Raw genomic sequence first — 56317 nt, 5'->3', positions numbered from 1 at the left:
GCATGGGCGGCGCCGTCAAAGGCTGACCGCCGTAGCGCCACCTGCCCACCGCCGCCCGTTCCGTCCACCCCAGTGAGGCATCGTGATCAACACATCGCTCAGTCGTCGTACCCTCTTCCTCGGCTCCGCTGCCGCCGGAGTCGCTGCCTGGACCGGGCTGCCGGCCGGTTCGGCGTTCGCCGCTCCGCTCGTCTACGACTCGCCCGAGGCCTTCGACACGGCTCAGGCGGCCTACCTCGCCACCAATCCCACGAATAACGAGGACGGGAAGTACGCGTGGGGTGAGTCCTACTTCCTGCTCAGTCTGCTCCGGATGTACGAGGCCTATCAGGACGAGCGCTACCTGCGGACCTTCGAGGACCGTGCCGCGCACGTACTGGCGACGACCGATCACGCCCGCGGCGTAGAGGACTACAGCGGCCGGTCAGGCCCGGTCTGGCGCGCGGCCGGCAACTACACGGTCGGCCGCGGTGTGCTTCACGACGGTGACGGGACGCCCGCTGTCGAGATCCGGTGGGCCTGGTCCCGACCGGCCGAGTCGACGGCCGAGGTCTCGAACGTCTCCGGCGAGACCTTCGACCTGGTCCTGCGCAACCCGTTCGTCACCGGCGTCGTCACGTTGCGCGGCGTCTCGCTCGACCCGGCCTCGCCCTCGTACGTCGTGACCGCTGTCAACAAGGCCTTCACCTCATCCTTGCGGTGGACCGCCGCCGATCTGAGGCAGAGCCCGCACTCAGCGCCCGCGCCCGCAGCGACCACAGTCACCTTCACGTCGGACTTCTATGTCTTCGCCGTCCACACCGGCATGGTCGCGTATCCCTTGGCCCGGTACGCGCGGATGGTGTTCGAGGACCCGAAGCTGCGTCGCGGTCCGCGCCGACTTCGGACCGCAGTGAAGCTGCTTGCGGCGGCGACGGCAGCTGTGCAGTTCCACGACGGTGAGTACGTCGCCAACGCGGACGGGACCGGCAACTACGTTTGGCCGAAGGGCGCGCCCGTCCCGTGGGACGGCACCATCCAGCCGTACAACCAGAGCCACGGTCTCGGACTGGTTCAGATCGAGCTGTACCGCGCGACCAAGAGCCGGAGGCACCTGACGAGGGTCAAGGAGTTGCTCAAGGCCTATCGCACCGGCCTCAAGCTCACGGCGGACGGCGCCTACCTCTGGACCTACTGGCCGCCGTACAGCCAGGTGTACGCCGGGTTCACCGCCGCGGCTGGGATCTCGGAGTACACGCCGTCGTTCCCGGCGCAGCGACAGTACGAGGACATCAGCCATGCGGCGATCAGCACCGAGTTCATGCACGCGGCGTACGACGCAGGCATCGATGCCGACCTCGCCACGGAGGTCCAACGGTTTGCGGCGACGTTCACCCATCACATCATCCGGTCGGCGAACGAGGTCTGGTTTGTGATCAACGGGACCTCGGTCCCCGTGCCGGACAACGCGGTGCAGTGCGCGCGGTGGTGCAACTACGCCGAGCAGGACTTGCTCATCTATCAGCAGTCGTTGCGGGTGTACGACGCGCAGCAGCTCAACCCCGTGCAGGGATCGCATGCGCTTGGGATCGCCTACCTGAACTGGGCGAAGCAGTCCGGCTGGACGAACAAGTGAGGCGCCAGGAGATGAGCGCACCCGTCACCCGCCGCACCTTGCTTCTAGGTTCCGCCGCGACCGGAGCCCTGGCCTGGGCCGGCACAACCACGATCCCTAGCTTCGCCAACCGCGCCTCCGCCACCAGTTCTGTCACCGCCCTCGTCTACGACTCACCCGCAGCGTTCGATGCCGCCCAAGCCGGCTACCTCGCGAGCAATCCGATGGACAACGAGGTCGGGCTGTACGCCTGGGGCGAGTCCTACTTCATGCTCTCGCTGCTCCGGATGTACGAGGCCTACCAAGACCTGAAGTACCTGCAGACCTTCGAGCAACGCGCCGCGCATGTGCTCGCGACGACCGACCACGCCCGCGGCGTGACGGACTACCGCGGCCGGTCCGGCAAGGTCTGGCGTACGGCGGGCAACTACACCGCCGGCCACGGCGTACTCCCCGACGGCAGCGGTGCGCCGGCCGTGCAACTGCGCTGGTCCGGAGCCCGGTCAGCCGAGTCGACCGCCGAGGTAGCCAACGTCTCCGGCACCACCTTCGACTTGATCCTCCGCAACCCCGGGACCACGGGCGTCGTGACACTCAGCGGTGTCTCCCTGGATCCGGCGGCGGCGTCGTACGTCGTGACTGCGGTCAACAACGCCTACACGGCAGGGCTTAGATGGACCGCGGCCGATCTGAGGACCTCGCCGCAGTCCGCGCCCGCGCCGGCCGCGGGGACGATTGCCTTCCAGCCGCAGTACTACGTGTTCGGCGTTCACACCGGGATGATCGCGTTCCCGCTCGCTCGGTACGCGCGCATGGTGCTGCAGTCGCCGAGACTGCGGAAGGGTGCTCGCCGGGCCCGGGCCATCCAGCTGCTCAACGCCGCGCGCCAAGCAGTGGCGTTCCACGACGATGAGTACGTCGCGACTGGTGACTACGTCTGGCCGAAGGGCGCGCCGATTCCGTTCGACGGCACGATCCAGCCGTACAACCAGAGTCATGGCCTCGGTCAGGTGCTGGTCGAGCTCTACCGCGTGACGCGGGAGCGTCGCTACCGAACGATGGTCGTTGCGATGCTGACGAGGTACCGCGCCGGCCTGACGCTCGAGGCCGATGGTGCGTACAGCTGGCCGTACTGGCCGCCGTACAGTCAGCTGTATGCCGGATACCCGAAGACCGCGGGGATTTCGGAGTACACGCCGTCGTACCCGGCCTCGCGGCAGATCGAGGACATCAGTCATGCCGCGATCAGTCTCGAGTTCGTGCACGCGGCGTACGACTCGGGGATCGACACCGGTCTCGCGGCGGACGTACAGCGGTTCACCGCGACCTTCACGCAGCGGGTCGTCCGGTCGGCGACCGAGGTCTGGTATCGCGTCGACGGCACTGGAGACGCCGTACCGGCCAATGCAGTGCAGGCGGCGAGGTGGGGTGCATACGCCGAGCAGGACCTGGTCGTCTATCAGCAATCGCTGCGTGTCTACGACGCGGTGCAACTCGTGCCGGTGCAAGGGTCCCATGCATTGGGTATCGCGTACTTGAACTGGGCCAAACAAGCTCCTTGGAGGAAGCAGTGAGATTGCTACGTGTGCACACCGATGCCGGCCTGCGCGACGCCGTACTGACCGAGGACGGTCGGGTGGCGACGCTGGACGGTGAGGTCGAGGCGGCGTACGACGTGGATCGGCTGCGGGAGCGGGCGGCCGGCGCGGACGTGGAGACGGCATCGGCATTTGAGGACGTGCGGTTGGCCGCGCCGCTGAGCCCCGGGAAGATCGTGTGCGTCGGGTTGAACTACGCCGACCACGCGGCCGAAGGCGGTCAGGATGCGCCGGCCGAGCCGATCCTGTTCATGAAGGCGCCGGACACCGTGGTCAGCGCTCGCGACGATGTCGTGATTCCGCGCGGCAGCGAGAAGACCGACTGGGAGGTCGAGCTCGGAGTCGTGATCGGGCGTACGGCGGCGTACCTCGACAGCGAGGCAGAAGCGCTGGACCACGTCGCGGGCTACGTGCTGGTCAACGACGTGTCGGAGCGGCACTTCCAGCTCGAGCGCGGCGGGCAGTGGGACAAGGGGAAGAACGCGCCGACGTTCTGCCCGATCGGTCCGTGGGTGCTGACCGCCGACGAGGTTCCCGATCCGCAGGCGATCAAGCTCGGGCTCGACGTGAACGGCGACGTACTGCAGGACAGTTCGACGGCGCAGATGATCTTCTCCGTCGCGCATCTGGTCCACTACATCTCCCAGTTCATGACGCTGTATCCGGGCGATGTGATCAGCACCGGCACACCGGCCGGTGTCGGCGCCGGGCAGAAGCCACCGCGATTCCTCCGCACCGGTGACGTCCTGAGGGTCTGGGCGGACGGCCTCGGCGAGCAGCACACGCGGCTGGCCTGATGATCGTCGACAAGCTCGCAGTCGAAGTCTTCCTTGATCCGGTGGCGCTGGGTGCCGCGGCTGGGGCCGCAGCCGCCGAGTCCCTGCGCCGGACGATCGAGCAGCAGGGCTCGGCACGGTTGGTCCTCGCCGCCGCGCCGAGTCAGACGCACACCCTCGCCGCGTTGTCTGTTGCTGAGGGCATCGATTGGTCCAAGGTGCAGGCCTTCCACATGGACGAGTACGTCGGCCTCCCCGCCGACGCCGACCAACGGTTCGGCCGCTGGCTGGGCCGGCACTTCACTGCGCCGGCGCCACTGCTCACGTTCGATCCTGATGGTGATGCGGACCCCGCAGCCGAGGCGGACCGCTACACCAAGGCGATCGCGGCCGCGCCGATCGATGTGGTGCTGGCCGGGATCGGGGTGAACGGGCATCTGGCGTTCAACGATCCGCCGGCGGACTTCAGTACGAGCGACCTCGTGCAAGTGGTCGCCCTCGACGAGACCAGTCGGCGGCAACAGGTGGATGAGGGGTTGTTCGCGCAACTCGACGACGTACCGACGCATGCGTGGACGTTGACCGTTCCGTGTCTGCTGTCGGCGCGGGAGATCTTCTGCATGGTGTCCGGTCCCGCGAAGCGCAACGCCGTACGACGGACTCTGCACGGACCTGTGGATCCGGATGTCCCGGCCAGCGTGCTGCGGACGCATTCGCACGCCCGGTTGTTTGTGGATCGGGAGGCGGCAGGGGATGAGTGAGTACCTGACCGCGATCACCACGCTGCTTGGGCGGATCGAGGCCGAGGAAACGGAGTCGGTCGAAGCGGCCGCTCAAGCGATGGCCGAACAAGTCGGGGCCGACCGGTTGATCCAGGTCTATGGGCCAGGCGGGCATTCCAATCTGGCCGCGCAGGAGATCTTCTTCCGCGCCGGTGGACTGATGCACGTCTCGGCGATCCTCGACGAGGGAACGCTGCTGTCGAACGGTGCGCTGCGATCGATGGCGGTCGAGCGGACCGCAGGCTACGGGCGCATCGTGATCGAGAACGCCGAGCTAGGCCCTGACGACCTGCTGATTCTGGTGAACGCCTATGGGATCAACGCAGCGCTTATCGACGCGGCGTTGACCGCGAAAGACCGGGGCGCGCGGACGATCGGCGTGAGTTCACGCGAGCACGCGGAGCGGACGGCGAAGGATCATCCGGCCCGGCATCCGTCGGCCGCCAACCTGCATGAGGTGGTCGACCTGGCGGTGGATACGAAGGTCCCGATCGGGGACGCGGTGATCGAGCTCGACGGGATGTCCGAGCGGGTCGGCGCGGTCTCTACGTTCGCCAACGCGTTCACGCTCAACCTGATGGTGATGCGGACCATCGAGCTGCTGATCGAGCGGGACGTCGTACCGCCGGTGTGGCGGAGTGGGAACGCGCCTGGTGGTGACGAGGCGAACGCGGCCTTCATCGGACGGTTCCGGGAGCGGGTGCGATGGCTGTAGGCAGGCTGTCCGGACGCGATCCGTGGTCGGGCGACGTCCTGCACCTCGAGTACGCCGACGGCCGGATCACCACCATCGACCGAGCGCCCGCGAGTGGCGAGCCGGGGCTGCCTTGGGTCTGCCCCGGGTTGGTGGATCTGCAGGTCAACGGGTACGCCGGGTTCGACTTGAATGGCGACGACCTCTCTGTTGAGACGGTCGTCGGGTTACGGGACGCGTTGCGGCAGGTCGGGGTGACGACATTCGTCCCGACGGTGATCACCGCTGAGGCTGCGCGGTTGCAGCAGGCGATGGAGATCATCGCGGCGGCGCGGCGCCTACATCCTGAGGTTGCGGCTGCGATTCCGTGTGTGCACGTGGAAGGGCCGTTCATCTCGGATCAGGACGGGCCGCGCGGGGCGCACGATATCGCGGAGGTGCGACCGCCGGATCTGGATGAGTTCGAGGCGTGGCAGCGGGCGTCGGGCGGGTTGGTCGGGATCGTCACGGTGTCGCCGCACTGGGCGGGGAGCGCTGAGTTCGTTGCCGCGGTAGTTGCCGCAGGCACTCGGGCGGCGATTGGACATACCCACGCTGACGCAGCGCAGATCCGCAAAGCGGTGGATGCCGGCGCGAGCCTGTCCACGCATCTGGGCAATGGTGCGCATGCGCAGTTGCCGCGGCACCCCAACTACCTGTGGAGCCAGCTGGCCGAGGATCGGCTGCAGGCTGGGTTCATTGCCGACGGCCACCATCTGCCGAGGGACACGTTCATTGCGATGGTTCGGGCGAAGGGCGTGGACCGGTCGTTCCTGGTGTCTGATTCGGTCGCGGTCGGCGGGCAGACACCCGGGATCTACTCGTCACCCGTCGGAGGTGAGGTCGAGCTGACCGATGACGGGCGACTGCTGGTGCGAGGTACGCCGTACCTCGCCGGAGCGGCCGCCCCACTCGCGGACGGCGTCGCGTGGGCAGCCAACGCCTTCTCGCTCCCCGAGGCGCTCACGATGGCCACCACCAACCCCCGCCGCATCATCGGCGGGCCGGTGACGGGGGAGTTGGAGGTGGGCACACGCGTTGCAGACGTGATCACCTTTGAGTGGCGGCCAGGAGATCTAAGGTTGAGAGGACTAAGTCCGCTTCCATGACTACTTCTTCAGTGCCACTGCGATCGCATCGGCGAGTGGGGTAGTTGGACGGCCGATCAGGCGGGCCAGGTCGGAGCCACGTCCGGCCAGGAGTCCACGCTCGATCGCGTTGTCGACGCCGACGAACAGCTGAGCCACCGGCTCAGGTAGCCCCGCGGCGACCAGCACCTCGGCATGGGCCGACGGCGAAACGTTGTTGTAGGCAACTTCCTGACCAGCCTGCTTCGACAGCTCCGCCGCGTACTCGGTCAGCGTCCACGAGGTGTCCCCGTTCAGCTCGTACGCCGCCTTCTCATGACCCTCCCCGGTCAGGACGACGGCCGCCGCGGCAGCGTAGTCGCGCCGGGAAGCCGACCCGATCCGACCGTCACCCGCGCTACCGACCACACCATGCTCGAGCTGTACGCCGATCTGCTCGGTGTAGACCTCGTGGTACCACCCGTTGCGGAGGAATGTGTACGGCAGACCCGAGTCGAGGATCGCCTGCTCGGTCGCCCGGTGGTCAGCGGCCAGATCGAAATCGGCCTCCGGCCCGCCGAGCACACTCGTGTAGGCGATTCGTACGGCGCCGGCTGCCTTGGCCGCGTCGATCACGGACTGGTGCTGCGCCCGCCGATTCGGCTCGAGGCCGGAGATCAACAGGACCGTGTCGCCGGCGCGGAACGCGGTGGCCAGCGCGGCCGGGTCGTTGTAGTCGGCGATCCGGACCTCGACGCCACGGGCCGCGATCGGAGCGGCCTTCTCGGCGTTCCGGGCGACCGCGACCACCTGGTCGGCCGGTACCCGCTGCAGCAGTTCATCGATGACTAGCTGGCCGAGGTGACCGGTGGCGGCGGTGACGACGATGCTCATCCGTACTCCTTGTTGTTTAGGCTTGTACTACCGACCTTAGGCAGGCAAGAGAAGCGGATCTATGTCCATAGATCGCTGATTCATGTCCCATCGTCTTGAGTGGCGCGAGTATGATTCCCACCATGGATGTTCTCGCCGACGTCGTCTCCGTGCTCCGGACCGGTCCGGCCGCCTCGGCCCGCACCGACGTCCGCGGACCGTGGGGCCTGCGGTTCAGCCACTCCTTCGGTGCGTCTTTCCACCTGGTCCTGCAAGGGACCGCGTGGCTGCTGCCATCGGGCGGAGCCGCGCCGGTCGCGATGGGCCCGGGTGACGTCGTACTCCTGCCGCGCGGGCTCGAGCACGCGATCGCCGATCATCCCGACTCCCCGCTGGTCGACTTCGATCCGGAGAACGTGGTGCCTGCGCAGGGTGAGGGCGCCCGGGCGCTGTTGCTGTGCGGGACCTACCGGCTCGATCGGGAGCGGCCGCATCCGATGCTGAGCAAGCTGCCCGATGTCGTGCACGTCCCCGCGGATCCGGGCCGGCATCGCACCCTGCACACCACGATCGGCATCCTCGGCGAGGAGCTCGACGGCAATCGGCCGGGTGCCGCGGCCGTCGTACCGGCGCTGGTCGATGCGCTTCTGGTGCTGATCCTGCGGGCTTGGTTCGAGGATCACGGCTGCCCGACCGAGAGCGGTTGGTCGCGGGCGTTGACCGATCCGGCGGTGGCGCGGTCGCTGGAGTTGATTCACGACCGGCCCGGCGCGGCTTGGACCGTCGCGGACCTCGCGGGCGACGTCGGGTTGTCCCGGGCCGCGTTCGCTCGGCGCTTCACCGAGGCCGTTGGCGAGCCGCCGTTGACGTACCTGTCGCGCTGGCGGATGACGACGGCCGCGCGGATGCTGCGCGACCACGATCAGCCGCTCGCGACGGTGGCGAAGGAGATCGGCTACACGTCCGAGTTCGCCTTCGCGAAGGCGTTCAAACGCGACTTCGGCATCCCACCCGGCACCTACCGCAAACAGCTCACCCCGGCCTAAGGCAAAGAGCTCCCCGGCCTGACCGTCAGGTCCTCCGGCCGAAGCGTCGCCACCAACTCGCCCCGACTCCGTACGCCGACCTTCGCGAACGCAGCCTTCAGATGATCCTGGATCGTATGCGGCGAGATCGACAACCGATCCGCGATCTCTGCGGTCGTGTGCCCGGAGATGACCTCCAAACAGATCTCCCGCTCCCGCGTCGTCAGCCCGTACGCCGCCAGCAACATCCCGACCAGGTGATGACCAGACGCCGGCTCGATCGTGACGACAACCTCCTCGTCGGAGTCTCCGATCAACCGGCTGCCCTGTAAGACGACCCAGCCACCCGAAGCCGTCTGCACCCGCGCCTGAAATGTGCCGGCCGCCCGAGTCCCGGTCACCACAGCACGCAGGAGTACGGCGAACCGCCCGGGAGCGATCTCGTTCAACTCGTCCTGCCATGTCCGCGCGGCCGCGGTGATCGCGCGCGGCTCACCGCCAGGACCCGTGACCACGATCGCGGGACCCACGCCCGCGCCGTACCCATGAGCGTCGGTCCGCACGGCGACCCGCGTCGCCGCACCGATGACTGCGGCGACCGAGCCGAGGAACTCCACCTCGCGATCGCTGTAATCCGATCCGCTGCGGACGAACCCGGCCGCGCCCCAGCAATCCCCATCGACCGTGAACGTCGCCCGTACTTCGTGCTCGAGCCCGAGCGGCCGCCACACCTCGTTCAGCCGGCGGTGTCCGACGACGTCGCGATACGGCAGATCGGACAGCCGGGCCACTGCATCTGACCGGCGGGCCAGCTCGGCGAACGAGTTCGGCACCGTTCCGGCGTACTCCGTCTCGGCCAGCCGGGGCTCGTACTCGGCAGGAATCCGGTCGCGGCCGCTCGTCATCGAGCTGATCACCAGCGTGCCCGGATCGATCCCGGCCCAGCAGGTCAGCTCACTGCCGACGACCTGCTCGACCACCTCGATCGCGGCGGCATGCAAGTCCACGACGCCCAGTCCGGACGTTGCCAATGCCGCGATATCCCGGCGCGCAGTCCGCGCGCGGCCCTCCCACATGGGCTCAGTATGCGCCGCCGTACCGAGGCCGCCTATCCCCGAAATGTGGGGAATCCACCGCCCGGACGAGGCCCAGCCGGACGGGATATCACGCCGACGAAACCGCTCCTACCGTCCGTTCCATGAATGAATCAGTGCACCTCAGTACGGCGGGAACCGGCGCGGAGTACGCCGCCCCGGACGCCATCGTGACGGTCAAAGTCGGCGCCGAACACAGCGGCGCGCAGTACGAACTCTTCGAGATCGACGCCCCGCGCGGACCGGCCTCACCTCCGCACAGCGAGTCCTGGAGCAAGGCCTTCTATGTGCTGCAGGGCCGGATCCTGGTCCAGGCCGGGGACCAGGGCTACGACCTCGGGCCGGGCTCGTCGATCAGCATTCCAGCCGGCACCGTGAACACCTTCTCGGTACTCACGCCATCCGCGAAGTTCCTCACCATCAGCCAGACCGGCCGCATGGGCGCGTTCTTCGCGGATCTGGCCACAGCGGACCCCGCGGCCATCAACGAAATCACCAGCCGGCACGGCGTGACCCTTGCGGAGCTGTCATGAGTACGGCGGCGCAGGTCCTGGCGATCGTGATCGCGGTGATCCTCGGGTCGGTGTTCGTGATGGAGTCGTTCCTCTACCGGCACCCGAAGCTCTATCCGCTGTTCCTGACCAAGCCCGGGGATCTCGACGCGGTCCGGATGTGGTCGATCAACATGGGCTTCTACAACCTGACCACCGCGCTCGCGCTGGTGATCGGCGTCGTCCTCGCGCGCTCCGGCCACGTCCCGCAGGGCGAGGCGCTGGTCGCGTTCACCGCCGCGCAGCACGTGTTCATGGCCGTCGTCCTGGTCGCGTCGGAACGCAGGTTGTGGCTCAACGCGCTCATGGAAGGCATTCCTGCTGCGGTTTTGCTCATCCTGGTGCTCAGCTGACCCGTAGGAAAGTTACGAGATTTGCGCCACTATGGGCACGAACCACCGCGCACACTCAAGGTTCCCGGAAAGTCACCGACAGTTCCACCAGACCGGGGGCCTACCGCCCTGAGTACCCGTGAAGGTGAGGCCTCATGAGCCCAATCAGTCGCAGAACCCTTGTTTTCGGCGGACTGGCCGCGGCCGGTGTCGGCGCACTCCCGACTCGATCGGCAGTGATCGCAGCGACCGCGGCAGTCCCGTACCCGTTCCAGCTCGGTGTCGCATCCGGTGAACCGGATGCCTCCAGCGTCGTGCTCTGGACCCGCCTGGCCCCATCGCCGGTCAACGCCGACGGCCAGGGCGGGATGGCGAACGCCGACGTCGCCGTCGATTGGCAGGTGTCGACCACCGACACCTTCAGCACCCTCGTTGCCTCCGGCTCGGTCACCGCGACGTACGCCGCCGCCCACTCGGTGCACGTGATCGCGAACGGCCTGAGCCCCGACTCCGACTACTTCTACCGTTTCCGCGCCCAAGGTCATCTGTCACCGGTCGGCCGGACCCGGACGACACCCGCGATCGGCGCGGCCGGCCGTGACCTGGTGATGGCCTTCACCTCCTGCTCGCACTACGAGGAGGGCTACTTCACCGTCTACCGCCGGATGGCCGAGGAGGACCCGGGCGTGATCCTTCACCTCGGCGACTACATCTACGAGTACGGCGCCACGACCGGACGCCCGCGGTTGCACCTGGGGAGCGAGATCGTCGCGCTGGCGGACTACCGCCGTCGGTACGCGCAGTACAAGACCGACCCGGATCTCCAGGCTGCCCACGCCGCCGCTCCGTGGATCGTCGTACCGGATGACCACGAGGTGGAGAACAACTTCGCTGGCACTGTCCGCGAGAACAACACGCCGGCGTTGACTGCGGCGCAGTGGACCGCGCGGCGGAGTGCGGCGTACCGGGCGTACTACGAGAACATGCCGCTGCGGCCCGCGCAGGTGAACAACGGCAACTCGATCCAGCTCTACCGGCGGTTGCGGTGGGGGAGTCTGGCGACGTTCCACATGCTCGACACCAGGCAGTACCGCAACGACCAGGCTTGTGGGGATGGCTGGAAGCTCTGCTCCGACGCGGATCTGGCGACGCGCAGCCTGCCCGGCAACCCGCAGGAGAGCTGGCTGCTGGACGGTCTCGGGCAGCACCTCGGGACCTGGGACATCATCGGTCAGCAGGTGTTCTTCGCCCGGCGGTTCAACTCGACCGGCGCGAGCATGGACTCGTGGGACGGTTACCGCGCATCCCGCGCCCGGATCCAGCAGGGCTGGGTCGATCGGGCCGTCCGCAATCCCGTCGTACTCACCGGGGACGTACACCGGGCCTGGGCGAACGACCTGAAAGCCGACTACAACAACGCGAACTCGGCGACCATCGGAACGGAGCTCGTCACGAGCTCGGTCACGTCCAGCGGCGACGGCGACGGCGCCACCGCTGTCCCTGATGTCGGGACCAACCCGTGGCTGAAGTTCTACAACAACCGCCGTGGGTACATCCGGGCCACCGTCAGCCCGACGCAGATGCGCGCCGACTTCCGCAATGTGGCCAAGGTGTCTGAGCACGGTGCCGCGGCGGCCACGGCGAAGTCGTTCGTCATCCAAGAAGGCCACCCCGGCCTGCAGGCGGTGTGACGTGAAGAAGACACTGGCAATCACCGCGCTGGCGGCGACCGCACTCACGTTCACAGCCCCCACTGCGGACGCACACATCGCCGCACCGACTTGGGCGACCGCGAACAGCGTGTCCACTGGCGACCAGGACGCACCGTCGATCGCGACCAACCGCAACGGCTACGTGGCTGTGGTGTGGGAGGACGACCGCGACACCGACAACGCGACCGACAACGTGCACAGCGACATCTGGTTGCGGCTGTTCCACAACGGCACAGCGGTCTACGAGAAGAAGCTGTCCGCCGGTGGCAGCAGTGGAGTGACGAACTGGCGGCACCTGCATCCGGACGTCGGTCTCGATGACAAGGGCAACGCGGTTGTGGTGTGGCAGGACGACCCGGACGGCAACGGCTTCTACAACATCCCGTACCGCGTCGTGAGCACCGCCGGCACGGTCACCGCGACCGGCAACGCCAACACGAGCTCTGCCGGTCAGCAGATCAACCCGCGGGTCGCTGTCGACCCAGACGGTGCGCCGAGCAGTGCAGCGGTCGCGTTCACGGTGGCGTGGGAGGACATCCAGACCGGTACGCCGGCAACGGTCAAGGCGGCCGGATACACCGGACCGACTACGCGGGCCTGGGAAGTCACCGCATCTGTGGCGACAGGCCAGCAGCACAACCCGGACGTCGCAGTGTCAGCCTCCGGCGACGCGGACGTCGTCTGGGAAGCCGATGGCGACGTCGGACTGATCCGGCTGGCCCGGACCAACGGTGCGGCCACGCTGTCCCGCCGAGTGGCGAACTCCAACACCACCGGGCAGCAGACGCACCCGTCCGTGGCGGCGAACTTCAACGGTGACTTCGCGGTCGCGTGGGAGTCCGACCACACCGGTACGGCGGGTTCCTGGACGCGCACCTTCACCTCGACCGGCACAGCCCGGTACGCCGACGTCTTGGTCGCCAACGGGGCCAAGGCACCGTCGATCGGGATCGACGACCAAGCGCAGTCGGTCGTCGGCTGGACCGTTCAGGCCACCGACCTCGACGTCTGGGTCCGCGGCTTCGGCACGAACGGCACGGACACCGGGCGGTTGTCGTCCCAGCAGCTGAGCTCGGTCCCGGCCGGGCGCCAGGAGCAGATGACGGTCGCGGTCTCGCCGTACGCCGAGGTTGCCGTCGCCTACACCGACGACAACGACGGCAATACCTACGACCAGGTCTACCTGGGGACCGCAATCTCCAACAACAGCTGGTGAATCATCGTGTCGCTGGGGACATCGTGCTGAGGACGGTGTTCCCAGCGGTGACGACCTCCAGGTGATCGATGTCCTGCAACGGGATCGACGTACTGGCCGGGACCTCGGCGCGGTAGTTGCTCGGCGCGGCCCACCAGCCGGCCGTCTCGGTGGTCCCGTCGCGCCCGTGCACGATCAGCTCGCAGTGCTCACCGGCTTTGAGGTCAGTCATCTTGAGCTGGATGTCGGTACCCCAGCCGTGGCTGGTGAGCTTGGCCGTGGTGTCGATCCCGCCCGCGCCATTCGTCGACGACCAGGTGACCGCTGTCGCGGTGTCGATTGTCTGCAAACCGACAACCCCGCCGGCGACGACGAGAGCAGCCGCCGCAGCCACGGTGGCCAACAGCCGCTTCCGTCGTACAGGTCTCTTGGGCAGTTGGAGGGGCACTGGCTCCGGTGCGTCCGACTCGATGTCCTCGAGTGGGACGGAGTGCAGGAGCGCGGGGAGGTGGGCGAACTGGAGCAGGGTTTCGCGGCAGGCGGCGCAGGTCGCCAGGTGCTGTTCGGTCGTACGCCGTTCCGCGGGCTCGAGCGCACCGAGGACGTAGGCGCCGATCGTGGTGATCTCCGGGCAGGTCATGAGCCGGTCACCCCTCGTTCCTCCAACGCGGCGCGCAGTGCGTGGAGCGCGTAGTAGCTCCTCGATTTCACTGTCCCGGCTGGGATCCCCAACACGGTGGCCGCCTCGTTGACGGTGCGCCGCTTGTAGAAGAGCTCGATGATCACCTGCAGGTGGTCGCGACTGAGACCGTGCAGAACCTCGGTCACCTGCCAGGCCTGCAGGACCCGGTCGATGTCATCACCGAGAGCGGCGAACTCGCGGCCCTCGATCGGTACTTCGGCCACCCGCGCGCCGCGCTTGCGGCGACCGGAGATGACCAGGTTGCGCGCGACCGTGAACAACCAGCCGCCGGCCCGGTCGGGGTCCAGCTCGGCTGAGTGTGCCCACGCCCGCGCCATCGTCTCCTGCACGATGTCCTCCGCGTATTGGCGATCTCCGCCCACCGAACGCAGGACGTAGCCGAACAAGGGCCGCCGGTACCTGTCGTACAGCGCGCGGATCACTGTGTCGTCATCCACATCCATCAACTACGTATGGAAGCGATCAAAGGTTCAACTGAACCATCGGGCACGGTTTCGCGTACTTGCCGGGGAAAGGAGTGACTCTGAATGAAACCCACGAAATGGTTGCTTGGAGCAATAGTTGGAATGGCGGCGTTGAGCGCCTGCGGTGCCAGTGGCAACGCACAGCAGTCGACCGGCAACGCGCCGGCCGCCGCGGTGTCGGTCAAGGATGTGAACGGTGCTGGTCCGACGCTGGTCGACGCCAGCGGCAAGACGCTGTACTTCACCGACCAGGAAGCGAGCGGCGCGTTGAAGTGCACCGCGAACTGCTTGACCTTCTGGATTCCGGCGACCGGAACGGCGGACGCAGCGAAGGCGGTCCCGGGTGTTGCTGTCGTGCAGCGGTCCGACACGGGAGCGGATCAGCTGACCTACCAAGGCAAGCCGCTGTACACCTTCAAGCTCGACACCGGTGCCGGGCAGGACAAGGGGAACAACGCGCAGGACTCGTTCGGCGGTACGGCGTTCACCTGGCACGCCGCGACGACGACGGCGGCAGCCCCGACGCAGGCGCCGTCCTCGTCCGGCGGTTACGGCTACTAGAAGGTGTGCGGTGGTGGAGAGTTCCCCACCACCGCACCGGACTACTGACCGGGGACGAAGACGACGGCGTCGCCGACCGCTCGTTCGGCGCCGTTGGTGCCGCTCGGGTGGTTGACGAGAGTGCCGTCCTGGAGAGCCATCGCGGTCGAGCCGCCGCCGTCCAGGTTGATCGAGTCGCGCATCCCGAGCGCCTTCGCGACCGCGGCCGTCTCGTCCAGTGTCGTCCCGACGCTCGTCGTCTGGCGGCCGTCGAGCGCAGCCAGGATGATCTTGCCGTCACGCGTCGTACCGGCGATCGTCCGCGGGTTGCGGTCGAAGAAGCTGCCGGTCCCGGCCGGTACGACGATCTCGCCCTTCTTGGTCAGCTGGTAGCGACCGGTCACGCCGTACAGGCCGTCGTGCAGCGGAACCTTGCGGCCGTTCTCGTCGGACAACGCGAGGTTGGTGCGGACGCCGCAACCCTTGGCGGCGACCTTCAGCAGCGCGGAGGTGTCCTGGCCGGTCGCCTGCAATGACGTCTGGCCGGCGGCGAGCGCCGTACCGCGCAGGTTCGACGTCCGGACCACGCAGCCCTTGTGGTCGAGCACGACCTCGATACCGGCGCCGGCCGGGGTGGTGGCGGCGAACTCGGGCGTGAACAGTACGACGTCACCCGGGACGGTGCATGCGGTCTGGTCGGGGAGGGCGGCGCACGCGGTCGGGATCACCGGCGGGTGGTTGATGAACTCGAGCGGGAGCACCGTGCCGCGGCGGTTGCTGACCGTGCCGGTCCAGCTCAGGTGGCCGGTCGTCAGTTTGTTGCTCTTGGCATCGATCAGCAGGTTGGCCTCGGTCGGGTCGGCGAGCGGCTCGCTGAGCAGCTTGCCGTTGGAGATGCCCAGGCCGACCGGGTCACCCGGGTACTGCGGGTTCGCGGTGAACGTGAAGAAGGACGCGTTCACGCCGGCCAGCGCACCGGCCGACTTCACCAGGTCCGACGTCTTCTCGACCTGCGCCAGGTCGGCGCCGTACGTCGCCTGCAGGTGGCCCTTCGCCTTCTTCGGGTCGATGGTGAGCACGCTGACGACCCACGGGCCACGCGGCGTGGTGTTGATCTGGTCGGCCGGCGCCGGCTCGGTGCCGCGGACGATCCGGGTCAGCGTGACCCCGCGGGCCAGCGTCTCGTAGCTCCGGGTCTCGACGAGGTCCGCGTCACCGAGCGGAAGTCCGTACCCGGCCTGAACCACGGTGGCGGCTGCGGTCGGGTCGCCGATGGGCGCCGCGTCGGCCGCCGGTACGAAGGCGGCCGACAGCAACGCCACTGTTGCGCCCAGCGCGGCGCTGAAAACTCGAGCGGAAGTAGTCATGGCCACCATCGTCGACGAAGGCGGTGGAATTTTTCAGTCCTGGGCCCTGACTCGTCAGCCTCTGACAGGTTACGGTTCAGTGCCGCGGAACCAGCCGGATCACCGGCAGCTCACGATCCGTCTTCACCTGGTACTCGGCGAAGCGCGGCGAGGCGGCCGTGATCCGCTCCCAGGCCGCGGCACGCTCGGCTCCGTGCAACTGCTCCGCGCGGACCTCCACGGTCCGGCCGTCGACCTCGATCCGGACCTGGTCCGGGTGAGCGGCGAGGTTGTAGTACCAAGCCGGGTTACCCGGTGCGCCCGCTGCGGAGGCGACGATCAACCAGTTCCCGTCATCGGGGAACCAGCCGACCGGCGTCGTACGCTCGGCTCCGCTCTTGCGGCCGACGGTCGTCAGGATCAAGGCATTGAAGCCCATGAAGGTGCTGGTCCGGCGGATGCGCCGGCTCATCAGGCGGTTCATCCACTTCATCACCCGGCCGCGCGGTTGACGGGCGCCGCGCGTACCGGCGCGGGTGTCGAAGCTCATCGCTTGCTCACCGCCTCGGACGTGTGCACGGTGCGGGTGGTGACGACCTTGTCGTCGTGGGTGAACGGCCGGGCCTCCAGGTTGAAGCTCCAGGAGATGGCCGGGGTGATCCGTAGGTAGGGCCCCGGTCCGAACTGGCCGTCGCGCTCGATCAGCTCGGCCTCTCCGTAGATGCGCAAGTAGCGGGGGATCCAGGGCTGGGTGGACGCCAGATCGTCGATGACAAACGCGACCTTCGTGTTACCGGCCCTGACGTTGCGATGCTTGCGGGTCTTGGCCGGGTCGATGCCGCCGACGTACACATACGTCCCGTCGTACTCGAAACCGACCGGTGCGACGTCCGGCTGACCGTCGGTCCCGACGGTCGCGAGGCGGCCCACAGGTTGTGACCGCAGATAGTCGAGCTCCAGTTCGGTGAATGACATCAGTCCTCCGGGTTCGATGGTTAATGCCACGTACTGTATGCGACATTAACCATACGCGCCATGTACCGTATTCCTGTGAGCAAGAGGGGCTTTGTGCTGCATGGGCCCGAGGTGGAGCCGGATCAGCTGGATGCCGCCTCGGGGTTGCTGCAGCTGACGAGTGTGGTGCAGAGCATGTACGCCGTGCTGTCCGAGCGGCACGACCTGACGCCGGTGCAGGCCAAGCTGCTCTGCGTCCTGCTCGACGGCCCGAGGGGCATGGCCGAGCTCGCACAGAGCTTCGGTGTGGAGAAGGCTGCGCTCACCGGATTGATGGATCGGGCCGAGAAGCGCGGGCTGGCCGAGCGTTCACCGGTCCCGGGCGATCGGCGCGCGCTGCAGGTGACGCTGACCCCGGCCGGACGTCGCGCTGCGATCGCCTTCCACACCGATGTCGGCAAGGCGCTGGACAAGCTCTTCGCGGATCTCGATCCCGTGGATCACGAGCATTTCCGCGCCACGATGGCCGGCATCATCAGCAGTTGCCGCAGTGGGAACGGTCCCTGCTGAGAGTCCAGCGGATGGGATTGCGGCGGCCTTCGGGGTGACGTTTCCTATACGATCGCGGCCGTGACCAAGCCGCTGAGTGCCTGACGTGTCCGCGATCGTCGGTGCCTTCGCCGCGCTGGTCGCGGTGGCGCTGATCGGGTACGTCGTCGGGCTGCTCGGCGTACTGCGGTCCGAGGACGAGCAGGTGTTGTCCCGGCTGGCGTTCTTCGTGGCGATGCCGGCGTTGCTCTTCACGACGGTCGCCCGGGCGGACGTGCATTCGATCTTCTCGGTGGTCCTCGTCACGAACGTGGCCAGTCTGTTCGTGGTCCAGGTGATCTTCCTGGTGATGGCCGCGGTGTGGCGACGGACTCGTTCGGAGGCGACGATCGGCGTACTCGCGTCGTCGTACGTGAACGCGGGGAACCTCGGCGTACCGGTGGCGGCGTACGTGCTGGGGGACGGGGCGCTGGTTGCGCCGATCCTGTTGTTCCAGCTGTTGGTGATGGCGCCGATCGCGTTCGCGGTGCTCGATGGTGATCAGCAGGGGTCGGGTCGGCGGGTGTCGCTGCGGACGGTGTTGGCTCGGCCGTTCCGCAATCCGCTGACGGTGGCGTCACTGCTTGGTCTGCTGGTCTCATTGACCGGCGTGCCGCTGCCGACGCTCGTGATGCGGCCGATCGAACTCGTCGCGGCGGCTGCGGTCCCGGTCGCGCTGATCGCCTATGGGCTCAGCATGAGTGCGGGCACGAAGGACTCGATCACACTGCAGCGGGACGTCGTACTGGCCGTGCTTCTGAAGACCGTGGTGCAGCCGATCGCGGCGTACGCCGTCGGCCGGTGGCTACTCGATCTCCACGGGACGGCTTTGCTGGCGCCGATGTTGTTGGCCGCGCTGCCCACTGCGCAGAACGTCTATGTGTACGCCGTTCATTACCGGAGCAGCCGCACTCTGGCACGGAGTGTGGTGCTGCTCAGCACGCTGCTGTCGATCCCGCTGATGATCGCGATCGCGGGCGTGCTGAGTTAGCTACTTCATCGCGTCGAAGGCTTCCTCGGCTACCGGGGCTACCTGGTCGACGGTGACGCCCTCGTTTGCAGACTGGAGGATGACCGTCAGCGTGCTGGATGTGAGATAACACTGGGTCGGGAGGTTCGTGGTCTCGACGCAGGTGGACTTGCCGACCTTCTTGATCTGGTCCCCGGTTGCACCGGAGTCTGCGACGGTCTTGTCGAGGTCGACCTTCCCACGCAGTGCGATCAGGACGAAAAAGCGATCGCCGTCCAAACTCCCGTAGGCCTCGACCGTCACATCCTTGCCGTCGTTGATCCTGCTCAACGCTTCCTGGGTCTGGTCGAGCTGCGCCTGAGTCCGGATCTCTTGATCGGTGACCTTGTCGAGGCCGGCGAGCTTCGCGGGCGGTGTGATCGCCCTCTGGGCGTTCAGCCGATTGAGCGGACCCAAGCCCCAGACGTAACCCAGCAGTGCCAGCACGATCAGCACCGCCACAACCCCGCCTACGGTGACCCAAGGCCCTCGAACCCGAATCCGCCGCCACCACTTCGTCTTAACCTCAGGAGCTCCGCCGCCCGCCGATTTCCCCGCATCCCCCTCCGCCGGCCCTGCAACCTTCGTGCCCCCCGCTGCCCCGCCCGCACCCGCCGCCGTCGCAGCACCAGCCGACTTCCCCGCGTCCGCCGTCGTCGCACCACCCGCGGTCGTCGCAGCGCTCGCCGACTCTCCCGCACCCGCGGTCGTCGCAGCGTCCGCTGTCTTCGTAGCGTCCACCGACTCTCCCGCGTCGGCCGTCTTCGTGGCGCCCGCGGTCTTCGTGGCGGCCGCTGTGCCTTCGTGGTTGCCTGAGCGCCTCCACCACCGCTTCTTTCCCTCGGCCGCCGGGGCCTCCTCCGGCTGCTCCGCGAAGAAGCCCGTCTCCGGCTTGTCCGCAGCGGCAGCCGCAGGCTCCTCGACCGTCTTGTCGCCCGCGCCTGCTGCGACCACCGGTGGGATCTCGGTCGTGGTTTCCGTCGCCGACTCAGGTGCGTCAGCGGACTTGGAAGCGGGCGTGGGGACAGGAGCCTCGGGAGTTGGGCCGGCCGGGGTGGTGGGGTCACTCATGGGGTTGGCTCCTCGGGCTACGGTCGCTCGGTTCGGACCCGATGGTTCCACATCGAGACAAATCGGCTCCGTAGCGTAGTCGGTTCAGGAGGTGGCTTCGACTCCAGCATCTCGCTTCGGGTGGAAAAACGGTTGCCCGCCTCCCCAACGAGAGACGGGCAATCCGGGACGACCAGACGTCAGGACGTCCAAACGTCAGAGCGTCGCGACGACCTTCACGGCCTCGGACTCGTCCGCGTGCCAAACGATCTCGCCGGTGATCCGGCCCGCCGCGCGCAGATCGGGCTCGGCCCGCTCCGCCAGCGCCAACCGGGCCGCGGGACCGGTGACCTCGACCTTGCTGACCTCGGTCTTCATCGAGACCTGCGCCTCCGACTTGGCGCCGCGGATCCCCGCGAGCACCTCGGAGACCGCATCCAGGACCTCAGCCTCCTGATCCGCAACGGCAAGATCCGCCTCCGGCGTCGGCCACGAAGCCAGGTGGATCGAACCCTCCTGCCACCACGACCACACCTCTTCGGTCGCAAACGGCAGGTACGGCGCCAGCAACCGCAACTGGACCGACAACGCAACGGCCAGCGCCGCCTTCGCCGAATCAGCAGCCGCCTCGCCCTGGCCGCCGTACGCGCGCTCCTTCACCAGCTCGACGTAGTCGTCGCAGAAGGTCCAGAAGAATCGCTCGCTGACCTCGAGCGCACCGGTGTAGTCGTACCGCTCGAAGGCGGCCGTCGCGTCGGTGACCACCGACCGCAGCTGCTGCAGCATCGCCAGGTCGACCGGCTCGGTCACCGCGGAGGCGTCCACCGTCGTCGCCCCGAACCCGAGGACGAACTTCGACGCGTTCAGGACCTTGATCGCCAGCCGGCGACCGACCTTCATCTGCGACTCGTCGAACGGAGAGTCCATCCCCGGCCGGGCCATCGCGGCCCGCCAGCGGACCGCGTCCGAACCGAACTTGTCCAGGATCTCCGACGGGACGACCGCGTTGCCCTTGGACTTGGACATCTTCTTGCGGTCCGGGTCGACGACGAAGCCCGAGATCATCGACCGCGCCCAGGGAAGCGTGCCGTTCTCGAAGTGGGCCCGGACGACGCGGGAGAACAGCCAGGTCCGGATGATCTCGTGGGCGTGCGTGTTCAGGTCCATCGGGAAGGTGCGGGCGAACAGGTCGTTGTCCCGCTCCCAGCCGCAGACGATGTGCGGGCTGAGCGACGAGGTCGCCCAGGTGTCCATCACATCGGGGTCGGCCTCGAACCCACCGGGCTTGCCGCGCTGGGACTCGTCGAAGCTGCGCGGGGCCTGCGAGGTCGGGTCGATCGGGAGCTCGGCCTCGCTCGGCATCAGCGGGTGGGCGTAGTCCGGCTCGCCGTTGTCGTCGAGCGGATACCAGACCGGGAACGGGACGCCGAAGAAGCGCTGGCGGGAGACCAGCCAGTCACCGTTCAGGCCCTCGACCCAGTTCAGGTAGCGGTGCCGCATGTGCTCCGGGACCCAGGCCAGCTCGTTGCCGCGGTCGAGGAACTCCTGCTTGAGGTGCGCGTCCCGGCCGCCGTTGGTGATGTACCACTGGCGGGTCGAGACGATCTCGAGCGGCTTGTCACCGTTCTCGTAGAAGTTCGTCATCCGCTTGGTCGGCTTCGGCTCGCCGTCCAGGTCGCCGCTCTCGCGCAGCTTCGCGACGATCAGCTCGCGCGCGCTGAACACGGTCTTGCCGGCCAGCTCGGCGTACAACTCAGAGCCCGAGAGCCATTCCGGGGTGTCGCGCAGGAGTCGGCCGTCGCGGCCGATGACCGTGCGGACGGGGAGCTGCAGCTCGCGCCACCACTGGACGTCGGTGAGGTCACCGAACGTGCAGCACATCGCGATGCCGGCGCCCTTGTCCATCTCGGCCGCCTCGTGCGCGAGGACCGGGACCTCGACGTCGAAGAGCGGCGTGCGAACGGTGGTCCCGAAGAGGTGCTTGTAGCGCTCGTCGGACGGGTGCGCGATCAGCGCGACACAGGCCGGGATCAGCTCGGGCCGGGTGGTCTCGATGTAGATCGGGCCGTCGGCGCCGTGGAACGCGATCCGGTGGTAGGCACCGGCGTACTCCCGGGCCTCGAGCTCGGCCTGCGCGACCGCGGTCTGGAACGTGACGTCCCACATCGTCGGCGCCTCGGCCAGATACGCCTCGCCGCGGGCGAAGTTGCGCAGGAACGCGCGCTGCGACGTACGGCGGGAGTCCTCGGAGATCGTGGTGTAGAGGTACGACCAGTCGACGCTCAGGCCGACCTGCCGCCACATCGACTCGAACGCCTGCTCGTCGACGTGGGTGAGCTCACCGCACAGATCGACGAAGTTCTGCCGGGAGATCGGGAGCTGGCGCTTCGGGTCCGGCTTCTCCGGGGGAGTGAAGTCAGGGTCGTAGGGCAGCGACGGGTCGCACTTGACGCCGTAGTAGTTCTGGACCCGGCGCTCGGTGGGCAGGCCGTTGTCGTCCCAGCCGATCGGGTAGAAGACCTTCTTGCCGCGCATCCGCTGGAAACGGGCGACCAGATCGGTGTGGGTGTAGCTGAAGATGTGGCCGACGTGCAGCGAACCGGAGACCGTCGGGGGAGGCGTGTCGATGGAATACACATCGGCGCGCTCCGCGGTGCGGTCGAAGGCGTAGGTCTGCTGCTCCTTCCATACGGCAGCCCACTTCTCCTCGAGGCCGTCGAGGCTGGGCTTGTCTGGAACGCGGGACGTCTGGCTCATGCGCACAATCGTAGTGGTTGTCAAGGGGTGCTCCGACCGCTTTATCCACAGCCCCTTCTAGACTGGGCCTTCTGATGAGTGACCTCTCCTACGCCGAGGTATCGGCACGGCTCCAGCAAAGATGGCCGGAGCACAAGATCGAGCCCACGCTGGACCGGGTCCGGCGGCTCGTCGAGCTGCTCGGCGACCCGCAGAAGGCCTACCCCGTGGTGCACCTGACGGGGACCAACGGCAAGACGTCGACCGCACGGATGATCGACAGCTTGCTCCGCGAGGCCGGGCTGCGCACCGGCCGGTTCACCAGCCCGCACCTGGAGTCGGTCCGGGAGCGGATCACGCTCGACGGCGAACCGATCAGCGAGCAGCGCTTCGTCGACGCGTACGTCGAGATCGAGCCCTACCTGGACGTGGTCGACTCCGAGCAGGAGCACCCGCTGTCGTTCTTCGAGGCAATGACCGGGATGGCGTTCGCGGTCTTCGCCGACGCCCCCGTCGACGTGGCCGTGATCGAGGTCGGCCTCGGCGGCACCTGGGACTCCACCAACGTCGCCGACGGCACGGTCTCGGTGATCACGCCGGTCGCGGTCGACCACGCGCACATCCTCGGCGCCGATCCGGTCACCATCGCCCGCGACAAGGCCGGCATCATCAAGCCCGGCGGTACGACGGTGATGTCGCAGCAGAGCCTGGACGTCTTCGAGGTTCTGCTGGCCAAGGCCGCCGAGGTCGGTGCGCAGGTCGCCCGGGAGGGGATCGAGTTCGGGGTCACGACTCGTTCGCTCGCGGTCGGCGGTCAGCTGATCTCGGTCCAGGGCCTCGGCGGCGAGTACGAGGACATCTTCGTGCCGTTGTTCGGCGAGTACCAGGCGCACAACGCGGCCACCGCGATCGCGGCCGTCGAGGCGCTGCTGGGCGCGAGCGCGCAGGCCGAGGGCCGGGTCACCACCGAACTGCTGCAGGCAGGCTTCGCCGAGGTCACCAGCCCCGGCCGGATGGAGGTCGTCCGGACCAGCCCGACGATCATCGTCGACGCCGCCCACAACCCGCACGGTGCGGAAGCGACCGCCGCGACGGTGTCCGAGGCGTTCGAGTTCCAGCCGTTGATCGGCGTACTCGGATGTATGAAGGACAAGGACGTGTACGGCCTGCTCGAGGCGTACGAGCCGATCATGCAGACGGTCGTCTGCACCCGGAACAGTTTCGTCGAGCGTTCGATGCCGGCCGAGGAACTGGGTGAGCTCGCGATCGAGGTCTTCGGCGAGGACCGGGTGCTGGTCCGGCCGCACCTGATCGACGCGATCGACGACGCGATCCGGCTGGCCGAGGAGAACGCGATCGCGATGGGGACCGGCGGCGTACTGATCACCGGTTCGGTCATCACCGCGGGTGAGGCGCGCACGCTGCTCGTTCGCAAGCCGAAGCAGGCCGACGAATGAGGTCACTCGCGTCGATCGTGCTCGGGTTCGAGTCGCTGGTACTGGCGCTGGCGACTCCGGTGATGATCTCCGTTGCCGACGTACGGCCGTCGATCGCGCTCTCGGTGTGCCTCGGGCTGGCTGTGTTGTCGATCATCGCGGCCGGGCTGTTGCGCAACCAGGTCGGTTACGTCCTCGGGTCGGTGGTCCAGGTCGGCGCGGTCGGCCTCGGCTTCGTCGTACCCGTGATGTTCGTCCTCGGTCTCGCCTTCGCCGCCTTCTGGGTAGCCGCGATCGTCCTCGGCCGCCGCATCGAAGAAGCCAAGCGCGCCCACGCCGGTTAAGCTCACGGCCCCGGATCATTTCGAGAGAGAGTTGACAGATGTCGCAGCGCACCCTGGTCCTGCTGAAGCCCGACACGGTCCGCCGCGGCCTGGTCGGCGAGGTGCTGGGCCGGTTCGAGGCCAAGGGGCTCCGGATCGTCGCGCTGGACCAGCGCACGATCGACGCCGACCTGGCCGACCAGCACTACGCCGAGCACGTCGAGAAGGCGTTCTACCCGCCGCTGCGCGACTTCGTCATCAGCGGCCCGATGATCGCGATGGTCCTCGAGGGTGACGAGGCGATCGAGGTCGTCCGTGCCCTGAACGGCGCCACCGACGGTCGCAAGGCCGCGCCGGGCACCATCCGCGGCGACCTGTCCCTCTCGAACCGCGAGAACCTTGTCCACGGCTCGGACTCGCCGGAATCCGCCGACCGCGAAATCAAAATCTGGTTCCCCGATCTGCCCTGAAACAAGGGTGATGGAGGCCGATGCGAACTCGTCGTGAGGGAATGGATACGATCTGTCCCGGACAGACGGGTCGTGTCGGTCCATGGGTTGGGCGCGGGCGGCGCTTAGCCTGATCGGGGACCGAGTGGGAGGTGCCGCGGTGGCGAACAGCATGCTCGGCCGCGACATGGCGGTTGACCTGGGTACGGCGAACACTCTGGTGTACGTGCGGGGTCGCGGCGTCGTGCTGAACGAGCCGTCGGTGGTGGCGACCCGGACCGACGAGCCGCGCGAAGCGGTCGCGTTCGGGCACGAGGCGAAGAAGATGATCGGCCGGACGCCCGGCAACATCACCGCGATCCGGCCCCTGAAGGACGGCGTCATCGCCGACTTCGACGCCGCCGAGCAGATGCTGCGCTACTTCATCCAGCGGGTGCACCGGCGCCGGTACTTCGCCAAGCCGCGGATCGTGGTCTGCGTGCCGTCCGGGATCACCGCGGTCGAGCAGCGCGCGGTCCGCGACGCCGGGTACATGGCCGGCGCCCGCAAGGTCTACATCATCGAGGAGCCGATGGCCGCCGCGCTCGGCTCCAACCTCGAGGTCCGCGACGCGACCGGGAACATGGTCGTCGACATCGGCGGTGGTACGACGGAGGTCGCGGTCATCTCGTTCGGCGGTATCGTCACCAGCCAGTCGATCCGGGTGGCCGGCGACGCCATCGACAAGGCGGTCGTGAACTACTGCAAGAAGGAGTACTCGCTGATGCTCGGCGAGGCCACCTCCGAGCAGATCAAGATGACCATCGGGTCGGCGTTCCCGACCACCGACGGGCCGGACAGCGAGATCCGCGGCCGGGACATGGTCTCCGGTCTGCCGCGGACGGTGAAGGTGTCGTCGTCGAACATCCGGCAGGCGATCGAGGAGCCGATCACCGCGATCGTCGACGCGGTCAAGGCGACCCTGGACAAGACCCCGCCGGAGCTGGCCGGTGACATCGTCGACCGCGGCATCGTGCTGACCGGTGGCGGCGCGCTGCTGAAGGGCATGGACGAGCGGCTGCGCCACGAGACCGGCATCCCGATCCACGTCGCCGAGAATCCGCTGGACGCTGTTGTGCTCGGCGCCGGCAAGTGCGTCGACAACATCGAGACCCTGAACCGCATCCTGGTAACCGACACCCGGCGCTGAGGTTCCACCGATGCTCAAAGACCTCGGAACCCCGACCCGGAGCGCATTCCGTTCCGCCGGTACGCCGCTGCGTTCGGTCGGTACTCCGCGGACGCTGCGCCGCCGCCGAACCGTGCTGGTGCTGGTGATCCTCGCTTGTCTGACGCTGATCGTGCTCGATGCCCGGCGTTCGGCCGGCTCCCCGGTGGAGCCGTTGCGCGAGGGTGCGGCGAGTGTGTTCGGCCCGTTGGAGTCGACCGCGAGCTCGGCCCGGCAGCCTGTGGACAACCTCCGGGACCGCTTCGCGGAAATGGATAGGTTGAAGGCCGAGAACGAAAAACTGAAGAAGAGCAACGAGGACCTGACCCAGCAGCTGAACACGTCCGACTACGCCCGCAACCGGGCGCAGGAGCTGGACAAGCTGCTCAAGCTCGCACCGGCGTTCGCAATGACGCCGGCGCGGGTGATCGGGGTCGGCAGTGCGCAGAGCTTCAACCACACGGTCACGATCGACGCCGGTACGGCGGATGGCGTGCACGTCGACATGACCGTGCTGAACGGGACCGGTCTGGTCGGCCGGGTGGTGCGGACCACCCAGGGGACCGCGACCGTGCTGCTGATCGGCGATCGCCAGTCGACGGTTGGCGGCCGGCTGAACGCCTCGATGGCGCTCGGCTTCGTCTCCGGTCGTGGCGATGTGGCAGGCACCCTCGACTACAAACTGGTCGACCTGAAGGCACGACCCAAGGTGGGCGACCGGATCGTCACCTGGGGTTCCAGCGGCAACGCGCCGTACGTGCCGGGGGTCCCGATCGGCGTCGTCACCTCGGTGACGCCGAACGAGGGGGCTCTCGGGTCCACCGCAACGATCAAGCCGTACGTCGATCCGACCCGGATCGACACCGTCGGCGTGGTGACCGGACCACCGGCCCGGGCGCCACGCACTCAACTCAAACCAACAGCAGGGAAGGGGAACTGACGTGATAGCCGTACGCATCGGGTTGGCCGCCCTGTTCCTTCTGGTCGCGGTCACCGTGCAGACGTCCGTGCTGACGAACATCGCGGTCGCCGGGGTGACGTGTGACCTCGCGCTGATCGTGGTGATCGCGCTGGCGCTGTCCCGCGGGGCGGAGTGGGGTGCGATCGCCGGATTCGCGGGCGGTCTGCTGCTGGACGTCGTACCGCCGGCTGATCACACCGCTGGTCGGTGGGCGCTGTCGCTGGCGATCGCCGGGTATGTGGCCGGGCTGATCCGGCGGGAGACCTCCACCGGGCCGGTCGGTCCGCTTGGCGTCGCGTTGACCGTCGTGCTCGGGACCGCGATCTCGCTGTTTCTCTACAGCGCTACCGGATCGCTGCTGCACGATCCGTCGGTCGACTGGGGTGAGTTCGGCGTCCGCCTCGGCATCGCCGCTGGGTACGACGTGGTTGGCGCGATCGTCGTGATCCCGTTGGTCATGTGGATCATGGGCCGCGTCACCCCGGCTCGTGAACGGCGTCGGGTCGCGCCATGAGCTTCGACGGGTTTGAGGCACCTCTTAAAGCGCGCCTGCGGTTGTTTGTGATCGGGGTGCTGGTTTTCTCTTTGCTGTGCACGCTGTTCGGTCGGCTCTGGTACATGCAGGTCATGTCGAACGCCGACTACTCCCAGGCGGCGACGCAGAACCACACCCGCCAGGTGCTCATCCCCGCGCCGCGCGGGACGATCGTCGACTCGCAGGGCCGGACGCTCGTCGGCAACCGGGTCTCGTTGGTGATCACGGTCGACCGGTCGGTGCTGGCGAAACTCCCGGACAGTCAGCAGAACGTCGTACTCGCGCGGCTCGCGAAGGTGCTCGGGCAGAAGCCGAAGGACCTGAAGGCGCGGACGATGCTGTGCGGCGAGCCCGGTGCGTCGAAACCACCCGCCTGCTGGAACGGGACGCCGTACCAGCCGATCCCGGTGGCGAAGGACGTCAGCGAGCAGGTTGCCATCGAGGTGATGGAGCGCCGCGAGGACTTCCCCGGGATCGCGGCCGAGTCGCAGACGTTGCGCGCGTATCCGGCGCCGTACAAGGTGAACGCGGCCCACATCCTCGGCTACCTCTCGCCGATCACCACCGACGAGCTCGCGGACATGGACAAGGCCGGGCAGGACTCGGTGCCACACCGGTCGGACCTGGTCGGGCGGGCCGGCGTCGAGCGTACGTACGACCAGCTCCTGCGCGGGACGCCCGGCGTGAAGGACGTGATCGTCGACGCGGTCGGGTACACCACCGGCGTGCAGAAGCAGACCGCTCCGGTGCCTGGTGCCACGCTGGTGACCACGATCGACTCGCGGATCCAGGCTTCGGTCGAGGCACAGCTCAAGAGCGCGATCATGACCGCGCGCAAGCAGTACGACCCGATCACGAAGAAGAAGTACGTCGCCGACTCCGGTGCCGCGGTCGTGATGGACACGAAGACCGGCCGGATCGTCTCGATGGCCAGCTACCCGAGCTACGACCCGGGTGTGTGGGTCGGCGGCATCACCCAGCGCGAGCTGGACGCGCTGTACTCGTCGAAGTCCGGCACGCCGCTGGTGTCCCGCGCGCTGCAGGCTCAGCTCGCCCCGGGGTCGACGTTCAAGCCGATCACCACCTCGGCCGCGTTGGGCGCCGGGTACAGCCCGAAGACCCGGCTGGACTGCTCGTCGTACTTCGAGGTCGGAAACCGTCGCTTCAAGAACTACGAATCCGCGTCGTACGGGATGATCGGGTTCGACCGGGCGCTCGCGCTGTCCTGCGACACGTTCTTCTACCGGATCGCGTACGCGCTCTGGCTCAAGGAGGGCGGCAACTCCAGCGACGTGAGCGTGCGGGATCCGCTCGTCGAGATGGCGAAGAAGTTCGGCCTCGGCACGCCGACCGGGGTCGATCTGCCCGGCGAGGTCAGCGGCCGGATCGCCGACCGGAACTGGAAGAAGAAGTACTACGACTCGCAGAAGGACTACTACTGCAAGCTCTCGGAGAATCCGCCGGCCGGGACATCCGCGTTCCTGAAGCAGTTCTCCCGCGAATTCTGCGTCGACGGGTACAAGTACCGCGCCGGTGACGCGGTGAACTTCGCGATCGGCCAGGGCGACACCACGGTCACCCCGCTGCAACTCGCGACTGTCTACTCAGCCCTCTCGAACGGGGGCACGCTGTTCGAGCCGCGCGTGGTCCAGTCGTGGACCGGTGCGAATGGCAAAGCACACCAGATCAAGCCGACCGTGAAGGCCAAGCTGCCGGTCTCGAAGAACACGCTGCACTACATCGACAACGCTTTGAAAGAGACCACCAAGACCGGCACGGCGGCGTGGAAGTTCCAGGGCTTCCCGCTCGACAAGATCCCGGTCCGGGCCAAGACCGGTACGGCCGAGGTCTACGGCAAGCAGACGACCTCGTGGCTGGCGTCGTACACCGATCGGTACGCCGTGGTGATGATGATCAGCCAGGCCGGTACGGGTTCGGGCGCCGGCGGTGACGCGGTCCGCAAGATCTACGAGACGCTGTACAACATCACGCCCGCTCCGCCGCCCGGGCAAGAGAAGCCGAAGCAATGAGGGCGCGACCATGGCACTGCTGACTCCGATCCGGACCCGGCCGCGGATGGACCGCAGGTCGACCGTGTGGCAGGTCGACTGGGTCCTGGTGCTCGGCGTCGTCGCGCTGTCGTTCATCGGCGCGATGCTGATCTGGTCCGCGACCCATGGTCGGACCTCCCTGACCGACGGCAACCAGCGCTACTTCCTGATCCGGCACGCGCTGAACTTCGCCATCGGCCTGGTCCTCGCGATCGGCGCCGCGGTGATGGACCACCGCCGTGGCCGCATCCTCGCCCCGGTCCTGTACGCCGCCTCGATCGTCGGCCTGGTCCTGGTCCTGGTGCCCGGGGTCGGCGCGGTCATCAACGGCTCGCGATCGTGGATCCAGCTGCCCGGGATGTCGGTCCAGCCGAGCGAGTTCGCCAAGCTCGCGGTGATCGTCGGGATGGCGCTGCTGATCGCGGAGAAGGGCGAGACCGACCGGCACGACACCGCCCGGACCATCGACGTCGCGCAGGCCATCGCGGTGGCCGCGGTACCGGTGATCCTGGTGATGCTGCAGCCCGACCTGGGCACGGTGATGGTGCTCGGCTCGATCGTGTTCGGGATCATCGCGGTGTCCGGCGTACCGAAGCGATGGATGCTCGGGCTGCTCACGGCCGGCGTCGTGGTGGCCGCGATCGCGATCAAGCTGCAGGTGCTGAAGCAGTACCAGCTGTCGCGGTTCATCGCGTTCGCCGATCCGTCCCAGGATCCGCAGGGCATCGGGTACAACGTGAACCAGGCCCGGATTGCGATCGGGAACGGCGGGGTCTTCGGGCAGGGACTGTTCCACGGGAGCCAGACGCAGAACGCGTTCGTGCCCGAGCAACACACCGACTTCGTCTTCACGGTCGCGGGGGAGGAGCTCGGCCTGATCGGGGCCGGCGCGATCATCGTGCTGTTCGCGGTGATCCTGTTCCGCGGCCTGCGGATCGCGGTGAACGCGCGGGACGCGTTCGGACGGTTGGTGGCGACGGGGATCGTGTGCTGGTTCGCGTTCCAGGCGTTCGAGAACATCGGGATGACGCTCGGCATCATGCCGGTGACCGGTCTACCGCTGCCGTTCGTCTCGTACGGCGGCTCCTCGATGTTCGCCGGCCTGCTCGCGGTCGGCCTGCTGCAGAACATCCACCTTCGTTCGCACCGGTTCTGACCAGCCTCCCAGCAACCGCTGATCCGTCAGGTACGCTGCTGCCTGCTCGACCACCGGTGGGCCCGCCCGGCCCTCAAGGGTTCTGGAAGGTCCATGACCAGGTTCCTGTCGCTCCCGCTCGCCCTGACGGCCGCGCTCGCCCTCTCCCTCACCGGCTGTGGAGGGGACGACAAGAAGAGCGGATCGGCTCCCTCGAGTACTACGCCGACGCCAAGCGCGACGGCGTCCACACCGAGTGAGAGAACCGAGATCACCCGGACGGCGGACGAACTCACCAAGGCGCTGCTCGTCCTGCAGGACCTGCCGTCCGGCTTCACGCTGGAGGCCGACGAGCCGGACGACGGCGCGAAGGCGTTCTCCTCGTCGAGCAGCCGGTGCAAGACCCTGGTGAAGTACCTCAACGCCACCAAGGCGCCGGGGTCGAAGGCCAGCGTGAGCCGGTCGTTCTCCGGTAGCCAGGAAGGCCCGTACATCGACTTCGGCCTCGACTCGATGGGCACCGCGAAGGAGGTCGCCGATCTGCAGGAGACCTACGCGGACGCGGTCGACTCCTGCACGAAGGTCAGCCTGAAGACCGAGGGCGAGGCCAATACGTCGATGAAGGTCGAGAAGATCAGCGCGCCGAAGGTCGGAACGGGCGGCATCGCGTTCCGCCTGACCGGCACCAGCGGCCCCAAGCGAGGTCTCGAGTTCTCGGTCGCCACCAGCGGAGTCGGTGACGTCGTCGTCTCGGTCGGCATACTGGCCGGCCAGGGCAGCGAGCTCGACGCAGCCACCGAGGCAGCCGTCTCCAAGGCCCATCAGGTCCTCAAAGTCGCCTGAACGGCGTCACCCTCTCAGCGGTCCGGTAGCGGCATGATCGTCGTACGGCGGTGGTGTTCGAACACGACCGAGCTGCGGATGTCGGCGATCTCCTGGCGCTTGGCGAGCGCGAGGACGAGATCACGCAGAGCCTGGGTGTCTTTCACGGCGACGTGGGCGAGGAAGTCGGAGCCGCCGGAGACCATGAACATGTCCAACGTCTGCGGGAGTTTCATCACGTAGTCCTGGAAGGATGTCGCGACCGCCATCGCCTGGGGCCGGAGCTTGATCGAGATGATTGCCTGGGTGGAGCGGTCGATCGCTTGGAGGTCGACGGCGGCGTGGTAGCCGCTGATCACGCCCCGATCGCGCAGACCGCGGATCCGCTCCAGACACGTCGACGGGGCGATCCCGAGCTCGGCCGCCATGTCGCGGTTCGTCCGGCGGGCGTCGTTCTGCAGCATCCGCAGGAGCGCCGTATCAAGTTCGTCCATGGTAGGGATTTTCGCAGATCGACCGAATTGTGTTCGGAGTCGGTCGTGATGTGCCGTGCGCTTGACTACCTTTGCCGCCGTGCTGACGAACAAGATGGTCGTAATCATCGCCGCCGAAGCGCCGGTCGGCGTAGCCCTCAACACCGCCGCCCTCCTCGGCGTCGGCCTAGGCAACCACCACGACGCCGTGGTCGGCCCCGACACCGCCGACGCCTCCGGCGAACCCCACACCGGCATGTGCGCCCACCCGATCCCGGTACTGCGGGCTCCCGCCGAGCGACTCCACACCCTCCGCACCCAGGCCGCCGCGCACCCCGACATCACCATCCACGACATGCACCAGGTAGCCCAGCAAGCCCGGACCTACGACCAGATGTCCACAACCCTCGCCGGCACCAAACCCGAAGACATCCACTACCTGGGCCTAGCCCTCTACGGCCCCCACCCCACCATCAACTCCCTCACCGGCTCCCTAGCCCTCTACAGGTAGTTGATCCGTAGGGTGGGTTCATGCGACTCAACTACGTGGAGAACGGTCCGGCTGATGCGCCTGTCGTGCTACTGGGGTCGTCGCTAGGGACGACGCTTGAGATGTGGGCGCCTCAGGTTGAGGTGCTCGCGGCGCGCCATCGGGTGGTGGCGTTTGATCATCGGGGGCACGGGGAGTCGGACGCGCCTAAGGGGCCTTACTCGATTGAGGAGTTGGGTAGGGACGTCGTCGAGTTGCTTGATGCGCTCGAGGTTGAGCAGGCGTCGTACGTCGGGATCTCACTCGGCGGCGCGGTCGGGTTGTGGCTGGCTCAGAACGCCTCCGAGCGGTTTCACCGGTTTGCGGTGATCTGCCCGCCCTCGAATCCAGCGGCCGATGCGCAGATGTGGGCGGACCGGGCGGCTCAGGTGCGGGCCGAGGGGACGGAGGCGATCACCGACGCGACGCTGGGCCGGTGGTTCCTGCCCGAGTTCACCGAGACGGCCGCGGTCCGCCAGATGCTGATCGACACGCCGGACGAGGGGTACGCCGCCTGCTGCGAGGCGCTCGGATCAACCAACCTCCTCCCGGGCCTCACCGACATCACCGCACCGGTCCTGCTCGTGACGACCGACTCGGACACGTCCATCCCGCCGGAGACCGTCGTACCCCTGGCCAGTCAGATCCCCGGCGCCCACCTGGAGATCATCGAGAACGCCGCCCACCTGGTCACCTACTCCCACCCCGAGGTAATCAACCCCCTCCTGCTGACCCACCTGGCTTAGCACCCGGCGGATTCCGGGGTACGGCGACCTCGGCGTTAGGCTGGTGGGTGCTTTGGTCCTCGATCGGAAGTTCTTGATGACTGTCGAATCGCTGTTCCCGCGCCTGGAGGCGTTGCTGCCGAGCGTGCAGAAGCCGATCCAGTACGTCGGAGGTGAGCTGAACTCGGTCAGCAAGGAGTGGGACTCGGTCAGTGTCCGCTGGGCGCTGATGTACCCGGACGCGTACGAGGTCGGGCTGCCGAACCAGGGCGTCCAGATCCTGTACGAGGTGCTGAACGAGCGCGACCACATCCTCGCCGAGCGGACGTACTCCGTCTGGCCGGACATGGAGAAGGTGATGCGGGAGCACGAGATCCCGCAGTTCACCCTCGACAGCCACCGGCCGGTACGGGCGTTCGACGTGTTCGGACTGTCGTTCTCGACCGAGCTCGGGTACACGAACATGCTCACCGCGCTCGACCTCGCCGGGATTCCGCTGTACGCCGTGGATCGGACCGACGAGGACCCGATCGTGCTCGCCGGTGGGCACGCCGCGTTCAACCCGGAGCCGATCGCCGACTTCATCGACGCCGCTGTACTGGGTGACGGCGAGGAGATCGTGCTGGCCATCTCGGAGGTGATCCGGGAGTGGAAGGACGAGGGTCGTCCGGGTGGACGGGACGAGGTGCTGCTCCGGCTGGCCAAGTCCGGTGGCGTGTACATCCCGAAGTTCTTCACGGTCGACTACATGCCGGACGGCCGGATCCAGCGCGTCGTCCCGAACCGCCAAGGCGTGCCCTTCCGGACCGCGAAGCACACGGTCATGGATCTGGACGCGTGGCCGTACCCCAAGAAGCCGCTGGTACCGCTGGCCGAGACCGTGCACGAGCGGTACTCGGTGGAGATCTTCCGCGGCTGCACCCGCGGCTGCCGCTTCTGCCAGGCCGGCATGATCACCCGGCCGGTCCGCGAGCGCAGCATCACCACCATCGGCGACATGGTCGAGAACGGGCTGAAGCAGTCCGGGTTCGAAGAGGTCGGCCTGTTGAGCCTGTCCTCGGCGGACCACAGCGAGATCGCCGACGTGGCCAAGGGCCTGGGGGATCGGTACGAGGGCAGCAACGTGTCCCTGTCGTTGCCTTCGACAAGGGTCGACGCGTTCAACATCACGCTGGCCAACGAGTTCTCCCGCAACGGCCGCCGCAGCGGCCTGACGTTCGCGCCCGAGGGTGGGTCGGACCGGATGCGCAAGGTGATCAACAAGATGGTCACCGAGGAAGACCTGATCCGGACGGTTGCGGCGGCGTACAGCCATGGCTGGCGGCAGGTGAAGCTGTACTTCATGTGCGGCCTGCCGACCGAGACCGATGAGGACGTGCTCGCGATCGCGGACCTTGCGAAGAAGGTGATCGCGACCGGGCGCGAGGCCTCCGGCCGACGTGACATCCGGTGCACGGTGTCGATCGGCGGGTTCGTGCCGAAGCCGCACACGCCGTTCCAGTGGGCCTCTCAGCTCGGCGCCGAGGAGACGGATTCCCGGCTGTCGAAGCTGGCCGCGGCGATCCGGTCCGACAAGAACTACGCGAAGGCGATCGGCTTCCGGTACCACGACGGCAAGCCGGGCATCATCGAAGGACTGCTGTCCCGCGGCGACCGCCGGGTCGGCCGCATCATCGAGCAGGTCTGGCGCGACGGCGGCCGGTTCGACGGCTGGAGCGAGCACTTCTCGTACGACCGCTGGGTCGAGTCCGCCGACAAGGCGCTCGCCGACGAGCCGGTCGACCTCGCCTGGTACACGACCCGCGAGCGCGAGTACGCCGAAGTCCTGCCGTGGGATCACCTTGACTCGGGGCTGGATCGGGACTGGCTGTGGGAGGACTGGCAGGACGCGCTCGAGACGGACGGCGCGATCGAGGTCGAGGACTGCCGCTGGACGCCGTGCTTCGACTGCGGCGTCTGCCCGCAGATGGGCACCGAGATCCAGATCGGCCCCACCGGCAAAAAGCTCCTGCCGCTCTCCGTCGTCTGAGCATCCGGATGGTCTGAGCGTTCCGGGTCTGAGCGTCCGAGGGGATATCCCTTCCTGTAGCCGGTTCTCCCCCCGTGACACGAGGGGAGAACCGACCACGCCAGGGGATATCCCCTCAAACGCGCGGTGCCGGCAGGTCGGCGTACGTCAGTTGCAGTAGTGGGCCGGGGTGGGGGTGGTTTCGGTCTGGTCTTGCCAGTGGGCAACGCCGATGTAGTAGCCGCAGCCGGTGCCCTCGTCGAACCACGCACCGCCGCCCGAGTACGCGTACGTCTCGGCGACCGTAGTGAACGGCCCAGACGGCGAGTCGCTCTTCTGCAGCTCGACCCGCACCTCGGTGACGCTGGTCGAGCACCCTTCCAGGTCGACCGCGACGAACAACATCAGCGCGCTGTACCCGACGCTCGGCGCCGTGACCAGGTCACACGCCTGCGTTCCCGTTGTCGACGCCTGTGCCGGCGTCCCGACCACCAGCCCTGCCGCGACCGCAGCCGTCGTCACGACTGCGCCAAGAAGCTTCCTCATATGCGTTCCCTCCGGTTGGAAACTTACAGAGGGTCAGCAGGATAGGTCAGCCGGTTACGGGCGTCGAGCCTTTCGACGAGGCCGACAAAAGCAGGTCGCCGAGCAACATCTGGTCAGCGCTGCCCAGAACGAGGTCGGCGTGTGCGACCGCATCCGCGAGGACGTACGGGTTCGGGATCGCGACCGCGAACATCCCCGCCGCCTGCGCCGCCGCGACCCCGTGCGCGGTGTCCTCGACCGCGATCGCCTCGGACCCGCGTACGCCGAGTCGCCGCAAAGCCAGCTCGTAGATCGCCGGATCGGGCTTGTGCGTCGCGACTTCGTCACCGGTGACGACCAGATCGAAGAGCTCGACCGCGTCGACCCGCTCGAGATGCCCCAGCACCCAGGCGGCCGGTGAGCTACTCGCGATCGCGACCCGCAGACCGAGCTCCCGCGCCGCCGTCACCCACTCACGTACCCCTGGCCGGAATCCCAACGAGGCATGCATCGCGTCCCGATGCGCCTTCCGTCGCGCGTGGCTCGCGTCGCGGTCGAACCCGGAGCCGACCGCGGCCGCGAGTACGGCGTACCGGTCCTCGGTGATGTCACCGCCGTGCCCCGGCCAGAACTCGTGCAGATCCAGCTCGAGCCCGTGATGCGCCCACTCCGCCCGCCAGCTTTCCACCATGGTCGTCTCGGTGTCCATCAGCAGCCCGTCGAAGTCGAACACCACCGCCCGCACGTCCACCGGCACCAGCCGAGCCGCGAGTCGATGGATCTCGGCGGGGGACAACCCCAGCCAGCTCAGGTACGCGCGGACACCGCCGAACTCACGATCGACGTGATCAAGGGACGCGAGGATCGTCTCCGGCAGAGTGCGCGACCACTCATCCTTGTCCTGAAGGCCGAGGTTGATCTCGCTGACCGCATAGTCCGCCGCGATCACCTCCCGCGGCACACCGGCCAACTCCAGCAGCAGCGCGACCATCAACCCGGTCCGGTCCTTGCCCGACCGGCAATGCACGACCACCGGCCGATCAACGGGCGCATCCGCGATGGCGCGCAACCCCCGCGCGATGTGGGCCTGGTTCCGGCTGAGCGAACCGCGATATACGTCCACCATCCGCGGCTCGGCGTCGCCATCCCGCAACGCCTCCGCCTCTGGATCGATCCACGAAATCCGCCGGTACGCCGCCTGCCCGTCGAGCGGATGTGGTTGCTTCATCTCCCAATCCGACCGCAGATCAAGCACCAACCCGGCCTCGAGCGACGCGAACGCAGCCCGTCCCGCCTCATCCAGGTCGTCCAGCGACTCCGTCCGGAACAACGCTCGCTCGCGCGTCAGTACGCCGTACCGGGTAGGAAGTCCGCCGAGATCACGCGAGTTCGGGCTCCACATGCCCGCCATTTTAGGTGTGGACGTGGAGCGCCTTCAGGAGGATGGGGAGGGAGGAGTGGAGTTCGCGTTGCCAGTACGCCCAGGCGTGGGTGCCTGGGCCGTAGAAGTTGGTGGTGACGTGTTTGGCGCCGACGCGGGCGAGTTGGTCTGCCAGGGCGTGGTTCTGGCGGTTGAAGTCGGCTTCCAGGGCGTCGGTCTTGCCGGGTGGGTCGAACGGGCCGGCGGTGCCGTCGCCGCAGGAGAGGTAGACGGGCAGGGATTTGAGCTGCCGCGCGAGGTAGTACGGGTCGTGCGCGGCCCAGATCGATCGCTGCGCGACCGGGTCGCCCCAGACCCGGAGGGGATCGTTGCCCTGACCGGCGAAGAAGCCCATGATCCGGTTGACCGACTCGTCGTTCAGCAGCGGGTGTGCGGAGCCGGAGTACGCCGCGACCGCGCGGAACATCCCGGGATGCCGGGCCGCGTACAAGAGTGCGCCCTGGCCGCCCATCGAGAGTCCGGCGACCACGCGGTTGCTGCTCGCGCCCCAGCCGTGTTCCAGCAACCCGCGCAGCTCGACGGTGTGGAACGTCTCCCAGGCGGGGTCGCGACCGGCGCCGTAGTTCCACCAGTTGCTGTACCAGCCGTTCCAGCCGGCCTCCGGCATCACCACGAGCACCTTGCGCAGACTGGCGATCGAGGCGATGTCTGTGCCGGTCCAGGATGTGTAGTCACCACAGCAACCGTGCAGCAGCCAGAACGTCGGCCAGTGCTGCCGGCGGTCACTGGGGTTCCAGCCGTCCGGTGTGAGCAGCCGGACCTTGACCACCCGCCCACCGAGCGCAGGGGACCGCACCGACAGGTCGGTGAGGCGATCCGCCACCTGGGTGACAGCAACGACCTCAGCACCTCGGGGCGCAGCCTGAACTGTGTCGACCGAAGCCGCAGGGCTGGCGTAGGCGGGCGCGAGCGGCCAGAGTGCGAGCAGCAGCGCGACGACGAGCAGGATCTTCGAACGACGGCCGGATGTGGTCACCTGACTTACTTCACCAGGCTGCGACGCGGCCGTCACGGCCAGTCGGCGTGTCCGACCGAATCCGGTCGCGTAGGACAATTGGAGAAAGGGGGAACGCCATGCGCCGAGAATCGTCCATCCCGTTCGACACCCGGGGTCACCGCGGCCTGATCTCCGTCCGCATCGTCCCGAACGACGACCCGTGGGCCTCCGGCCACCAACTCGTCGTACCCGACCTGGATGCGGAGGCGTTCCGCGGCTTCCCGATGTGTACGGCGAGCCTGCGGTACCACGGCCACGGGATCGCGGCGATCATGGGCTGGATCCAGGTGATCACCCGCGAGTTCGACGGGAACGTGTCCGTCGACCTGGCCCCGAACCTCGACCACACCGACCCGTTCTACACGTACGGCTACCTGCCGACGTTCTTCGACGCCCCCGCCAACCCGGACCATCCGGACGGCACCTGGCGGGCCGACACGTTCCTGGTCGTGGTCCCCGACGTGATCCATTCCCGCACGGTCCAATCGATCGCCGGCTTCAGCTGGGGCTATCGGCTGGAGTCCGGCCGCCCGACGCTGCTCGATGTAACTCCTGTGTCCGCTACCGGTTGGTCCGGTCACAACGCCGTACTGACGAAGTCTCATCCGACCTGGACGTTCACCTGAGCCGACCTATGATCGGAGCTTCCTGACCGCCCCCAGGAAGGACGTCGACGATGGATCTCACCCGACGACAGGTGTTGCTGGCCGGAGGGGCGCTCGCCGCCGGCGGTCTGATCGGTACGGACGTCGCCTGGGCGCTCCCGAACGAGGACGGCTACGAGCTGTGGCTGCGGTACCGGAAGGCCCCCTCAGCTGAGTACGCGCGCCTGCTGACCCACATCGTCGTACCGACCGCTCCTGCCGGTGATGTGCTCAGATCGGCCGGAAACGAACTAGAACAAGGGCTTTCGCGCCTCACCGGTCACCCGGTGCCGCAGCACACCACGCCAAGAGGCGACGGCGGGGTGATCATCGGAACGCCCGACACCTCGGCCCTGATCGCCAAGTACGTCAGCCCCGCAGAGCTGCACGCGCTCGGTCCCGAGGGCTACATCATCCGCACGCGCCACAACGCGACCATCATCGCGAGTGAAGGTAAGCGTGGCGTCCTGTACGGCGCCTTCCACCTGCTCCGGTTGGTCCAAACGCACCGCAGCGTCCGCCGGCTCGACATCCGCGAACGCCCGGCCAACACACTCCGCCTGGTCAATCACTGGGACAACCTCGACCGCACCGTCGAACGCGGGTACGCCGGTCAGTCGATCTTCCAATGGGACCAGCTCCCGCAGACCGGCCCGCGCGACGAGGACTATGCGCGGACCCTCGCCTCCGTTGGCCTCAACGGCACAGTGGTCAACAACGTCAACGCGAACCCGACGTTCCTGTCCAGCGAAATGCTGGCAAAACTGACCGGACTGGCCGCAGTACTGCGTTCCTGGGGCGTCTCGCTCTACATCTCGGCCAACTTCGCGTCGCCGATCGTGCTCGGAGGTCTGGCAACCGCCGACCCGTTCGACGAGGGCGTGAAGCAGTGGTGGCGTGACAAGGCCCGTGAGGTCTACGACCTGATCCCCGACCTCGGCGGCTTCCTGGTGAAGGCCGACTCGGAAGGGCAGCCCGGTCCGGGGACCTACGGCCGCACACACGCGGACGGCGCCAACGCGCTGGCCGACGCAGTGCGCCCGTACGGCGGGATCGTGATGTGGCGGGCGTTCATCCATGACTTCGACCCGGTTACGTGGGCCAGTAAGTCCTACAACACGTTCCAGCCGCTGGACGGGCAGTTCGCGGCGAATGTCGTCGTACAGATCAAGAACGGGCCGATCGACTTCCAGGTCCGCGAGCCGGTGCATCCGCTGTTCGGGGCGATGCCGCGGACGCGGACGATGGCGGAGTTGCAGATCACCCAGGAGTACACGGGGCAGTCGACGCATCTGTGCTATCTGGTGCCGGAGTGGAAGGAGATCTACGGATTCGACACCCACGCCAGCGGTCCGGGTACGACGGTCGCCCACATCGTCGAGGGCGCCGCCGGAGTGATGAACTTCGGCTCGGATCGCAACTGGACCAGGCATCCGTTCGCCGCGGCGAACACCCACGGGTATGCGCGTCTGGTCTGGAATCCAGCCCTCAAAGCCGCGGACATCGCCGAAGAGTGGGTCCGGATGACGTTCGGCTCCGACGAGCGCGTCGTACGAACGTTGACCGCGATGCTGCTTGGATCACGCAAGACCTACGAGGACTACACCTCGCCACTCGGTGTCGGGTTCATGATCGCGGGGGACCACTTCACCCCGAGCCCGGACACCAATGGGCCGTGGAATCGCGCTGATCGCGAAGGCACTGGCTTCGACCGGACTGTGGCTACCGGGGTCGGATTCACCGGTCTGTATCACCCACCGGTCGTAGGGCTCTACGAGTCGGTGGAGACGTGCCCGGATGAGTTGCTGCTGTTCCTCCATCACGTGTCCTACGGTCATCGGCTGCACTCGGGTAAGACCGTGATCCAGCACATCTACGACACGCACTTCGGCGGACTGGACGTCGTACGTGGTCTGCGCAGGTCGTGGCAGTCGCTGCGGTCGCGGGTGGACGGGAGTCGGTACGGCACGACGCTGGAGCGGTTCGACCAGCAGGTGGTGCAGGCCGAGCTGTGGCGGGACTCGATCGTGAGCTACTACTTCGAGGCGGGGCGGGTGCTGGACGAGTCGCGGTCGTGGGCTCAGGTCCGTCAGACCGGCGCCGGTCTGCTGCTCGGTGGCTCCGAGAACCAGCTGATGCTGACAGCCGGCAACGCATCGCCTGCGGAACTGCAGATGACCGCACGGGTGGCTGGGTGGACCAGTGGTGAGGGCACTGTCTCCGTTGCGCCACAGGAGTTTGCGGACCTCGCCGTACCGGTGACTCCGCCGCTCACGCCTCAGATCACGGCCATCCAGCTCGACGTCACCGCCGGAGGCCTGCCTGTGCTCGGGACAACGACGCAGGTGGTTGTCACACCGGACGGTGCGCAGTGTCGGCTCGCTCTGGACGCCGGGTCGGCCACAAGCCCAGTACTCACGGGCTACCAGCGGCTGTCCCCGTCAGACAAGTGGGACCCGTCCCGTGGCGTCGGTTGGGTCGGTACGGGGCCACAGTCGCGCGACCGCAACCGCCTGGACGTCCTGCGCCGTGACTTCGTCAACGACACCACAGCGCGGGTTCTCCGTGTCCACGTCCCCGCCGGCGTCACCGAGGCGTACGTCCTCATCGGCGACTCCGGCGCCGATTGCTACCCGACCTTCATCCGATCCAACGGGCAGCTCCTTGCCCAGAGCACCTTTCTTCTTGGCGGTCTCTATGCGTGGCTGAAGGTGCCGCTCGAGGGCGGGCAAGACGTTGACCTGGAGCTCTCCAGCATCTCCAACCAGCACTGGCATCTGAACGCGCTCGTGATCATCTAGAGCTCGAGTTCCCACAGCGTTCGCTGGGCGACAGGACGGAAGCCGAGTTTGTCGTTGACCGCGATCATCGGGGCATTCTCCGGCGCGTTCCAGGTGTGCAGAGGTGTTGGGCGGGTGAGGCGCGTCTGGAGGCTGCGGAGGTTGGGCGCCTTCACGGCGATGCCCAGGCCCCGGCCGCGATGGTTCGGGCGGACGAACGTGTCGTACTGGTTGAGGCGGTCCGGCGTCTCCGGCGTACCGCCCATCTGCGTGTACGCCGCCAGTTCACCAGAGGCAGTGTGGACAGCGGCCGTGGTGTAGGTGAACCGGCCTTGCGCCAGTCGACGAGCCTCAGCCGCCCGGATCAGCTCGGGTGTCCACTGGGTCGACTCCACCGTGCGATCACCACTGGGCACATCGTCTTCCATCCCGGTAAGCAGTACGGCGAACTCGTCGAGCCACTCCGCAGGCGCATGCTCACGCCACTGCACCAGCTCATAGCCGTCGACCGGCTGGTCGAACTTCGCCAACTGCTCGTCCGGGACCGGCAGTTCGAGGACCTGATGCAGTTCCGAGTGCTTCCGGACGAACCCGCGCGCTGCGGCGAACGCCGTACCAGCGCTGTTTCCCGTCACCGGATCGCCGCCGAGATCGAACCCGGACAGCACTCGCCGTCCGTCAGCGCGGGCGCGTTCGATCACCGCGTCCAGCAGTTGGGTCGCGACACCGCGCCGCCGGAACGGAGCAGCGACGGCGATCTCGACCTCGACGGTCTCGGTGTTCGACAACAGCCACCAGTCGAGCCACGCGATCCCGAGCCAGGTGTCGCCGTCGACCAGACCGAGTCCGTCGGCGCGGACATCGGCATGATCGCCGGCCATCAGTACGCGGGCCTCGGCCATCCCAGGCCGATCGGGAACTCGAGCTCGGCCCGGCGTACGGCGTCCCGCACCCCGTAGAACTGCTCGAACACGGCCGCATCCTGCCCGTCCACCGCCACGATTCGCATCCCCCGACCCTAACGGCCCGGCATTTCGGGCCTGGACGAAATGCTTGCCGAGGGTGCCGGACATGGATGGGGTGAACCTGACGACGAAGGAGAAACGCGTGCGGAAGAGACGATGGGTAATCGGGCTGCTGGCCATGGCTCTGTTGGCACCGACGGCGCACGAAGCCGCCGCTGCCCCGCCACCGGCCAAGGACCGGACCGTCACCCTGATCACCGGCGACAAGGTCGTGGTCCACGGGACCAACCTCTCGATCGTGGGCCGCGACCACATCGGGTTCGAGGTACGCCGGACTCCCCGCGAGTGGACCGTGATCCCGTCGGACGTCCGGGGCGCGGTCGAGACCGGAAAGCTGGACCGCCGCCTGTTCGACCTCGACGTACTGCTCCGCGACGGCTTCGACGATGCAAGCCGCACCGATATCCCGCTCCTGGTGACCGGGACGCAACGCAGCAAGGCGTTCAAGACAATGACGGTGTCCAAGCAGGACGCGACCGGGTTCCTGAACCGAACGGCCGGCACCAAGATCTGGCTCGACGCGAAGCTGCATCCGACGCTCGACCACAGCGTGCCGCAGATCGGCGCACCCGCCGCCTGGCAGGCCGGATACACAGGTAAGGGCGTCACCGTCGCCGTACTCGACAGCGGCATCGACGCCACCCACCCGGACCTGACCGGCCAGGTCATCGCGACCAAGAACTTCACCACCGACCCGGCCGCGGACGTCTACGGGCACGGGACCCATGTCGCCTCGACGGTCGCGGGCAAGGGCCTCGACGGGTACAAGGGCGTCGCTCCGGACGCCAAGCTGCTCGACGGCAAGGTCTGCGACGACCACGGCGGCTGCGCGGAGTCGGACGTGCTGGCCGGTGTCGATTGGGCCGTTGCGCAGAAGGCCAAGGTGGTCAACCTCAGTCTCGGCGGTTCGCAGGAAGGCGGTCCGCTCGACCAGGCCATCGACCGGTTGACCCGCGAGACCGGCACGCTGTTCGTCGTTGCGGCCGGCAACTATGGAGTGGTCGAGTCGCCCGGTACGGCGGCCTCGGCGCTGACCGTCGGCGCGGTCGATCGGGACGACAACCTGGCCGACTTCTCCGGCCGTGGGTCCAACGGGGACGCCCAGATCAAGCCGGACCTGACCGCCCCGGGAGTCGGCATCGTCGCCGCCAGGTCCTCGGCGTCGCACCCGCAGGAGCCGGTCGGCGAAAAGTACGCCCGGATGTCCGGCACCTCGATGGCTACCCCGCACGTGAGCGGTTCGGCCGCACTGCTCGCCCAACAGCACGCTGCCTGGAAAGCCACCGAACTGAAGGCAGCGCTCACCTCATCCGCCAAGGCCAACCCCGCGCTGACGCCGTACGAGCAAGGCTCCGGTCGCGTCGATGTGGCGCGGGCAGTCCAGCAGAACGTGATCGCCACGACGACGAATGTGTCCTTCGGCACGGCGCAGTGGCCGCACGCCGACGACAAGCCGGTCACCAAGGACGTCACGTTCGAGAACTCCGGTACGACGGACGTCACGCTAGACCTCAAGGCCGAACTCAAGAACGGCAATCAGGCCGGCGCTTTGACGCTCAACACCAATCGCCTCACCGTGCCGGCCGGCGGCCAGGCCTCAACACGGCTCACCTCCGACACCGCTCACTCCGGCGCCGACGGCCTGTACACGGGTCGACTCACCGCGTCGGCCGGCAGCCAGCAGATCGTCGTACCCCTCGTTGCGAACAGGGAAGTCGAGAGCTACAACGTCACGCTGACCGCGCTCGGCGCCGACGGCAAGCCGGCCCCGGCCGGATCGTTCTTTCCGTCGCTGCAGAACCTGGACACGCTCGAGTCCGCGGACTTCGGTCGGGTGCCGAAGGGCAGGTACGCCGTCGACGTCACGATGTTCGGTCCGGCGGGGGAGCACTACCGGATCGTGCAGCCCGAGCTGGACGTCCGCCGGGACACGAGCGTGGTCGTGGACGCGCGCAAGGCCAAGCCGGTCAAGATCACCGTGCCCCGCAAGGACGCCAAGACCTTCGTCGTCTTCTTCGGCTACCAGCTCACGACCAAGGCCGGCGAATCCACGTTGACCTTCAACCTCCAGCCGGAGGGCGAGAAGCTCTACCTCGGCCGGATGGGCCGCGCGGTCCCGGCCCAACAGTTCCAGGGCTTCGTCGCGTCGTACGTCGGTCGTCTGGCCGCGGACGGCACCCTCAGCGATTCCCCGTACGTCTACGGCCTGATCAACACCCAACCCGGCCAGTTCTTCAACGGTCTCGAACGCCGCATCTACTCCGACCACCAACTGGCCCACGTGGTCGTGCACTACAACGGCCCGGCCGATACGCAATCCCAATGGGCCTTGGCCGGCAGTCAACCAGGGGTCCAAACTCTTCCGATCGCCGCCCCGGTCAAACTCCCCAGCACAGTCCACCAATACCTGGAGCCTCACACCGACTGGCAGCAGATCCTCGGTGAGGTGGAACACGAGCCGAGGCAGTACAAGGCAGGAACGACGACGTACGAGACCCTGACGTCCTAGTGGTGCGGTCGCAGCGCCCGGTTGGCCGCGGGCTCTGCGATCTGGGCGCGGAAGTCGTTGGCCGGGTAGACGCCGAGGATGCGCACCTCGACGGAGAAGAACGCGAGCTCCTCCAGGGCGAGCGCGACGTTCGGCTCCTCGGGGTGCCCCTCGATGTCGGCGTAGAACTGGGTCGCGAAGAACATCCCGCCGAGCTGGTACGACTCCAGCTTCGTCATGTTCACGTTGTTCGTGGCGAACCCACCAAGCGCCTTGTACAGCGCAGCCGACACGTTGCGGACCCGGTAGACGAAGCTGGTGATCACCGGACCCGAGCCAACCGGCGGTACCTCGGGCTCCCTGGACAGCACCAGGAATCGCGTCGTGTTGTGGTGCTCGTCCTCGACATCACTGGCCAGCGTCTCGAGCCCGTAAAGCCCGGCCGCAGCCCGCGGTGACAGGGAGGCGACCGTGGGATCGGCCAGCTCAGCGACCTCGCGAGCAGCGCCGGCCGTGTCGTCGGCAACCACAGTCGACCACCCGTGCTCACGGATGACCTTGCGGCACTGCCCAAGCGCGTGCACGTGACTGCGGACAGTCTGGATCCGGTCCAGCGACGTACCAGGCACACCGAGCAGCTGGAAGTGGATCGGCAGGAAGTGCTCACCGACGATGTGCAGCCCGGACTCGGGCAGCAGGTGGTGAATGTCGGCCACCCGGCCCGCGATCGAGTTGTCCACCGGGATCATCGCCAGCCCGGCGCGGCCGCTGCTGACCGCCTCGAGCGCGTCCTCGAACGTCGTACAGGGCAGCTGCTCGCGGTCGGGGAACATCTCGGTGCACGCCATCGCCGAGTTGGCGCCTGGCTCACCCTGATAAGCGATCGGTCCGTCCACGATCCACCAGCCTAGACCCGGTCTGTCTCAAACCTCGGATCAGGTGTCCGTCTTGCGGACCTTCTGCGGTGCGCCGGTGGTCGCGCGCCCCTCCAGCGCCTTGGCCTTGGTGGCGTACATGTCGATGTACTCCTGGCCGGACAGTTCCATGATCTTGTACATGATCTCGTCGGTGACGGCTCGCAGGATCAAGCGATCGCTCTCCATCCCCTCGTACCGGGAGAAGTCCAGCGGCTCGCCGAACTTGACCGTGGGGGAGGCGAACGACGCGACCACCTTGCCGGGAGGCGCGACCACGTCGGTGCCGATCACGCCGCACGGGATGACCGGCACCTTCGCCTCGAGCGCCAACCGGGCGACGCCCGTACGTCCCTTGTAGAGGCGGCCGTCGTGCGAACGGGTGCCCTCGGGGTAGATGCCGAAGAGCTCGCCGCGCTCCAGCACCTTCATCCCGGCCCGCATCGCACCCTCGGACGCGGACCCGCCGGACCGGTCGATCGGCACCTGACCGGTGCCCTTGAAGAACCCGCGCTGGAACCGGCCCTTGATCCCGGCTCCGGTGAAGTAGTCGGACTTCGCGACGAACGTGACCCGGCGCCGGAGCACCAGCGGCATGAAGATCCAGTCGGAGTACGAGAGGTGGTTGCTGGCGATGATCGCCGGTCCGGTCTCCGGGATGTTGTCGGTACCGATCACGATCGGGCGGAAGATGCGCCGGACCGGCGGACCGACCACCACGTTCTTCAGCACCCAGTAGATGCCCTTGCCATCGCCGTCACCCGCATCCACGACCGCCGGGTCCGGCTCTGGCCGTCGCGACTGCGCCGGTTCCGTCATCGATGTCCTTTCCTCACGTGCCCCGAGCTCTCATGATGCCGTACGGCACCCCGGATCGGGATCAATCGCCCTGCACCGGTTTGAAGTGCGCCTTGACGTCGGGGCGGTTGGCGAGGACGAAGGTGGTGATCAGTACGACGATCTGGAGGCCCTGGCCGATGCTCATCCAGACCGGATTCTGGCCGGACACGATGTAGTACAGGTTCAGCACGGTCACCACGATCGCAACGATCCGAATCCGCCGGTACGACGAGCGCTTGCCGTGCCGCAGCCCTTTGATGATGCGCAGGTAGACGAACACGATGATCAGCGCCGTGATGGGACGCGACCACAGCGACCACGACAGGCTGGTCCGAACCTGGTCCCGGACGGCGGGATCCGATGAATCGTGGTTCGGGGCATGGGCGAACTGGTAGTTGAGAACGCTGTGGTGGAAGACGGCGACAAGGACCGCGATGAGGATGCTCAGGCCGAGGTAGATCGCCACCAGCCGGATCACGGGACGCATCACGCGCTCCCGCTCGACGGCGACGGCGACGGCGTCGTCAGTTGGATTGGTCATGAATGCAATTTAGTGCCGATCGCGAGGCATCGTGCCGGCTCGCCACGCGGAAGCCGCCGACATCGTCCCGGGGCCGGCCAGATGCTTGCTATCGGCAACATGGCGAGACGGTGAGCTGTGCGGACATGGACGTGAGTTTCGGTGACATGTCGGTGAAAGGTGGGCTGAATTAGCTTTCTGGTGCGGGGAGTTCCCGCCGTACCGGAGGAGTGAGATGAACGGATTGCGCGTGGCGTCGTTGCTGGCTGCCACTATGACGACCGGCCTGGTGGCCGGCGTGTACGGGACCTACGCGAACGCGGTCATGCCCGGCCTGGCGAAGACCGACGACAAGACCTTCGTCGGCGCGTTCCAGGCACTCGATCGAGCCATCGTCAATCCGCTGTTCCTCGGGCTCGGATTCGTCGGCGCGCTGCTGTTCACCGCGCTCGCCGGCCTGCTCAGCCTGAAGGAGAAGGCCCTGCCCTGGATCGCGATCGCCTTCGTCCTCTACCTGATCACGATGATCCTGACGATCGCGGTCAACGTCCCCCTGAACGACGCCCTCAAGGCGGCCGGCGATCCCAACACCATCGACGTAGCCGCCGCCCGAGCCGCCTTCAACGAGTCCAAATGGGTCGCCTTCAACACGGCCCGAACCATCCTCGCCGTGATCTCCTTCGGCTTCCTCGGCTGGGCCCTCTACCTCACCGGCAAGTCCGCCGCCCAGCCGTGACCTACTGACGGAAGCGAACGCCGTCCTGACCGAGCGCCACAGCGCGCCGCAGGTGGCGCAGGTCGTTGTCGTCGATCATGGTCTAGTCCACTCACCACTGGTCTCGGTCGGTCGGGTAACTCGCTGTGCCCGCCGTCCTCGCGAAGCGCTCGGCCTGAGACAATACGATCCGTGCCACCTGTTCAAGCTCCGCCGTCGCAACAGCTACCCGCGGTCCAGAAGCTCCGGGTCCGCTTCGCCAAGCGTGGGCGGCTGCGATTCAGCTCACACCGCGACTTCCAGCGGGCGTTCGAACGCGCCGTCCGCCGGGCCGAGCTGCCGGTGGCGTTCTCGCACGGCTTCAGCCCGCACCCGAAGATCTCGTACGCCGGTGCGGCGCCGACGGGAGCGGCCTCCGAAGCGGAGTACCTGGAGATATCCCTCACACACGAGCGGGACGCCGAAGAGGTCCGGGCCGCCCTGGACGAGGCGCTGCCGCCGGGTCTCGACGTACTCGAAGTGGTCGTGGCAGGGCCCGGGGCGCTGGCCGACCGGCTCGAGGCGAGCGAGTGGCTGATCGCGTTGCCGGGGGTGGATCCGGCCGCGGCTACGGCCGCCCTGGCGGAGTTCCTCGGCCGGGAGGAAATTCTGGTCGAGCGCATGACCAAACGGGGGCTTCGCTCGTTCGACTGTCGGAGCGCCGTTCTGCGACTCACCGTCGCGCACGAACCGGCGCCGGTTGCGGTGTGTGCGATACTGCAAGTGGTGTTACGGCACGGAACCCCGGCCGTGAGACCCGACGACGTTCTCGCCGGATTGCTGGCGGTAGCGGCGCTCCCGGTGACGGGCCCGGCTCTTTTGACCAGGCTCGCCCAGGGCCCGCTCATCGCGGCGACCGGCACGGTGGACGACCCGCTCGCTCGTGACCGCGACGCCACCCAGGCGACCGCGACCGGCCAGGCAGGTCCTCACCAGACGCATTCAGCGGAGGGCGACGCCGCCGCTCCCTCTGTGCCCTGAGCGCGGGCGGAGCGGATCCAGCAGGCTTCCGTTGCGCCGGCCCGAGAGGTCAGGCGTAGCGAACCGTGACCGCCTTGTGGCTGCGCCGGACCCGTGACAGGGGTCGCAGGATGCGCCGGAAGGCTTGAGGAGACCCGCACCACATGCTCGACAACGAGCCGACTACCGAAGCAGCCGACACGGCTGCCACCGCCCAGCCAGCCGCCAATCGCCGAACCGCGAAGAAGGCCGCTGCCGCGAAGACCACCACGACGCGCAAGCGCACGGTGAAGAAGGCCGCCGAGGCGGTCCCCACCCAGTCCGACGGCGAGACCGCCGACCCGGCCCCGGTGAAGAAGACCGTCGCCAAGAAGGCGACGGCGAAGAAGACCGCGGCCAAGAAGGCCCCCGCCGCGAAGGCGCCGGCCAAGAAGGCCGCCAAGCGTCCGGCCAAGAAGACTTCCGCCCAGGACACGTTCCCCGAGCTGGTCGAAGAGACCACCCCGGCCGACGGCGGACCCGTCGTCGAGAGTGCCCCGGCGGCGAAGAAGACCGCCCGCAAGCGCACCGCGAAGAAGGCCGTAGCCACCGACCTCGTCGCCACCGATTCGCCCATCACGGACGGCCCGGTCGCGGACGCTGAGTCGGCGCCGCCCGCGAAGCGCACCCGCCGCCGCGGCAACCAGACTGCCGCGTCCCAGCCGGCCGAGGACTCGCAGAGCACGATCTTCCCGACTGCGGACGCTCCCGCCGAGGACACCCCGGCCGAGGAGCCGACCACCCGTCGTACCCGGCGCCGCGCCCCGGCTGCCGCCGCGGTGCTGTTCCAGGCGCCGACCGAGGTGCCGAAGCAGGCGCCCGCCCAGGCCGCCGCGACCAGCCCGGTCGAGGCCACCCCTGAGGCCGCCGAGACCACCCCTGAGCCGGCCGTCGACGAGCAGCCGACCACCCGCCGTCGCCGCAGCCGCCGTGGCCGCGACGCCGAAGCCCGCGAGACGGGGGCGAGCGACACGGGGGCGAGCGAGACCCACGAGCCCGAGGCCCGCGAGACCGACGTACGCGAGACCGAAGGCGGCGAGCCGGCCAAGCCGAGCACCCGCCGCAGCAGGGCGGCCGCGAAGGCCAGTGCGCCGGCCCAGGTCGCGGACGAGGACGAGACCACCGACGAGCAGGCGGACGAGCACTCCGACGCGCAGTCCGAGGACGGCGACGAGAGCGGCGAGGGCACCCGCCGTCGCCGGCGTCGCCGCGGTGGCCGTCGCCGCCGCAAGGCCGGGGACAACGACTCCGACGACAGCTCCGACGAGCAGTCCGACGATGACGAGCAGGACGACAGCGAGGCCGAAGCCGGTTCCGACGACGACCAGGACGCGTCCGACGCGGACGACGACGCAGACGGTTCGGGCAGTTCGTCCCGGCGCCGCCGGCGTCGCCGTCGCCGCAAGGGCGAGGACAGCGTCGGAGCCCCCGACGACCCTGACGAGACCGTCGTCCGGGTCCGGGAGCCGCGCAGCAAGAACACCGTGAACGAGATCACCGCGGTCGAGGGTTCGACCCGGCTGGAGGCGAAGAAGCAGCGCCGCCGCGAGGGTCGCGCCGCCGGTCGCCGCCGTGCGCCGATCGTGACCGAGGCCGAGTTCCTGGCCCGCCGCGAGTCGGTCGAGCGGACCATGGTGATCCGGTCCCGCGACGACCTGACCCAGATCGCGGTCTCCGAAGACAACGTCCTGGTCGAGCACTACGTCACCACGGCCGAGCAGAGCTCACTGATCGGCAATGTGTACCTCGGTCGCGTGCAGAACGTGCTGCCCAGCATGGAGGCCGCGTTCATCGACATCGGCAAGGGCCGCAACGCGGTTCTGTACGCCGGTGAGGTCGACTGGGCCACCCTTGGTGGCGCCAACGGCCCGCGCAAGATCGAGCAGGTGCTGAAGTCCGGCCAGGCGGTCCTGGTCCAGGTGACCAAGGACCCGATCGGCCACAAGGGCGCCCGGCTGACCAACCAGATCAGCCTGCCCGGCCGGTACGTCGTCTACGTCCCGCGCGGCGGCAACGGCGGCATCAGCCGCAAGCTGCCCGACACCGAGCGGAACCGGCTGAAGACGATCCTCAAGGACATCGTCCCCGACGAGGCCGGCGTGATCGTCCGGACCGCCGCCGAGGGTGCGTCGGAGGAGGAGCTGACCGCCGACGTCAGCCGCCTGCAGTCGTTCTGGGAGGACATCGACAAGAAGTCCAAGAACGGCCAGGCCCCCCAGCTCCTGTACGGCGAGCCCGACCTGCTGATCCGGGTCGTCCGCGACCTGTTCACCGAGGACTTCACCAAGCTGGTGATCTCCGGAGACCGTGCGTTCGACCAGGTCCGCGAGTACGTGACCAGCGTCGCGCCGCACCTGTCCGACCGGGTCGAGAAGTGGGCGAGCGACAACGACGTGTTCGCGAACTTCCGGATCGACGAGCAGATCAAGAAGGCGCTGGACCGCAAGGTCTGGCTGCCCTCCGGTGGTTCGCTGATCATCGACCGGACCGAGGCGATGACCGTCGTCGACGTCAACACCGGCAAGTTCACCGGCTCCGGCGGCAACCTCGAAGAGACCGTCACCAAGAACAACCTGGAAGCGGCCGAGGAGATCGTCCGCCAGCTCCGGCTCCGCGATATCGGCGGCATCATCGTGATCGACTTCATCGACATGGTGCTCGAGTCGAACCGCGATCTGGTGCTGCGCCGGCTGGTCGAGTGCCTGGGCCGGGACCGGACCAAGCACCAGGTGGCCGAGGTCACCTCGCTCGGCCTGGTCCAGATGACCCGGAAGCGGATCGGCACCGGCCTGCTCGAGGCGTTCAGCGAGAACTGTGACCACTGCGGTGGCCGCGGCCTGATCCTGCACGACGAGCCCAAGGAGTCCCGCCGCCGCGACAGCCGCAACGGTCAGGACCAGAACAAGCCTGCCGCTGCCCAGTCGAGTCAGTCCGGGCAGTCCGACGAGCCGCGGAAGTCGTCCCGGCGCCGTGGCCGCGGCAAGGGTCGCTCCGACGACGAGCAGCCCGAGACCGAGGCAGCGCAGCACAACGGCGACGCCGCCCAGCGTCTGGCCCAGATCGCCGCCGCGTCCGCGCACGAGGCGAAGAAGGCCGACGGCGACGACACAGCAGCCGGTACGGCGGAACCGACCGGTTACCCGGTGTCCGCGGCCGGTGACGAGGCGGTCAGCCCCGAGGCAACCGGGTTCCCGGCTGCCGAAGCGGCTGAGGCGACCACGACCGTCGGCGAGGCGGCCGAGCCCGCGGAAGCTACCCAGAATGGAGCCACCAGGACCAGGCGCCGGCGCAGCAGCCGTGGCCGGGGCAAGGCGGCTGCCGAAGGTGACACGGGCACGGCGGGCAACGACGCCGCCGAGCTCGTCTCCAGCCAGGTGTGACGCGTGTCCCCGAGCAGGCGGGATAGCCAGTTTGACCCGTCTGTGAGGGGACCCGTAAACTTGAGCTTCGGCGCGCGTTCCGCGTGCCTTGTTTGTGTGGGCCGCTAGAGGTCTGTGCAGGCCCCCGTAAGTTTCCGAACCAGCAGAGAGTGAGATCCACGGTGTACGCGATCGTGCGCAGTGGCGGCACCCAGCAGAAGGTCGCCGTCGGCGATGTCATCGAGATCGACAGCCTGACGGACGCGGTGGGCGACACCGTGTCTTTGTCGGCGGTCCTGGTCGTCGATGGCGACACCGTGACGACCGATGCTGCGGCGCTTGCCAAGGTGGCCGTGTCGGCTGAGGTTCTCGGCCGCACCAAGGGCCCCAAGATCACCATCCTCAAGTACAAGAACAAGACCGGTTACCGGAAGCGCCAGGGGCACCGTCAGCACTACACCCAGGTCAAGGTCACCGCGATCGACGCGAAGAAGAAGTGAGCTGATCTGAGATGGCACACAAAAAGGGAGCAGCGTCGACCCGTAACGGTCGCGACTCCAACGCGCAGCGCCTCGGCGTGAAGCGGTTCGGCGGTCAGCTGGTCAACGCCGGCGAGATCATCGTCCGTCAGCGTGGCACCCACTTCCACCCGGGCGACCTGGTCGGCCGTGGCGGCGACGACACGCTGTTCGCGCTGGCCGAGGGCCGGGTGGAGTTCGGCACCCGTCGCGGTCGCCGCGTCGTCAACATCGTCCCGGCCCCGGCGGAGTAACACCGCCACCCGGTACAGAAGCTCTGTCGAAGGGCGGGTCGCGGAATACCGCGATCCGCCCTTCTGCTGTGTAAACACAGATGCGGTTCTGAGATTCACCAACAGGAAGTAGAGAACACCGATGGCGATCCCCAGCTTTGTCGACCGGGTCACGGTGCACGTCACCGCCGGCCGCGGCGGACACGGATGTGCCTCGGTGCACCGCGAGAAGTTCAAGCCACTCGGCGGTCCGGACGGCGGCAACGGTGGTGACGGTGGCAGCGTGATCCTGCGCGTCGACCCCGACACGACCACGCTCGTCGACTACCACCGCTCCAGCCACCGCACCGCGACGAATGGTGCCCAGGGCAAGGGTGACCACCAGGCCGGCAGCAACGGTGGCGATGTGGTCCTGCCGGTCCCCGACGGCACGGTCATCAGCACTGCCGATGGCGTCGTACTCGCGGACCTCGTCGGACCCGGCGCGGAATTCGTTGCAGCGCAAGGCGGCAAGGGCGGTCTCGGTAACGCGGCCCTGGCCAGCAGCGCCCGTAAGGCACCCGGTTTCGCCCTGCTCGGCGAGGATGGCGACGAGCGCACCCTCGTCCTCGAGCTCAAGGTCGTCGCGGATGTCGGTCTGGTCGGATTCCCGAGCGCCGGAAAGTCGTCGCTGGTGGCATCGATCAGCCGGGCCCGGCCGAAGATCGCCGACTACCCGTTCACCACCCTGATCCCGAACCTCGGCGTTGTCGTCGCGGGCGAGACCACTTTCACGGTGGCCGACGTACCCGGTCTGATCGAGGGTGCGAGCGAAGGACGTGGGCTCGGGCATGACTTCCTGCGGCACGTCGAGCGGTGTGCTGCGCTCGTCCACGTCATCGACTGTGCGACGTACGAGCCGGGGCGTGACCCGCTGAGCGACCTGGACACGATCGAGGCCGAGCTGCAGGCGCACGGTGGGCTCGAGGACCGGCCGCGACTCGTTGCCCTGAACAAGGTAGACGTACCCGATGCCCGCGACATCGCCGAGATGGTGCAGTCCGAGCTGGAGCAGCGCGGGTTGCGGGTGTTCCCGATCTCGACCGCTTCGCACGAGGGCCTGGAGGCACTCAAGTTCGCGATGGCGGAGATCGTCGTACGACGTCGTGCCGAAGAGGAGAAGCCCGACACCACGCGGATCGTGATCCGGCCGCAGGCGCACGGCGGACCCGAGTTCAAGGTGAAGCAGTTGCCGGACGACGGCGGCTGGCTGATCCAGGGCGACAAGCCCGAGCGCTGGGTCAAGCAGACCGACTTCGCGAACGCCGAGGCGACCGGCTACCTGGCCGACCGGCTGAACCGGCTCGGCGTCGAGAAGGAACTGCTCGAGCGGGGCGCGATGGAGGGCGACGCGGTCGTCATCGGCGACGGGCCGAACGCGATCGTGTTCGACTTCGCGCCCGAGGTCCAGGCCGGCGCGGAGATCCTGGCCCGGCGCGGTGAGGACCACCGGCTCGAGGAAGACCGGCCGGCGGCCCAGCGGCGTAAGCAGAAGGACACCGAGTACCACGCGCGCCGATCGGGTGAGCTGGTCACGGATCGATCCGAGTACGGCCAGGGCTGGGTCGAGGACGAGGTTGACCTGTCCCCGGCCGAGGCGAAACGAGCGGCGGAGAAGGCCGAGAAGCTGGCGCGCAAAGAGGCGCGGGAGCTCGAGGCTAGGCAGGAACTCGACCAGAACGGTTGAACCCTATGAAGGAGCGCGCGGAGGTCGTCAAGGCCACGCGAATCGTCGTGAAGGTCGGCTCGTCGTCGCTGACCCAACGCGGCAAAATCGATCTCGAACGGCTCCGGCTGCTCGTCGACGCCATCGCGGCGCGACGGGTGGAGGGGACCGAGGTCGTGCTCGTTTCCTCCGGCGCGATCGCTGCCGGCCTGGCCCCGATGGGCCTCCGGTCGCGACCGCGTGACTTGGCGACGCAGCAGGCGGCCGCTTCGGTGGGGCAGGGTCTGCTGATGGCTCGGTACAGCGACGCTTTTGCGGCGCATGGTCTTCGGGTCGGGCAGGTGCTGCTGACCGTCGACGATGTGACGCGGCGGAGTCACTATCGCAACGCCTTCCGGACGTTTGCGCGGTTGCTTGAGCTTGGCGTCGTACCGATCGTCAACGAGAACGACACGGTTGCGACGACCGAGATCCGCTTTGGCGACAACGATCGGCTGGCGGCGCTCACCAGTCACCTTGTGCATGCTGATCTGTTGTTGCTGCTGTCTGATGTTGACGGGTTGTACGACGGGGATCCGCGCAAGCCTGGCACGTCGATGGTCGCTGAGGTACGCGGTGCGGCGGATCTTGCGCCGCTGCGGATCGGGCGGACTGGGTCCTCGAACGTGGGCACCGGTGGCATGCAGACGAAGGTCGAGGCAGCTGGAATCGCTACGGAGGCAGGGATTCCGGTCGTTCTCACGTCAGCTGCTCGTGTTGGCGAGGCGTTGAAGGGACTGCCTGTCGGCACGCTCTTCCACCCCACCGGCCGCCGTCGCAAGACCCGTCTCCTCTGGCTGGCCCACGCCACCTCAGGTCAGGGCATCCTCCGGCTGGACGAAGGCGCCGTACGTGCCGTGACAGAACGCCGTACGTCGCTTCTCCCGGCCGGAATCTCCGCCGTCGAAGGCACCTTCTCCGCCGGCGATCCCGTCGACCTCGTCTCCCCGTCCGGCGTGGTCATCGCCCGAGGCCTGGTCAACTACGACGCCACCGAACTCCCCGAACTCCTAGGCCGCTCCACCCGAGACCTGGCCCGAGAACTGGGCGCAGCCTACGAACGAGCCAGGTCACCGAAGTCCCCAACGGTCAGGTCCCTGAGATTCCCCCTAAATAGGTGCCCGATCACGTAAACAGTTGCCGGGGAATGTCACTATGGG

55 protein-coding genes (1 of these 55 cut by a window edge) are annotated in these 56317 nt (G+C 67.7%); 37 read left to right on the top strand and 18 right to left on the bottom strand.

Features of this window, described 5'->3' with window-relative positions; all coding sequences use genetic code 11:
• The 7 genes in view from AB0L70_RS28035 to AB0L70_RS28005 are tightly spaced (at most 56 nt apart) and all read left to right on the top strand, a layout consistent with a single transcriptional unit that may run on beyond the window.
• Positions 1 to 26 carry the 3' end of a carbohydrate ABC transporter permease gene (locus AB0L70_RS28035; protein WP_363689259.1) on the top strand. Its footprint begins 868 nt before the window's first position, so only the last 26 of its 894 coding nucleotides appear in the window; the start codon falls outside the window, past its left edge; its stop codon occupies positions 24 to 26.
• 56 nt (positions 27 to 82) lie between these two features.
• A complete protein-coding gene (locus AB0L70_RS28030) occupies positions 83 to 1615 on the top strand; it encodes a hypothetical protein (protein ID WP_363689257.1) in 1533 nt (510 codons plus the stop codon).
• Positions 1616 to 1626: 11 nt separating this feature from the next.
• Positions 1627 to 3168, top strand: a complete 1542-nt coding sequence (locus tag AB0L70_RS28025; protein WP_363689255.1) for a hypothetical protein — start codon at positions 1627 to 1629, stop codon at positions 3166 to 3168.
• Complete coding sequence (locus AB0L70_RS28020) at positions 3165 to 3989, top strand: fumarylacetoacetate hydrolase family protein (protein WP_363689253.1); 825 nt, start codon at positions 3165 to 3167, stop codon at positions 3987 to 3989. The genes AB0L70_RS28025 and AB0L70_RS28020 overlap by 4 nt, the downstream gene beginning before the upstream one ends.
• A complete protein-coding gene (locus AB0L70_RS28015) occupies positions 3989 to 4729 on the top strand; it encodes a 6-phosphogluconolactonase (protein WP_363689251.1) in 741 nt (246 codons plus the stop codon). The genes AB0L70_RS28020 and AB0L70_RS28015 overlap by 1 nt, the downstream gene beginning before the upstream one ends.
• Positions 4722 to 5465: a sugar isomerase domain-containing protein gene (locus AB0L70_RS28010; RefSeq protein WP_363689249.1), complete on the top strand. Its 744-nt coding sequence runs from the start codon at positions 4722 to 4724 to the stop codon at positions 5463 to 5465. Before AB0L70_RS28015 ends, AB0L70_RS28010 begins: the two co-directional genes overlap by 8 nt.
• The gene (locus AB0L70_RS28005; protein ID WP_363689247.1) at positions 5456 to 6592 is read left to right on the top strand and encodes an amidohydrolase family protein; all 1137 of its coding nucleotides are present in this window, start codon (positions 5456 to 5458) and stop codon (positions 6590 to 6592) included. Before AB0L70_RS28010 ends, AB0L70_RS28005 begins: the two co-directional genes overlap by 10 nt.
• Here the strand turns inward: AB0L70_RS28005 and AB0L70_RS28000 are convergent, their stop codons facing one another.
• A complete protein-coding gene (locus AB0L70_RS28000) occupies positions 6593 to 7444 on the bottom strand; it encodes an SDR family oxidoreductase (protein ID WP_363689245.1) in 852 nt (283 codons plus the stop codon).
• 122 nt (positions 7445 to 7566) lie between these two features.
• Between AB0L70_RS28000 and AB0L70_RS27995 the strand changes: the two genes are divergently transcribed.
• Positions 7567 to 8469, top strand: a complete 903-nt coding sequence (locus AB0L70_RS27995; RefSeq protein ID WP_363689243.1) for an AraC family transcriptional regulator — start codon at positions 7567 to 7569, stop codon at positions 8467 to 8469.
• Here the strand turns inward: AB0L70_RS27995 and AB0L70_RS27990 are convergent.
• Complete coding sequence (locus tag AB0L70_RS27990; protein ID WP_363689241.1) at positions 8466 to 9524, bottom strand: LuxR C-terminal-related transcriptional regulator; 1059 nt, start codon at positions 9522 to 9524, stop codon at positions 8466 to 8468. The genes AB0L70_RS27995 and AB0L70_RS27990 overlap by 4 nt on opposite strands.
• Before the next feature lie 122 nt (positions 9525 to 9646).
• On the opposite strand from AB0L70_RS27990, the gene AB0L70_RS27985 reads away from it, so the two are divergent.
• The 4 genes from AB0L70_RS27985 to AB0L70_RS27970 all read left to right on the top strand — a co-directional run bounded on the left by AB0L70_RS27985 (position 9647) and on the right by AB0L70_RS27970 (position 13353).
• Positions 9647 to 10075: a cupin domain-containing protein gene (locus tag AB0L70_RS27985; RefSeq protein ID WP_363689239.1), complete on the top strand. Its 429-nt coding sequence runs from the start codon at positions 9647 to 9649 to the stop codon at positions 10073 to 10075.
• Complete coding sequence (locus tag AB0L70_RS27980; RefSeq protein WP_363689237.1) at positions 10072 to 10446, top strand: DUF1304 family protein; 375 nt, start codon at positions 10072 to 10074, stop codon at positions 10444 to 10446. The genes AB0L70_RS27985 and AB0L70_RS27980 overlap by 4 nt, the downstream gene beginning before the upstream one ends.
• A 134-nt stretch (positions 10447 to 10580) precedes the next feature.
• Positions 10581 to 12116 carry an alkaline phosphatase D family protein gene (locus AB0L70_RS27975; protein ID WP_363689235.1) on the top strand — a complete coding sequence of 512 codons (1536 nt, stop codon included), beginning with the start codon at positions 10581 to 10583 and terminating at the stop codon, positions 12114 to 12116.
• A 1-nt stretch (position 12117) separates the two neighbouring features.
• Positions 12118 to 13353, top strand: coding sequence for a hypothetical protein (locus AB0L70_RS27970; RefSeq protein WP_363689233.1), 1236 nt, complete (start codon positions 12118 to 12120; stop codon positions 13351 to 13353).
• A gap of 1 nt (position 13354) precedes the next feature.
• Here the strand turns inward: AB0L70_RS27970 and AB0L70_RS27965 are convergent, their stop codons facing one another.
• Positions 13355 to 13972 (bottom strand): zf-HC2 domain-containing protein, encoded by a 618-nt coding sequence (locus tag AB0L70_RS27965; RefSeq protein ID WP_363689231.1) that lies wholly within the window; start codon positions 13970 to 13972, stop codon positions 13355 to 13357.
• Positions 13969 to 14478: a sigma-70 family RNA polymerase sigma factor gene (locus AB0L70_RS27960; RefSeq protein ID WP_363689229.1), complete on the bottom strand. Its 510-nt coding sequence runs from the start codon at positions 14476 to 14478 to the stop codon at positions 13969 to 13971. The genes AB0L70_RS27965 and AB0L70_RS27960 overlap by 4 nt, the downstream gene beginning before the upstream one ends.
• 84 nt (positions 14479 to 14562) lie before the next feature.
• Here AB0L70_RS27960 and AB0L70_RS27955 point away from each other — a divergent pair, with 84 nt between their 5' ends.
• Complete coding sequence (locus tag AB0L70_RS27955; RefSeq protein WP_363689227.1) at positions 14563 to 15060, top strand: hypothetical protein; 498 nt, start codon at positions 14563 to 14565, stop codon at positions 15058 to 15060.
• 41 nt (positions 15061 to 15101) lie between these two features.
• Here the strand turns inward: AB0L70_RS27955 and AB0L70_RS27950 are convergent, their stop codons facing one another.
• The 3 genes from AB0L70_RS27950 to AB0L70_RS27940 all read right to left on the bottom strand — a co-directional run bounded on the left by AB0L70_RS27950 (position 15102) and on the right by AB0L70_RS27940 (position 17360).
• Positions 15102 to 16406: a phosphodiester glycosidase family protein gene (locus AB0L70_RS27950; RefSeq protein WP_363689225.1), complete on the bottom strand. Its 1305-nt coding sequence runs from the start codon at positions 16404 to 16406 to the stop codon at positions 15102 to 15104.
• Positions 16407 to 16482: 76 nt separating this feature from the next.
• Complete coding sequence (locus tag AB0L70_RS27945; RefSeq protein WP_363689223.1) at positions 16483 to 16935, bottom strand: nitroreductase/quinone reductase family protein; 453 nt, start codon at positions 16933 to 16935, stop codon at positions 16483 to 16485.
• Positions 16932 to 17360 (bottom strand): PPOX class F420-dependent oxidoreductase, encoded by a 429-nt coding sequence (locus tag AB0L70_RS27940; RefSeq protein WP_363689221.1) that lies wholly within the window; start codon positions 17358 to 17360, stop codon positions 16932 to 16934. The genes AB0L70_RS27945 and AB0L70_RS27940 overlap by 4 nt, the downstream gene beginning before the upstream one ends.
• A gap of 75 nt (positions 17361 to 17435) precedes the next feature.
• On the opposite strand from AB0L70_RS27940, the gene AB0L70_RS27935 reads away from it, so the two are divergent.
• The gene (locus AB0L70_RS27935; RefSeq protein WP_363689219.1) at positions 17436 to 17909 is read left to right on the top strand and encodes a MarR family transcriptional regulator; all 474 of its coding nucleotides are present in this window, start codon (positions 17436 to 17438) and stop codon (positions 17907 to 17909) included.
• An 85-nt stretch (positions 17910 to 17994) separates the two neighbouring features.
• On the top strand, positions 17995 to 18918 hold the full coding sequence (locus tag AB0L70_RS27930) for an AEC family transporter (protein ID WP_363689217.1): 924 nt from the start codon (positions 17995 to 17997) through the stop codon (positions 18916 to 18918).
• Here AB0L70_RS27930 and AB0L70_RS27925 read toward each other — a convergent pair whose 3' ends face one another.
• On the bottom strand, positions 18919 to 20007 hold the full coding sequence (locus AB0L70_RS27925; RefSeq protein WP_363689215.1) for a hypothetical protein: 1089 nt from the start codon (positions 20005 to 20007) through the stop codon (positions 18919 to 18921).
• 195 nt (positions 20008 to 20202) lie between these two features.
• Positions 20203 to 22743, bottom strand: coding sequence for a valine--tRNA ligase (gene valS / locus AB0L70_RS27920; protein WP_363689213.1), 2541 nt, complete (start codon positions 22741 to 22743; stop codon positions 20203 to 20205).
• 74 nt (positions 22744 to 22817) lie between these two features.
• Here valS and AB0L70_RS27915 point away from each other — a divergent pair, with 74 nt between their 5' ends.
• From AB0L70_RS27915 to AB0L70_RS27875, 9 genes are all read left to right on the top strand, one after another.
• A complete protein-coding gene (locus AB0L70_RS27915) occupies positions 22818 to 24179 on the top strand; it encodes a folylpolyglutamate synthase/dihydrofolate synthase family protein (RefSeq protein WP_363689211.1) in 1362 nt (453 codons plus the stop codon).
• A complete protein-coding gene (locus AB0L70_RS27910; protein ID WP_363689209.1) occupies positions 24176 to 24502 on the top strand; it encodes a DUF4233 domain-containing protein in 327 nt (108 codons plus the stop codon). Before AB0L70_RS27915 ends, AB0L70_RS27910 begins: the two co-directional genes overlap by 4 nt.
• A 38-nt stretch (positions 24503 to 24540) precedes the next feature.
• On the top strand, positions 24541 to 24951 hold the full coding sequence (gene ndk, locus AB0L70_RS27905) for a nucleoside-diphosphate kinase (protein ID WP_363689207.1): 411 nt from the start codon (positions 24541 to 24543) through the stop codon (positions 24949 to 24951).
• Positions 24952 to 25102: 151 nt separating this feature from the next.
• Entirely contained in the window at positions 25103 to 26119 is a 1017-nt protein-coding gene (locus AB0L70_RS27900; protein ID WP_363689509.1) for a rod shape-determining protein, read from the top strand.
• A gap of 10 nt (positions 26120 to 26129) precedes the next feature.
• Entirely contained in the window at positions 26130 to 27077 is a 948-nt protein-coding gene (gene mreC / locus AB0L70_RS27895) for a rod shape-determining protein MreC (protein WP_363689205.1), read from the top strand.
• Position 27078: 1 nt separating this feature from the next.
• Positions 27079 to 27612, top strand: coding sequence for a rod shape-determining protein MreD (mreD, locus tag AB0L70_RS27890; protein ID WP_363689203.1), 534 nt, complete (start codon positions 27079 to 27081; stop codon positions 27610 to 27612).
• Positions 27609 to 29663, top strand: coding sequence for a penicillin-binding protein 2 (gene mrdA / locus AB0L70_RS27885; protein WP_363689201.1), 2055 nt, complete (start codon positions 27609 to 27611; stop codon positions 29661 to 29663). Before mreD ends, mrdA begins: the two co-directional genes overlap by 4 nt.
• A 10-nt stretch (positions 29664 to 29673) precedes the next feature.
• Complete coding sequence (gene rodA / locus AB0L70_RS27880) at positions 29674 to 30840, top strand: rod shape-determining protein RodA (RefSeq protein ID WP_363689199.1); 1167 nt, start codon at positions 29674 to 29676, stop codon at positions 30838 to 30840.
• Between the two features lie 93 nt (positions 30841 to 30933).
• On the top strand, positions 30934 to 31662 hold the full coding sequence (locus AB0L70_RS27875; RefSeq protein WP_363689197.1) for a hypothetical protein: 729 nt from the start codon (positions 30934 to 30936) through the stop codon (positions 31660 to 31662).
• 14 nt (positions 31663 to 31676) lie between these two features.
• Here AB0L70_RS27875 and AB0L70_RS27870 read toward each other — a convergent pair whose 3' ends face one another.
• Positions 31677 to 32135 carry an Lrp/AsnC family transcriptional regulator gene (locus AB0L70_RS27870; RefSeq protein WP_363689195.1) on the bottom strand — a complete coding sequence of 153 codons (459 nt, stop codon included), beginning with the start codon at positions 32133 to 32135 and terminating at the stop codon, positions 31677 to 31679.
• Positions 32136 to 32214: 79 nt separating this feature from the next.
• Here AB0L70_RS27870 and AB0L70_RS27865 point away from each other — a divergent pair, with 79 nt between their 5' ends.
• The 3 genes from AB0L70_RS27865 to AB0L70_RS27855 all read left to right on the top strand — a co-directional run bounded on the left by AB0L70_RS27865 (position 32215) and on the right by AB0L70_RS27855 (position 35397).
• A complete protein-coding gene (locus AB0L70_RS27865) occupies positions 32215 to 32625 on the top strand; it encodes a DUF2000 domain-containing protein (RefSeq protein WP_363689193.1) in 411 nt (136 codons plus the stop codon).
• 20 nt (positions 32626 to 32645) lie between these two features.
• Positions 32646 to 33389 carry a 3-oxoadipate enol-lactonase gene (gene pcaD, locus AB0L70_RS27860; protein ID WP_363689191.1) on the top strand — a complete coding sequence of 248 codons (744 nt, stop codon included), beginning with the start codon at positions 32646 to 32648 and terminating at the stop codon, positions 33387 to 33389.
• Between the two features lie 76 nt (positions 33390 to 33465).
• Positions 33466 to 35397: a TIGR03960 family B12-binding radical SAM protein gene (locus AB0L70_RS27855; protein ID WP_363689189.1), complete on the top strand. Its 1932-nt coding sequence runs from the start codon at positions 33466 to 33468 to the stop codon at positions 35395 to 35397.
• A 147-nt stretch (positions 35398 to 35544) separates the two neighbouring features.
• On the opposite strand, the gene AB0L70_RS27850 is transcribed toward AB0L70_RS27855, so the two are convergent.
• The 3 genes from AB0L70_RS27850 to AB0L70_RS27840 are packed head-to-tail and all read right to left on the bottom strand — an operon-like array spanning position 35545 to position 38318.
• Positions 35545 to 35922: a hypothetical protein gene (locus tag AB0L70_RS27850; RefSeq protein WP_363689187.1), complete on the bottom strand. Its 378-nt coding sequence runs from the start codon at positions 35920 to 35922 to the stop codon at positions 35545 to 35547.
• A gap of 46 nt (positions 35923 to 35968) precedes the next feature.
• Positions 35969 to 37303, bottom strand: a complete 1335-nt coding sequence (locus AB0L70_RS27845; protein ID WP_363689185.1) for an HAD-IA family hydrolase — start codon at positions 37301 to 37303, stop codon at positions 35969 to 35971.
• 10 nt (positions 37304 to 37313) lie between these two features.
• Entirely contained in the window at positions 37314 to 38318 is a 1005-nt protein-coding gene (locus AB0L70_RS27840) for an alpha/beta hydrolase family protein (RefSeq protein WP_363689183.1), read from the bottom strand.
• 98 nt (positions 38319 to 38416) lie between these two features.
• On the opposite strand from AB0L70_RS27840, the gene AB0L70_RS27835 reads away from it, so the two are divergent.
• Both AB0L70_RS27835 and AB0L70_RS27830 read left to right on the top strand, forming a co-directional pair.
• Positions 38417 to 38965, top strand: coding sequence for a hypothetical protein (locus tag AB0L70_RS27835; RefSeq protein ID WP_363689181.1), 549 nt, complete (start codon positions 38417 to 38419; stop codon positions 38963 to 38965).
• 50 nt (positions 38966 to 39015) lie between these two features.
• Positions 39016 to 41784, top strand: a complete 2769-nt coding sequence (locus AB0L70_RS27830) for an alpha-glucuronidase family glycosyl hydrolase (protein ID WP_363689179.1) — start codon at positions 39016 to 39018, stop codon at positions 41782 to 41784.
• On the opposite strand, the gene AB0L70_RS27825 is transcribed toward AB0L70_RS27830, so the two are convergent.
• Both AB0L70_RS27825 and AB0L70_RS27820 read right to left on the bottom strand, forming a co-directional pair.
• Positions 41781 to 42665, bottom strand: a complete 885-nt coding sequence (locus AB0L70_RS27825) for a GNAT family N-acetyltransferase (protein WP_363689177.1) — start codon at positions 42663 to 42665, stop codon at positions 41781 to 41783. The two genes, AB0L70_RS27830 and AB0L70_RS27825, sit on opposite strands and share 4 nt — an antisense overlap.
• On the bottom strand, positions 42644 to 42772 hold the full coding sequence (locus AB0L70_RS27820) for a hypothetical protein (protein ID WP_363689175.1): 129 nt from the start codon (positions 42770 to 42772) through the stop codon (positions 42644 to 42646). The genes AB0L70_RS27825 and AB0L70_RS27820 overlap by 22 nt, the downstream gene beginning before the upstream one ends.
• A gap of 98 nt (positions 42773 to 42870) precedes the next feature.
• On the opposite strand from AB0L70_RS27820, the gene AB0L70_RS27815 reads away from it, so the two are divergent.
• Complete coding sequence (locus AB0L70_RS27815; protein ID WP_363689173.1) at positions 42871 to 45297, top strand: S8 family serine peptidase; 2427 nt, start codon at positions 42871 to 42873, stop codon at positions 45295 to 45297.
• Here AB0L70_RS27815 and AB0L70_RS27810 read toward each other — a convergent pair.
• From AB0L70_RS27810 to AB0L70_RS27800, 3 genes are all read right to left on the bottom strand, one after another.
• The gene (locus AB0L70_RS27810) at positions 45294 to 46172 is read right to left on the bottom strand and encodes a prephenate dehydratase (RefSeq protein WP_363689171.1); all 879 of its coding nucleotides are present in this window, start codon (positions 46170 to 46172) and stop codon (positions 45294 to 45296) included. The two genes, AB0L70_RS27815 and AB0L70_RS27810, sit on opposite strands and share 4 nt — an antisense overlap.
• A 39-nt stretch (positions 46173 to 46211) precedes the next feature.
• Positions 46212 to 47009, bottom strand: a complete 798-nt coding sequence (locus tag AB0L70_RS27805) for a lysophospholipid acyltransferase family protein (protein ID WP_363689169.1) — start codon at positions 47007 to 47009, stop codon at positions 46212 to 46214.
• 61 nt (positions 47010 to 47070) lie between these two features.
• Entirely contained in the window at positions 47071 to 47571 is a 501-nt protein-coding gene (locus AB0L70_RS27800; protein ID WP_363689167.1) for a hypothetical protein, read from the bottom strand.
• Positions 47572 to 47785: 214 nt separating this feature from the next.
• Between AB0L70_RS27800 and AB0L70_RS27795 the strand changes: the two genes are divergently transcribed.
• The 7 genes from AB0L70_RS27795 (at position 47786) to proB (ending at position 56290) form a co-directional block, all read left to right on the top strand.
• Positions 47786 to 48286, top strand: coding sequence for an anthrone oxygenase family protein (locus AB0L70_RS27795; RefSeq protein ID WP_363689165.1), 501 nt, complete (start codon positions 47786 to 47788; stop codon positions 48284 to 48286).
• 171 nt (positions 48287 to 48457) lie between these two features.
• Positions 48458 to 49285, top strand: coding sequence for a TIGR03936 family radical SAM-associated protein (locus AB0L70_RS27790; RefSeq protein WP_363689163.1), 828 nt, complete (start codon positions 48458 to 48460; stop codon positions 49283 to 49285).
• A gap of 143 nt (positions 49286 to 49428) precedes the next feature.
• Positions 49429 to 52683, top strand: coding sequence for an Rne/Rng family ribonuclease (locus AB0L70_RS27785; RefSeq protein ID WP_363689161.1), 3255 nt, complete (start codon positions 49429 to 49431; stop codon positions 52681 to 52683).
• Positions 52684 to 52844: 161 nt separating this feature from the next.
• Positions 52845 to 53162, top strand: coding sequence for a 50S ribosomal protein L21 (rplU, locus tag AB0L70_RS27780; protein ID WP_363689507.1), 318 nt, complete (start codon positions 52845 to 52847; stop codon positions 53160 to 53162).
• 11 nt (positions 53163 to 53173) lie between these two features.
• Positions 53174 to 53434 (top strand): 50S ribosomal protein L27, encoded by a 261-nt coding sequence (gene rpmA, locus AB0L70_RS27775; RefSeq protein WP_363689159.1) that lies wholly within the window; start codon positions 53174 to 53176, stop codon positions 53432 to 53434.
• A 121-nt stretch (positions 53435 to 53555) separates the two neighbouring features.
• On the top strand, positions 53556 to 55139 hold the full coding sequence (gene obgE / locus AB0L70_RS27770; protein WP_363689157.1) for a GTPase ObgE: 1584 nt from the start codon (positions 53556 to 53558) through the stop codon (positions 55137 to 55139).
• 5 nt (positions 55140 to 55144) lie between these two features.
• Entirely contained in the window at positions 55145 to 56290 is a 1146-nt protein-coding gene (proB, locus tag AB0L70_RS27765) for a glutamate 5-kinase (protein WP_363689155.1), read from the top strand.
• The last annotated feature ends 27 nt before the right edge of the window (positions 56291 to 56317 follow it).

This window comes from Kribbella sp. NPDC051952, assembly GCF_040680855.1.
Lineage (GTDB): Bacteria > Actinomycetota > Actinomycetes > Propionibacteriales > Kribbellaceae > Kribbella.
This window is presented reverse-complemented; position numbering and strand designations above follow the sequence as displayed.

What these genes read in the sequence shown, in the direction of transcription:
- AB0L70_RS28025 (WP_363689255.1), top strand. Translation starts at nt 1,627, where the DNA reads ATGAGCGCACCCGTCACCCGCCGCACCTTGCTTCTAGGTTCCGCCGCG.
- AB0L70_RS28015 (WP_363689251.1), top strand. Translation starts at nt 3,989, where the DNA reads ATGATCGTCGACAAGCTCGCAGTCGAAGTCTTCCTTGATCCGGTGGCG.
- AB0L70_RS28010 (WP_363689249.1), top strand. Translation starts at nt 4,722, where the DNA reads ATGAGTGAGTACCTGACCGCGATCACCACGCTGCTTGGGCGGATCGAG.
- AB0L70_RS28005 (WP_363689247.1), top strand. Translation starts at nt 5,456, where the DNA reads ATGGCTGTAGGCAGGCTGTCCGGACGCGATCCGTGGTCGGGCGACGTC.
- AB0L70_RS28000 (WP_363689245.1), bottom strand. Translation starts at nt 7,444, where the DNA reads ATGAGCATCGTCGTCACCGCCGCCACCGGTCACCTCGGCCAGCTAGTC.
- AB0L70_RS27995 (WP_363689243.1), top strand. Translation starts at nt 7,567, where the DNA reads ATGGATGTTCTCGCCGACGTCGTCTCCGTGCTCCGGACCGGTCCGGCC.
- AB0L70_RS27990 (WP_363689241.1), bottom strand. Translation starts at nt 9,524, where the DNA reads ATGTGGGAGGGCCGCGCGCGGACTGCGCGCCGGGATATCGCGGCATTG.
- AB0L70_RS27985 (WP_363689239.1), top strand. Translation starts at nt 9,647, where the DNA reads ATGAATGAATCAGTGCACCTCAGTACGGCGGGAACCGGCGCGGAGTAC.
- AB0L70_RS27980 (WP_363689237.1), top strand. Translation starts at nt 10,072, where the DNA reads ATGAGTACGGCGGCGCAGGTCCTGGCGATCGTGATCGCGGTGATCCTC.
- AB0L70_RS27975 (WP_363689235.1), top strand. Translation starts at nt 10,581, where the DNA reads ATGAGCCCAATCAGTCGCAGAACCCTTGTTTTCGGCGGACTGGCCGCG.
- AB0L70_RS27965 (WP_363689231.1), bottom strand. Translation starts at nt 13,972, where the DNA reads ATGACCTGCCCGGAGATCACCACGATCGGCGCCTACGTCCTCGGTGCG.
- AB0L70_RS27960 (WP_363689229.1), bottom strand. Translation starts at nt 14,478, where the DNA reads ATGGATGTGGATGACGACACAGTGATCCGCGCGCTGTACGACAGGTAC.
- AB0L70_RS27955 (WP_363689227.1), top strand. Translation starts at nt 14,563, where the DNA reads ATGAAACCCACGAAATGGTTGCTTGGAGCAATAGTTGGAATGGCGGCG.
- AB0L70_RS27950 (WP_363689225.1), bottom strand. Translation starts at nt 16,406, where the DNA reads ATGACTACTTCCGCTCGAGTTTTCAGCGCCGCGCTGGGCGCAACAGTG.
- AB0L70_RS27945 (WP_363689223.1), bottom strand. Translation starts at nt 16,935, where the DNA reads ATGAGCTTCGACACCCGCGCCGGTACGCGCGGCGCCCGTCAACCGCGC.
- AB0L70_RS27940 (WP_363689221.1), bottom strand. Translation starts at nt 17,360, where the DNA reads ATGTCATTCACCGAACTGGAGCTCGACTATCTGCGGTCACAACCTGTG.
- AB0L70_RS27925 (WP_363689215.1), bottom strand. Translation starts at nt 20,007, where the DNA reads ATGAGTGACCCCACCACCCCGGCCGGCCCAACTCCCGAGGCTCCTGTC.
- valS (WP_363689213.1), bottom strand. Translation starts at nt 22,743, where the DNA reads ATGAGCCAGACGTCCCGCGTTCCAGACAAGCCCAGCCTCGACGGCCTC.
- AB0L70_RS27915 (WP_363689211.1), top strand. Translation starts at nt 22,818, where the DNA reads ATGAGTGACCTCTCCTACGCCGAGGTATCGGCACGGCTCCAGCAAAGA.
- AB0L70_RS27910 (WP_363689209.1), top strand. Translation starts at nt 24,176, where the DNA reads ATGAGGTCACTCGCGTCGATCGTGCTCGGGTTCGAGTCGCTGGTACTG.
- ndk (WP_363689207.1), top strand. Translation starts at nt 24,541, where the DNA reads ATGTCGCAGCGCACCCTGGTCCTGCTGAAGCCCGACACGGTCCGCCGC.
- AB0L70_RS27900 (WP_363689509.1), top strand. Translation starts at nt 25,103, where the DNA reads ATGCTCGGCCGCGACATGGCGGTTGACCTGGGTACGGCGAACACTCTG.
- mreC (WP_363689205.1), top strand. Translation starts at nt 26,130, where the DNA reads ATGCTCAAAGACCTCGGAACCCCGACCCGGAGCGCATTCCGTTCCGCC.
- mrdA (WP_363689201.1), top strand. Translation starts at nt 27,609, where the DNA reads ATGAGCTTCGACGGGTTTGAGGCACCTCTTAAAGCGCGCCTGCGGTTG.
- rodA (WP_363689199.1), top strand. Translation starts at nt 29,674, where the DNA reads ATGGCACTGCTGACTCCGATCCGGACCCGGCCGCGGATGGACCGCAGG.
- AB0L70_RS27875 (WP_363689197.1), top strand. Translation starts at nt 30,934, where the DNA reads ATGACCAGGTTCCTGTCGCTCCCGCTCGCCCTGACGGCCGCGCTCGCC.
- AB0L70_RS27870 (WP_363689195.1), bottom strand. Translation starts at nt 32,135, where the DNA reads ATGGACGAACTTGATACGGCGCTCCTGCGGATGCTGCAGAACGACGCC.
- pcaD (WP_363689191.1), top strand. Translation starts at nt 32,646, where the DNA reads ATGCGACTCAACTACGTGGAGAACGGTCCGGCTGATGCGCCTGTCGTG.
- AB0L70_RS27855 (WP_363689189.1), top strand. Translation starts at nt 33,466, where the DNA reads ATGACTGTCGAATCGCTGTTCCCGCGCCTGGAGGCGTTGCTGCCGAGC.
- AB0L70_RS27850 (WP_363689187.1), bottom strand. Translation starts at nt 35,922, where the DNA reads ATGAGGAAGCTTCTTGGCGCAGTCGTGACGACGGCTGCGGTCGCGGCA.
- AB0L70_RS27845 (WP_363689185.1), bottom strand. Translation starts at nt 37,303, where the DNA reads ATGTGGAGCCCGAACTCGCGTGATCTCGGCGGACTTCCTACCCGGTAC.
- AB0L70_RS27835 (WP_363689181.1), top strand. Translation starts at nt 38,417, where the DNA reads ATGCGCCGAGAATCGTCCATCCCGTTCGACACCCGGGGTCACCGCGGC.
- AB0L70_RS27830 (WP_363689179.1), top strand. Translation starts at nt 39,016, where the DNA reads ATGGATCTCACCCGACGACAGGTGTTGCTGGCCGGAGGGGCGCTCGCC.
- AB0L70_RS27825 (WP_363689177.1), bottom strand. Translation starts at nt 42,665, where the DNA reads ATGGCCGAGGCCCGCGTACTGATGGCCGGCGATCATGCCGATGTCCGC.
- AB0L70_RS27820 (WP_363689175.1), bottom strand. Translation starts at nt 42,772, where the DNA reads ATGCGAATCGTGGCGGTGGACGGGCAGGATGCGGCCGTGTTCGAGCAG.
- AB0L70_RS27805 (WP_363689169.1), bottom strand. Translation starts at nt 47,009, where the DNA reads ATGACGGAACCGGCGCAGTCGCGACGGCCAGAGCCGGACCCGGCGGTC.
- AB0L70_RS27800 (WP_363689167.1), bottom strand. Translation starts at nt 47,571, where the DNA reads ATGACCAATCCAACTGACGACGCCGTCGCCGTCGCCGTCGAGCGGGAG.
- AB0L70_RS27795 (WP_363689165.1), top strand. Translation starts at nt 47,786, where the DNA reads ATGAACGGATTGCGCGTGGCGTCGTTGCTGGCTGCCACTATGACGACC.
- AB0L70_RS27785 (WP_363689161.1), top strand. Translation starts at nt 49,429, where the DNA reads ATGCTCGACAACGAGCCGACTACCGAAGCAGCCGACACGGCTGCCACC.
- rpmA (WP_363689159.1), top strand. Translation starts at nt 53,174, where the DNA reads ATGGCACACAAAAAGGGAGCAGCGTCGACCCGTAACGGTCGCGACTCC.
- obgE (WP_363689157.1), top strand. Translation starts at nt 53,556, where the DNA reads ATGGCGATCCCCAGCTTTGTCGACCGGGTCACGGTGCACGTCACCGCC.
- proB (WP_363689155.1), top strand. Translation starts at nt 55,145, where the DNA reads ATGAAGGAGCGCGCGGAGGTCGTCAAGGCCACGCGAATCGTCGTGAAG.